47 protein-coding genes and 1 pseudogene (1 of these 48 running past the window's edge) are annotated in these 56,218 nt (G+C 68.2%); 25 read left to right on the top strand and 23 right to left on the bottom strand.

Features of this window, described 5'->3' with window-relative positions:
• The first annotated feature begins 255 nt into the window (after window positions 1-255).
• From rpmH to Q9Q79_RS20475, 6 genes are all read left to right on the top strand, one after another.
• The gene (gene rpmH / locus Q9Q79_RS20500) at window positions 256-396 is read left to right on the top strand and encodes a 50S ribosomal protein L34 (RefSeq protein WP_005411729.1); all 141 of its coding nucleotides are present in this window, start codon (window positions 256-258) and stop codon (window positions 394-396) included.
• Between the two features lie 5 nt (window positions 397-401).
• Window positions 402-896 carry a ribonuclease P protein component gene (gene rnpA / locus Q9Q79_RS20495; protein ID WP_005411728.1) on the top strand — a complete coding sequence of 165 codons (495 nt, stop codon included), beginning with the start codon at window positions 402-404 and terminating at the stop codon, window positions 894-896.
• A complete protein-coding gene (gene yidC / locus Q9Q79_RS20490) occupies window positions 896-2,611 on the top strand; it encodes a membrane protein insertase YidC (RefSeq protein ID WP_012481686.1) in 1,716 nt (571 codons plus the stop codon). Before rnpA ends, yidC begins: the two co-directional genes overlap by 1 nt.
• 163 nt (window positions 2,612-2,774) lie before the next feature.
• Window positions 2,775-5,447: a polysaccharide deacetylase family protein gene (locus Q9Q79_RS20485; protein WP_201863876.1), complete on the top strand. Its 2,673-nt coding sequence runs from the start codon at window positions 2,775-2,777 to the stop codon at window positions 5,445-5,447.
• Between the two features lie 3 nt (window positions 5,448-5,450).
• Window positions 5,451-6,800 carry a tRNA uridine-5-carboxymethylaminomethyl(34) synthesis GTPase MnmE gene (gene mnmE / locus Q9Q79_RS20480; RefSeq protein ID WP_012481684.1) on the top strand — a complete coding sequence of 450 codons (1,350 nt, stop codon included), beginning with the start codon at window positions 5,451-5,453 and terminating at the stop codon, window positions 6,798-6,800.
• 159 nt (window positions 6,801-6,959) lie between these two features.
• On the top strand, window positions 6,960-8,075 hold the full coding sequence (locus tag Q9Q79_RS20475) for a glycerophosphodiester phosphodiesterase (protein WP_005411724.1): 1,116 nt from the start codon (window positions 6,960-6,962) through the stop codon (window positions 8,073-8,075).
• Between the two features lie 110 nt (window positions 8,076-8,185).
• Here the strand turns inward: Q9Q79_RS20475 and Q9Q79_RS20470 are convergent, their stop codons facing one another.
• Window positions 8,186-8,956, bottom strand: a complete 771-nt coding sequence (locus Q9Q79_RS20470; protein ID WP_012481682.1) for a rhomboid family intramembrane serine protease — start codon at window positions 8,954-8,956, stop codon at window positions 8,186-8,188.
• 93 nt (window positions 8,957-9,049) lie between these two features.
• Window positions 9,050-10,012 carry a TerC family protein gene (locus Q9Q79_RS20465; protein ID WP_062606442.1) on the bottom strand — a complete coding sequence of 321 codons (963 nt, stop codon included), beginning with the start codon at window positions 10,010-10,012 and terminating at the stop codon, window positions 9,050-9,052.
• Window positions 10,013-10,360: 348 nt separating this feature from the next.
• Between Q9Q79_RS20465 and Q9Q79_RS20460 the strand changes: the two genes are divergently transcribed.
• Window positions 10,361-11,530, top strand: coding sequence for a class I SAM-dependent rRNA methyltransferase (locus tag Q9Q79_RS20460; protein WP_005414966.1), 1,170 nt, complete (start codon window positions 10,361-10,363; stop codon window positions 11,528-11,530).
• 210 nt (window positions 11,531-11,740) lie between these two features.
• Window positions 11,741-12,982: a dipeptidase gene (locus tag Q9Q79_RS20455; protein ID WP_005411720.1), complete on the top strand. Its 1,242-nt coding sequence runs from the start codon at window positions 11,741-11,743 to the stop codon at window positions 12,980-12,982.
• Between the two features lie 92 nt (window positions 12,983-13,074).
• On the opposite strand, the gene Q9Q79_RS20450 is transcribed toward Q9Q79_RS20455, so the two are convergent.
• From Q9Q79_RS20450 to Q9Q79_RS20425, 6 genes are all read right to left on the bottom strand, one after another.
• On the bottom strand, window positions 13,075-14,502 hold the full coding sequence (locus Q9Q79_RS20450; RefSeq protein WP_005411719.1) for an amino acid permease: 1,428 nt from the start codon (window positions 14,500-14,502) through the stop codon (window positions 13,075-13,077).
• Window positions 14,503-14,668: 166 nt separating this feature from the next.
• On the bottom strand, window positions 14,669-14,920 hold the full coding sequence (locus Q9Q79_RS20445) for a suppressor of fused domain protein (RefSeq protein ID WP_258016695.1): 252 nt from the start codon (window positions 14,918-14,920) through the stop codon (window positions 14,669-14,671).
• Entirely contained in the window at window positions 14,824-15,366 is a 543-nt protein-coding gene (locus Q9Q79_RS20440) for a suppressor of fused domain protein (RefSeq protein WP_258390957.1), read from the bottom strand. Before Q9Q79_RS20440 ends, Q9Q79_RS20445 begins: the two co-directional genes overlap by 97 nt.
• Window positions 15,363-15,785, bottom strand: a complete 423-nt coding sequence (locus Q9Q79_RS20435) for a hypothetical protein (RefSeq protein ID WP_005411717.1) — start codon at window positions 15,783-15,785, stop codon at window positions 15,363-15,365. The genes Q9Q79_RS20440 and Q9Q79_RS20435 overlap by 4 nt, the downstream gene beginning before the upstream one ends.
• Window positions 15,782-16,411: a leucine efflux protein LeuE gene (gene leuE, locus Q9Q79_RS20430; protein WP_005411716.1), complete on the bottom strand. Its 630-nt coding sequence runs from the start codon at window positions 16,409-16,411 to the stop codon at window positions 15,782-15,784. Before leuE ends, Q9Q79_RS20435 begins: the two co-directional genes overlap by 4 nt.
• 14 nt (window positions 16,412-16,425) lie before the next feature.
• Window positions 16,426-17,397, bottom strand: coding sequence for a LysR family transcriptional regulator (locus tag Q9Q79_RS20425; protein ID WP_044571094.1), 972 nt, complete (start codon window positions 17,395-17,397; stop codon window positions 16,426-16,428).
• A 91-nt stretch (window positions 17,398-17,488) separates the two neighbouring features.
• On the opposite strand from Q9Q79_RS20425, the gene Q9Q79_RS20420 reads away from it, so the two are divergent.
• Entirely contained in the window at window positions 17,489-18,496 is a 1,008-nt protein-coding gene (locus Q9Q79_RS20420; protein WP_012481679.1) for a zinc-binding alcohol dehydrogenase family protein, read from the top strand.
• A 67-nt stretch (window positions 18,497-18,563) separates the two neighbouring features.
• Here Q9Q79_RS20420 and Q9Q79_RS20415 read toward each other — a convergent pair whose 3' ends face one another.
• Complete coding sequence (locus tag Q9Q79_RS20415) at window positions 18,564-19,169, bottom strand: glutathione S-transferase N-terminal domain-containing protein (protein ID WP_012481678.1); 606 nt, start codon at window positions 19,167-19,169, stop codon at window positions 18,564-18,566.
• A 45-nt stretch (window positions 19,170-19,214) separates the two neighbouring features.
• Here Q9Q79_RS20415 and rmuC point away from each other — a divergent pair, with 45 nt between their 5' ends.
• The 3 genes from rmuC (at window position 19,215) to Q9Q79_RS20400 (ending at window position 21,916) form a co-directional block, all read left to right on the top strand.
• Window positions 19,215-20,774 carry a DNA recombination protein RmuC gene (gene rmuC, locus Q9Q79_RS20410; RefSeq protein ID WP_005411712.1) on the top strand — a complete coding sequence of 520 codons (1,560 nt, stop codon included), beginning with the start codon at window positions 19,215-19,217 and terminating at the stop codon, window positions 20,772-20,774.
• A gap of 71 nt (window positions 20,775-20,845) precedes the next feature.
• The gene (locus Q9Q79_RS20405) at window positions 20,846-21,244 is read left to right on the top strand and encodes a hypothetical protein (RefSeq protein WP_005411711.1); all 399 of its coding nucleotides are present in this window, start codon (window positions 20,846-20,848) and stop codon (window positions 21,242-21,244) included.
• 126 nt (window positions 21,245-21,370) lie between these two features.
• Entirely contained in the window at window positions 21,371-21,916 is a 546-nt protein-coding gene (locus Q9Q79_RS20400) for a glutathione peroxidase (protein ID WP_049417750.1), read from the top strand.
• Between the two features lie 106 nt (window positions 21,917-22,022).
• On the opposite strand, the gene Q9Q79_RS20395 is transcribed toward Q9Q79_RS20400, so the two are convergent.
• The 6 genes and pseudogenes from Q9Q79_RS20395 to Q9Q79_RS20370 form a co-directional block, all read right to left on the bottom strand.
• On the bottom strand, window positions 22,023-23,039 hold the full coding sequence (locus tag Q9Q79_RS20395; protein WP_005414957.1) for a VacJ family lipoprotein: 1,017 nt from the start codon (window positions 23,037-23,039) through the stop codon (window positions 22,023-22,025).
• Window position 23,040: 1 nt separating this feature from the next.
• Window positions 23,041-23,352 carry an STAS domain-containing protein gene (locus Q9Q79_RS20390; RefSeq protein WP_005414956.1) on the bottom strand — a complete coding sequence of 104 codons (312 nt, stop codon included), beginning with the start codon at window positions 23,350-23,352 and terminating at the stop codon, window positions 23,041-23,043.
• Window positions 23,342-24,010: an ABC transporter substrate-binding protein gene (locus Q9Q79_RS20385; RefSeq protein WP_043035322.1), complete on the bottom strand. Its 669-nt coding sequence runs from the start codon at window positions 24,008-24,010 to the stop codon at window positions 23,342-23,344. The genes Q9Q79_RS20390 and Q9Q79_RS20385 overlap by 11 nt, the downstream gene beginning before the upstream one ends.
• A 56-nt stretch (window positions 24,011-24,066) precedes the next feature.
• Window positions 24,067-24,531, bottom strand: a pseudogene (mlaD, locus tag Q9Q79_RS20380) (outer membrane lipid asymmetry maintenance protein MlaD); the annotation flags it as partial.
• A gap of 57 nt (window positions 24,532-24,588) precedes the next feature.
• Entirely contained in the window at window positions 24,589-25,338 is a 750-nt protein-coding gene (locus Q9Q79_RS20375) for an MlaE family lipid ABC transporter permease subunit (protein WP_005414955.1), read from the bottom strand.
• Window positions 25,338-26,126 (bottom strand): ATP-binding cassette domain-containing protein, encoded by a 789-nt coding sequence (locus Q9Q79_RS20370; RefSeq protein ID WP_201863872.1) that lies wholly within the window; start codon window positions 26,124-26,126, stop codon window positions 25,338-25,340. Before Q9Q79_RS20370 ends, Q9Q79_RS20375 begins: the two co-directional genes overlap by 1 nt.
• 189 nt (window positions 26,127-26,315) lie before the next feature.
• Between Q9Q79_RS20370 and recC the strand changes: the two genes are divergently transcribed.
• From recC to recD, 3 genes are read left to right on the top strand one after another with little or no spacing between them, the layout of a single operon-like run.
• Complete coding sequence (gene recC / locus Q9Q79_RS20365; protein ID WP_043035323.1) at window positions 26,316-29,663, top strand: exodeoxyribonuclease V subunit gamma; 3,348 nt, start codon at window positions 26,316-26,318, stop codon at window positions 29,661-29,663.
• Window positions 29,660-33,340, top strand: coding sequence for an exodeoxyribonuclease V subunit beta (recB, locus tag Q9Q79_RS20360; protein WP_201863861.1), 3,681 nt, complete (start codon window positions 29,660-29,662; stop codon window positions 33,338-33,340). Before recC ends, recB begins: the two co-directional genes overlap by 4 nt.
• Window positions 33,337-35,217, top strand: a complete 1,881-nt coding sequence (gene recD, locus Q9Q79_RS20355; RefSeq protein ID WP_012481672.1) for an exodeoxyribonuclease V subunit alpha — start codon at window positions 33,337-33,339, stop codon at window positions 35,215-35,217. The genes recB and recD overlap by 4 nt, the downstream gene beginning before the upstream one ends.
• 468 nt (window positions 35,218-35,685) lie before the next feature.
• Here recD and Q9Q79_RS20350 read toward each other — a convergent pair whose 3' ends face one another.
• The 6 genes from Q9Q79_RS20350 to Q9Q79_RS20325 all read right to left on the bottom strand — a co-directional run bounded on the left by Q9Q79_RS20350 (window position 35,686) and on the right by Q9Q79_RS20325 (window position 41,384).
• A complete protein-coding gene (locus Q9Q79_RS20350; RefSeq protein WP_043035325.1) occupies window positions 35,686-36,084 on the bottom strand; it encodes a hypothetical protein in 399 nt (132 codons plus the stop codon).
• Window positions 36,085-36,178: 94 nt separating this feature from the next.
• On the bottom strand, window positions 36,179-38,218 hold the full coding sequence (locus tag Q9Q79_RS20345) for an FUSC family protein (protein WP_043035326.1): 2,040 nt from the start codon (window positions 38,216-38,218) through the stop codon (window positions 36,179-36,181).
• A 3-nt stretch (window positions 38,219-38,221) separates the two neighbouring features.
• Window positions 38,222-39,691, bottom strand: coding sequence for an efflux transporter outer membrane subunit (locus Q9Q79_RS20340; RefSeq protein ID WP_049460860.1), 1,470 nt, complete (start codon window positions 39,689-39,691; stop codon window positions 38,222-38,224).
• On the bottom strand, window positions 39,688-40,605 hold the full coding sequence (locus tag Q9Q79_RS20335; RefSeq protein ID WP_201863859.1) for an HlyD family secretion protein: 918 nt from the start codon (window positions 40,603-40,605) through the stop codon (window positions 39,688-39,690). Before Q9Q79_RS20335 ends, Q9Q79_RS20340 begins: the two co-directional genes overlap by 4 nt.
• Window positions 40,602-40,811, bottom strand: coding sequence for a DUF1656 domain-containing protein (locus tag Q9Q79_RS20330; protein WP_010487502.1), 210 nt, complete (start codon window positions 40,809-40,811; stop codon window positions 40,602-40,604). Before Q9Q79_RS20330 ends, Q9Q79_RS20335 begins: the two co-directional genes overlap by 4 nt.
• 117 nt (window positions 40,812-40,928) lie before the next feature.
• Window positions 40,929-41,384, bottom strand: coding sequence for a MarR family transcriptional regulator (locus tag Q9Q79_RS20325; protein WP_012481667.1), 456 nt, complete (start codon window positions 41,382-41,384; stop codon window positions 40,929-40,931).
• Between the two features lie 763 nt (window positions 41,385-42,147).
• Between Q9Q79_RS20325 and folE the strand changes: the two genes are divergently transcribed.
• The 4 genes from folE to Q9Q79_RS20305 all read left to right on the top strand — a co-directional run bounded on the left by folE (window position 42,148) and on the right by Q9Q79_RS20305 (window position 48,426).
• Complete coding sequence (gene folE / locus Q9Q79_RS20320) at window positions 42,148-42,759, top strand: GTP cyclohydrolase I FolE (RefSeq protein ID WP_004141296.1); 612 nt, start codon at window positions 42,148-42,150, stop codon at window positions 42,757-42,759.
• 112 nt (window positions 42,760-42,871) lie between these two features.
• A complete protein-coding gene (locus tag Q9Q79_RS20315) occupies window positions 42,872-44,341 on the top strand; it encodes a DUF3375 domain-containing protein (RefSeq protein WP_005411693.1) in 1,470 nt (489 codons plus the stop codon).
• A complete protein-coding gene (locus Q9Q79_RS20310) occupies window positions 44,328-45,029 on the top strand; it encodes a DUF4194 domain-containing protein (RefSeq protein ID WP_005411692.1) in 702 nt (233 codons plus the stop codon). Before Q9Q79_RS20315 ends, Q9Q79_RS20310 begins: the two co-directional genes overlap by 14 nt.
• 16 nt (window positions 45,030-45,045) lie before the next feature.
• Window positions 45,046-48,426, top strand: a complete 3,381-nt coding sequence (locus tag Q9Q79_RS20305; RefSeq protein ID WP_005411691.1) for an SbcC/MukB-like Walker B domain-containing protein — start codon at window positions 45,046-45,048, stop codon at window positions 48,424-48,426.
• Window positions 48,427-48,694: 268 nt separating this feature from the next.
• On the opposite strand, the gene Q9Q79_RS20300 is transcribed toward Q9Q79_RS20305, so the two are convergent.
• Complete coding sequence (locus Q9Q79_RS20300) at window positions 48,695-49,474, bottom strand: TSUP family transporter (RefSeq protein ID WP_043035333.1); 780 nt, start codon at window positions 49,472-49,474, stop codon at window positions 48,695-48,697.
• 102 nt (window positions 49,475-49,576) lie between these two features.
• On the opposite strand from Q9Q79_RS20300, the gene Q9Q79_RS20295 reads away from it, so the two are divergent.
• Complete coding sequence (locus tag Q9Q79_RS20295) at window positions 49,577-49,969, top strand: YchJ family protein (RefSeq protein WP_005414942.1); 393 nt, start codon at window positions 49,577-49,579, stop codon at window positions 49,967-49,969.
• 3 nt (window positions 49,970-49,972) lie between these two features.
• On the opposite strand, the gene Q9Q79_RS20290 is transcribed toward Q9Q79_RS20295, so the two are convergent.
• Entirely contained in the window at window positions 49,973-51,253 is a 1,281-nt protein-coding gene (locus Q9Q79_RS20290; protein ID WP_065184131.1) for a GGDEF domain-containing protein, read from the bottom strand.
• A gap of 150 nt (window positions 51,254-51,403) precedes the next feature.
• Between Q9Q79_RS20290 and egtB the strand changes: the two genes are divergently transcribed.
• From egtB to Q9Q79_RS20265, 5 genes are all read left to right on the top strand, one after another.
• A complete protein-coding gene (egtB, locus tag Q9Q79_RS20285; protein ID WP_043035329.1) occupies window positions 51,404-52,675 on the top strand; it encodes an ergothioneine biosynthesis protein EgtB in 1,272 nt (423 codons plus the stop codon).
• Window positions 52,672-53,646, top strand: a complete 975-nt coding sequence (gene egtD, locus Q9Q79_RS20280) for an L-histidine N(alpha)-methyltransferase (RefSeq protein WP_201864115.1) — start codon at window positions 52,672-52,674, stop codon at window positions 53,644-53,646. Before egtB ends, egtD begins: the two co-directional genes overlap by 4 nt.
• Window positions 53,647-53,730: 84 nt before the next feature.
• Complete coding sequence (locus Q9Q79_RS20275) at window positions 53,731-54,999, top strand: lytic murein transglycosylase (RefSeq protein WP_065184132.1); 1,269 nt, start codon at window positions 53,731-53,733, stop codon at window positions 54,997-54,999.
• Between the two features lie 40 nt (window positions 55,000-55,039).
• Complete coding sequence (locus Q9Q79_RS20270; RefSeq protein WP_065184133.1) at window positions 55,040-55,906, top strand: D-hexose-6-phosphate mutarotase; 867 nt, start codon at window positions 55,040-55,042, stop codon at window positions 55,904-55,906.
• A gap of 51 nt (window positions 55,907-55,957) precedes the next feature.
• Window positions 55,958-56,218, top strand: the beginning of a protein-coding gene (locus Q9Q79_RS20265; protein ID WP_065184134.1) for a DUF2628 domain-containing protein. 513 nt of this gene lie beyond the right edge of the window; only the first 261 of its 774 coding nucleotides appear in the window; its start codon is at window positions 55,958-55,960; its stop codon lies off the right edge, out of view.

Below are 56,218 nucleotides of genomic sequence, written 5' to 3'. Positions count from 1 at the left end.
CAGCAATAATCGTCCGGTGGCCGGGGCATGGACGCGACAAGGCGCCCAAACACAGGCCTGAAAGGGGGGAAATGGATGGCTCAGACTACCACCGAGCGCCCGCCTTCGGAATGCTTGTCCCCTACTTATTCACAAAAACATCCACAGCTATTGCACAGCCCGGTGAATTCGCGTAGCTGCAAGGGGTTGACTTGGGGCAGGGTACCTCTCTAGAATTTCCGGTTCTTTCCGTCCCATTCATACGAGAGGCCCCCAATGGCCACGAAGCGCACCTACCAGCCCAGCAACCTCAAGCGTAAGCGCGACCACGGCTTCCGTGCCCGTATGAAGACCGCTGACGGCCGCAAGATCCTGTCGCGTCGCCGCGCCAAGGGCCGCAAAGTCCTGAGCGCCTGATTGCCATGCCGCACCCCGCGGCAGACGCAATCCCTTCGACAGTGAATACTGCAGACCCGCGCAAGCGATTCCCTCGCTCTGCGCGGGTTCGCACGCGTGCCGAATACTCAACGGTCTTCAACGGCGCCCGCCGTGTGTCCGATCCGCTGATGACCCTGCACTGGCTGCCGGCTGACCGGCCGGCCAGGCTGGGTCTGGCGGTTTCCCGCAAGGTTGATCCGAACGCCGTCGGGCGTAACCGGATCAAGCGCGTCCTGCGCGACATCCTGCGTCAGACACGTACCGACATCCAGCCAGGCGACTTTGTCGTCGTGGCTCGTAGTGCTGCGCGTTCCGCCAGCAACGACGAGATCCGCCAGGCCTTCCTGCGCCTGCTGCGTCGCCTGCGTGCATTGCCCACGCCGGGCGTGGACGGCACAATGCCGCCGCCTGATGGCATCGCAACTCCTTCTTTGACCGAGCCGGCATCGCGTCCCGGCCCCGCCGAGCCTGTCCGCTGATGAACCAGACCCGCGTATTCCTCATTTTTGCCTGGCTGATGGTGGCCGTGCTGCTGTGGATGGAGTGGAGCCGTGAAAAGGCTGCTCCGACCCCGGCACCAACCACCACGTCGGCCCCGGCCGCCGCACAGAGTGTTCCGGGCGCGAACCCCGGCGCCATCCCCAGCGCCCAGGTGCCGGGCGCCCCCGGCCAGGCCGCCGCACAGGCCCAGGCCAGCGCTACCCCGGCCAGCCAGCGCGTGACCGTCACCACCGACGTGCTGCGCCTGGTGCTCGACGGCGGTCGCGTGCTCGATGCCGAGCTGCTGCAGTTCCCGCAGACCAAGGACGAAGGCAGCCCGCCGGTCCGCCTGCTGACCGAAGACCCCGCGCACCCGTACAGCGCGATCAGTGGCTGGGCCAGCGAAGACAGGAACACCCCGGTCCCCGGCGCCGACGGCTTCAAGCTGGTGGGTGACACCAAGGACTTCGTGCTGGCCAAGGGCCAGAACGAGCTGCAGATCCCGTTCGTGTGGACCGCCGACAACGGCGTGACCATCAAGCGCACCCTGACCGTCTCGCGCAACGAGTACGCCGTGCGCTTCAAGGACGAAGTCAGCAACGCTGGCGCCGCGCCGTGGAACGGCTACGTCTACCGCACCCTGGACCGCACCCCGACCATCCTGTCGCGGAGCATGACCAACCCGGATTCCTTCAGCTTCAACGGTGCCACCTGGTACGACAACGACAAGAAGTACCAGCGTCGTGCGTTCAAGGACTACCTGGAAGACGGCACGCTGAACCAGAACATCACCGGCGGCTGGCTGGCGATGCTGCAGCACCACTTCTTCACCGCCTGGATCCCGCAGAAGGACCAGACCGCACACTACGTGCTGTCGCAGGTGGCCGGTCGTGACCTGATCGAAGCGCGTGGCCCGGCCTTCACCGTGGCCCCGGGCCAGTCCACCAGCACCGAAGCCCGCCTGTGGGTCGGCCCGAAGCTGGTCAACCTGATCGCCAAGGAAGACGTGCCGGGCCTGGACCGCGTGGTCGACTACAGCCGCTTCTCGATGATGGCGGTGATCGGCCAGGGCCTGTTCTGGGTGCTGAACCAGGTGCACAAGCTGGTCGGCAACTGGGGCTGGGCGATCGTCGGCCTGGTGGTGCTGCTGAAGCTGGTGCTGTACCCACTGTCGGCAACCCAGTACAAGAGCGGCGCCAAGATGCGTCGTTTCCAGCCGCGCATCGCGCAGCTGAAGGAACGCTATGGCGATGACCGCCAGAAGTTCCAGACCGCGATGATGGAGCTGTACAAGAAGGAAAAGATCAATCCGATGGGGGGCTGCCTGCCGATCCTCATCCAGATGCCGATCTTCTTCGCCCTGTACTGGGTGCTGGTGGAATCGGTCGAACTGCGCCAGGCGCCCTGGTTCGGCTGGATCCAGGACCTGACCGCACGCGACCCGTACTTCATCCTGCCGGTCATCAACGTGGCAGTGATGTGGTTCACCCAGAAGCTGACCCCGGCACCGGGCATGGACCCGATGCAGCAGAAGATGATGCAGTTCATGCCGCTGGTGTTCGGCGTCATGATGGCCTTCATGCCGTCCGGCCTGGTCCTGTACTGGGTGGTCAACGGCGGCCTGGGCCTGCTGCAGCAGTGGTGGATGACCAAGCGCCATGGCGGCGAGCCGGTCCCGGCCACCACCGCGCCGGCCCCGGTCAAAAAGAAGTAATCCCGACCTGTAGAGTCGACTGTTGGTCGACTGGCAGTAGAGCAGTCGACCAACAGTCGACTCTACTACCGCCCCGGTCGATGAGAAGCCCGCCGCAAGGCGGGCTTTTCGCATGCGGCGTTAGAATCGCCGGCACACCGTTCCTCCCACCTTCGAGTCCACCATGCAGCGTGCGTCGTCGTTCCGCCTGTTCCTGCCGTCGCTGTTGTTGACCCTGGTCGTTGCCGGCTGTGGCGACAAGGACGCGAAGGCGCCGGCGACCACGGTCACCCAGCCCAGCGCGCAGGCCGCGGCCGCCGCCGATCCTGCCGCTGCACCGTTGCTGGCCGCGCTGCAGAAGCAGCTCGACGGCTACCGCCGCATCATCGTGCTGCTGGCCGACGAGGAACAGCAGTCGGCTGCCGACCGCGGTACCTCCACGCGCGTGGGCCAGCAGCTGTTCCACGATGGCCTGGAACAGCGCACGGCCATCGCCGCGCAGTTCGACACGCTGCTGCGCGGCTCCAGTCCGCAGCGCTTCGCCACCCTCGGCACCGTGCTGGACTACATCGAGTCGGCGCCGGAACTATTCGACGCCGACCGCCTGGCCTTCCGCGAAGTGCTGCGTGACCTGCATGAACGGGTCGGCACCGATTCGTCGCTGCCGGCGGTGAAGCTGCACCAGCGCATCGGTGAGGACCTGGAGGCGCTTGATGAGATCGAGCGCAACTACAACCAGGAACTGACCCGCATCTTCAGCCGCTTCGAGCGCACCCGCGCCATCGAACTGAAGCGTGAGAAGTGGGACGACTACATCGCCCACCTGCACAAGGACTACAGCCGCGAAGCGATCCTGCGCGACTATGGCGTGATCGAGCCGTACCCGATGTCGATGAAGGACAGCGACCGCGAGATCTTCGGCCGCGACCTGCCGGCCAAGACCGTTGTGCTCACCTTCGACGATGGCCCGCACAAGGCCTACACCGATGAAGTGGTGGCCATCCTCAAGCGCTACGATGTGCCGGGCGTGTTCTTCGAAGTGGGCCGCAACCTCGGCAAGGTCGAGGCCGACGGCAAGGTCAGCCTCGGCCCGATGGCGAAGATCAGCCGCAACCTGATGGAAGAGGGCTATGCGGTCGGCAATCACAGCCTGACCCACGCCCAGCTGTCGCGCACCACCGGTGACGCGCTGCGCCAGCAGGTGCTGGACACCGACACGCTGCTGAAGGATGTCGACAGCAAGCGCGCGCCGCTGTTCCGCTTCCCCTATGGCGCACGCAATGCCGAAGGCCTGCAGCTGCTCAACGAAGCCGGGCTGAAGTCGATCATGTGGAACATCGACTCGATGGACTGGGCCGACCCGGTGCCGGAATCGATCGTGCAGCGCGTGCTCGACCAGGTGAACAAGGAACAGCGCGGCATCATCCTGTTCCACGACATTCACGATCGTGCGGTGAAGGCGCTGCCGCAGATCCTCGACCGGCTGATCGCCGATGGCTACCAGTTCGCTGGCTGGAACGGCCGCGACTTCACGGTCGCCCGTGCGCGCAAGGGCGCGACCAACGATGCCACCGTCACCACCGGCTACGAGAAGTCCTGGGCGATCGTGGTCGGCATCGACAACTACGCCAAGTGGCCGAAGCTGGAGTACGCCAGCCAGGATGCGCAGGCGGTGGCCGATACCCTGACCGGGCAGTTCGGCTTCCCGTCCTCGCAGGTGATCGTGCTGAAGAACGAGCAGGCCACGCGCAACAACATCCTGGCTGCCTTCCACGACCGCCTGGCCGATGACCGCACTGGCAAGAACGATCGCGTGTTCGTGTTCTTCGCCGGCCATGGCGCGACCCGCCAGCTCGCCTCCGGGCGCGACCTCGGCTACATCATCCCGGTCGATTCGGACCCGAAGGAATTCGCTACCGACGCCATCGCGATGACCGACATCCAGAACATCGCCGAGAGCATGCAGGCCAAGCACGTGATGTTCGTGATGGATGCCTGCTACAGCGGCCTGGGCCTGACCCGTGGCGGTCCATCGTCGTCGTCGTTCCTGCGCGAGAACGCGCGGCGCAGCGCGCGGCAGATGCTGACCGCCGGCGGTGCCGACCAGCAGGTGGCCGACGCCGGTCCGAACGGCCACTCGGTGTTCACCTGGGTGCTGCTGCAGGCATTGGCCGGCAAGGGCGACCTCAACGGCGATGGGCTGATCACCGGTACCGAACTGGCCGCCTACGTTGCGCCGGCCGTCTCAGCCGTTTCACACCAGACCCCGGCCTTCGGCAGCCTGCCCGGTTCGCAGGGCGGCGAGTTCGTGTTCCAGGTGCCGGACAGCCAGGAGTTCCTCAATGCCGATACGCGCCAGTTGACCGCCGATGCGATCGCACTGAACAACAAGGTTGAAGCCGCCAGCGAAGCCAAGGGCAGCCAGGCGCCGGTGACGGTGGCTGACCTGCAGGGCGGCAAGGCCAAGCTGGTGGTGCCCACTGCGGGCCCGGCGTCGGATCGCCAGCGCGCGCAGCAGGCCAATGACCGCGGCCTGCAGCTGTACCGCGAGAAGCAGTACGACGAGGCGGTGGCGCAGTTCACCGAGGCACTGAAGCTGCGTCCGGACTTCGCCCAGGCCGCCAACAACCTCGGCTTCGTCTACTACCGCCAGCAGCGCTATGCCGAAGCGGCGCGCTGGCTGGAGAACACGCTGAAGATCGACCCCTCGCGTGCAGTGGCCTATCTCAACCTGGGTGATGCCTACTTCAACGCCGGCGACAAGGCCAAGGCCAAGCAGGCCTACACCACCTACCTGGCCTTGCAGCCGCAGGGCAGTGGCGCTGCACAGGCGCGCGCACAGCTGGAGAAGCTCTGAGCCATGAACGACGCGATCCGCACCGACACCATCGTCGCCATCGCCAGCGCCCCTGGCGCCGGCGGTGTCGGCCTGCTGCGCCTGTCCGGCCCGCGTGCTGCGGCCATCGCCAATGCACTGGGCGCACCTGCACTGCGTCCGCGCCACGCGCACTACGCGCGCCTGCGTGATGCCGACGGCGAGGTCATCGACGATGGCATCGTGCTGTGGTTCCCGGCACCGAACAGCTTCACCGGCGAGGAAGTGGTGGAACTGCAGGGCCATGGCAGCCCGGTGCTGCTGCAGCAGCTGGTCGCGCGCTGCATCGCGCTCGGCGCGCGCCAGGCGCGGCCGGGTGAGTTCAGTGAACGGGCATTCCTCAACGGCAAGCTCGACCTGGCCCAGGCCGAGGCCATCGCCGACCTGATCGCTGCGGGCGACAACCGCGCCGCGCGCGCGGCACGTCGCTCGCTGGATGGCGTGTTCTCGCGCCGCATCGACGCCGTGGTCGAGCAGCTGGTGCTGCTGCGCATCCACGTGGAAGCGGCCATCGATTTTGCCGACGAACCGCTGGATACGCTCGGTGGCGCTCAGGTGCGGCGTGGGCTGGAACAGGCGCGCAGCGATCTGGCCCTGCTGCGCCGCGATGCCGAACGCGGCCGTCGCCTGCGCGATGGCCTGCACGCGGTGCTGATCGGTCCGCCGAACGCCGGCAAGAGTTCACTGCTCAACGCGCTGGCCGGCAGCGAACGCGCCATCGTCACCGACATCGCCGGTACCACCCGCGACACCCTGCGCGAAACCATCCGCCTGGACGGCCTGGAGCTGACCCTGGTCGACACCGCCGGCCTGCGCGACGGCGGTGACGCCATCGAACGCGAAGGCATGCGCCGCGCCCGCGTGGAAATCGAGCGCACCGACCTGGCGCTGATCGTGCTGGATGCGCGCGATCCGGCGGCCGGCGAAGCAGCGCTGGGCGAGGCCGTGGCGGCGGTGCCGCACAAGGTCTACATCCACAACAAGTCGGACCTGCTGGAGGCGTTGCCAGCACTGGACGATCCGGACCGCGTGTTCGTCTCGGCTGCGACCGGCGCCGGGCTCGACGATCTGCACGCGCGTCTGCGTTCGATCGCTTCGGCCGGGGCAGGGGAGCAGGTGGACGGCGAGTTCTCCGCGCGCACGCGGCATGTGGATGCGATTGAACGCGCGCAGGAGCACGCGCAGCGCGCCGACGGCGAGCTGGCGCACGAGCACCTGGAGCTGGCCGCCGAGGAACTGCGGCTGGCGCATGACGCGCTGGGCGAGATCACCGGGCAGATGAGTGCCGATGACCTGCTGGGCAGGATCTTCTCCAGCTTCTGCATCGGCAAGTAAGCCTTGGTAGTGCCGGCCGCTGGCCGGCAACCCAGCCGAACGAGCTCCTCGGGATCGCTACGGGGTCGGATCCCCTGCGGGGATCCGACCCCAGATCCCCCACCTGTCACATTGCCGCCGCATACTGACGCCCATCACATACCGCTTGGGGAAGTCGCAGTGAAGTCGTGGGGTTGTGCGTTGCTGTTGTCGCTGGCCGTGGCACCATCGGTGGCCATGAGTGCTGAATCCTCCACCCCGGCCGCGCACAAGGTGTCGGTCTATGGCCATCGCGGGGCGAGCGCGTTGCTGCCCGAGCACACCCTGGCCGCCTATGCGCAGGCGATCGCCGATGGCGCCGACTACATCGAGCCGGACCTGGTGATGACCAGGGACGGAGTGATGGTCGCCCGCCACGAGAACGAGATCAGCGGCACCACTGATGTGGCCTCGCATCCCGAATTCGCCAGCCGCCGCACCAGCAAGGTCATCGACGGGCAGAAGGTGGACGGCTGGTTCACCGAAGACTTCACCCTGGCCGAGCTGAAGACCCTGTACGCGCGCGAGCGCCTGCCGGAACTGCGCAGCACCGCCTATGACGGCCAGTTCCGCATCGCCAGCCTGGACGAGATCCTCGCATTCCTTGTCCAGCAGGCCGGGCGTGCCAACCGTGGCATCGGCCTGGTGCCGGAGATCAAGCACCCGACCTACTTCCAGTCGATCGGCCTGCCGATGGAAGACAAGCTCCTGACCGCGCTGCGTGGCAATGCCTATACCAACGTCGGCCCGGTCACCATCCAGTCGTTCGAGACCGCCAACCTGCGCTACCTGCGCGGCAAGATCCCGCGCGGCAGCAACATCCGCCTGCTGCAACTGCTGTGGAAGGGCGACACCCAGCCGGCCGACATCGCCAAGGCCGGTGGCAAGCTGACCTACGCCCAGATGATGACGCCGGCAGGACTGAAGGACATCGCCAGCTACGCCGACAGCATCGGCCCGGAACTGCGCTCGATCATTCCGCTGGACGCCAAGGGCGCGCTGAGCACTCCGACCACGCTGGTACAGGACGCACATGCAGTGGGCCTGATGGTGATTCCGTACACCTTCCGTCCGGAGAACCACTTCCAGGCCAGCAACCTGCGCAAGGGCGCCGACAACGCGCGCAATGCCGAGGGTTCGATTGCCGAGATGCGTGCCTATCTGGCCACCGGCATCGATGCCTTCTTCACCGATGACCCGGCACTGGGCCGGCAGGCGGTGGATGGCATGGGCGCGGCGGGGAATGCGGCGAACTGACGGACTCTGGTAGGTGCCAACCTTGGTTGGCACACAACAACCGCCGACCAAGGTCGGGCACTACCGGATCATGAGGGTGCCGGCCAGCGGCCGGCACTACCGGGGCATTTTCAGCCGCGCGGCTCGTCTGGCCGGCGGAATGGAATCACCACGTAGTCCTGACCTTCGCGCGGCTGCCACAGCACCGGCACGCGCTGCGGTGACGGCGGTTCCAGCTCGTCGTCGGCCAGCGGTTCGGCCTCGTCTTCTTCGTCTTCCCAGCTGTAGCGCGGGCGCGGCGGCAGCGGGTCGGCGTTGCGGAACAGCAGCGCGGCGATGATGCCGGCGAAGGCGCCGCCCATGTGCGACTGCCAGGACACGCCGTCGGCGTGCGGCAGGATGGTCATCAGCATGCCGCCGTAGAACAGCATGCCGATCAGGCCGGTGGCAATCGCTGCACGGTCGCGGCGCAGCAGGCCCAGGCTCGCCAGCAGGAACATCAGGCCATGGGTGACGCCGCTGGCGCCCAGGTGCACGCTGCCCGGATTGCCCAGCATCCACGCACCGATGCCCGAGCCCAGCCACAGCAGGGGCAGGGCGCGCACGGTGGCTTTCGGGTAGACGCTGCCGGCCAGCGTGCCCAGGATCAGGATCGCGATGCTGTTGGCGGCGATGTGCTCGACCGAGGCATGCAGCATCGGGCCGCCGATCAGGCCAAGCAGGCCCTTGGCTTCCAGCGGCGCGACCGCCCACGGCCGCCAGTCGAAGGTGCCCTGCAGGGCGAACACGGCCACCAGCACCAGCACGGCGGCCAGGCTGACATTGAACGCCCGCAGGATGCGCGAGCGGTCATTGCGGGGGGCCGGCAGGTCGCCAGCGGGCAGGGGCGCGTTGTTGTCCATACCTCAGCAATGGCGGTGACTGGCGCGAAACCAAGGCCACCGCAACGGGAGAGTGGGTGCGGCCGGCGGGACAATCCCGCCGGCCGGCCATGATCAGGTGTGGCCGGAGCCTTCCTTCGGCGGGTACTTCAGGCTCAGTACCACGGTGGCGGCGATGATCACCGCGACCACGCCCAGCGACACCGGGGTCGGGATCTTGAACAGGTCGATGATCATCATCTTGATGCCGATGAAGCCCAGCACCAGCGCCAGGCCATACGGCAGCAGGTGGAAGCGGTCGGCCATGCCGGCCAGCAGGAAGAACATCGCGCGCAGGCCCAGTACCGCGAATACGTTGGAGGTGAGCACGATGAACGGGTCGGTGGTGATCGCGAAAATCGCCGGGATGCTGTCCACGGCGAAGATCACGTCGGTGACCGCGATCAGGATCAGCACCGCGAACAGCGGGGTGAACCAGCGCACGCCGTCGCGCTTCACGCTCAGTGCGTTGCCGGCATAGTCCGGCAGCAGGCGCAGGTGCTTGCGCATCCAGCGCAGGGCGGGATTGGTCTCCAGGTCCGGCTCCTGGCCGGCGGCGAACCACATCTTCCAGCCGGTGAACAGCAGGAAGGCACCGAACACGTAAAGCAGCCAATGGAACTGGCTGATCAGCACGCTGCCAGCGAAGATCATGATCGTACGCAGCACGATCGCGCCCAGGATGCCGATGATCAGCACCTTCTGGCGCTGCTCCTCCGGCACCGCGAAGTAGCTCATGATCATCAGGAACACAAAGATGTTGTCGACCGCCAGCGCCTTCTCGACCAAGTAGCCGGTCAGGAACTCGAGGCCGACCTTGTTGGCCACCACCTGGCCGGCGGTCTCATTCAGGTAGTACCAGAGGCCCGCATTGAACAGCAGGGCCAGCGCGACCCAGCCGATGGACCACCACAGGGCCTCCTTGAAGGTGACCTTGTGCGGTCCACCATGGCGCATCAACACGAGGTCGACCAGCAGGGCGATGACCACCACCGCTGCGAAGCCGCCCCACAACCACACGTTACCGATCGTCTGCATTGGGAATGTCCGTTGGAAAGATGAATGCCAGGCCGGACGGCGAGGATCTGCAACGGAGGATCGGGAGGGGGATCCAGGGACAGAGCTTCGCCAGTACGGCGAAGGTCTCGCTCGCAGTTCCAGTCGGCTGGAACTGCCGTTGCACCGGAGCCTGCGGGCTCGAAATGACGGCGACAACGTCTGGGAGCTACTCCCCTTCTGGCGCCGATTCTGCCGTCTGGCCCCGCCGCCGTCAAATGGGGGGGCCAGGGGTCGGATCCTCAAAGGGGCTCCGACCCCATTGTCGCCACACTGGGGTCAGAGCCCCTGCGGGGATCCGACCCCCGGCGCCCGGTTTACAATGGGTGGATGAATACCCCCCTTCCGATTGTCCGCCTCAAGAATGCGTGGCGTTCCAGCCACCCGTGGATCTTCCAGAAACTGGTCGAGAAACCGACCGTCCGGCCCAAGCCCGGTTCCATCGTCGACGTGGTCGGCATCGATGGCGAGTTCATTGGCCGCGGGTTCTACAACGGGCACTCGCGCATCGCCGTGCGCATCCTCGAAAACGACCAGAACGTGCCGGTCGATGCCGGCTGGTTCTCGCGCAAGATCGCCCAGGCGGTGTCGCTGCGCCGTGAGGTGCTGAAGCTCGACGCGGTCTCCGACGCCTGGCGCGTGGTGCACAGCGAAGGCGACGGCCTGTCCGGCCTGGTGGTGGATCGCTACGGCGACCTGGTGGTGGTCGAGTTCTTCGCCGCCGGCATGTTCCGCCACCGCGAATGGATCTACGACGCCCTGCGCGAGCAGTTCCCGGGCTGCCGTTTCCACAGCTTCGCCGACGAACACGTGCAGAAGCAGGAGAGCTTCGACTTCCACGGCAACACCACCACCGAGGCGTCGGTGATCACCGAGTACGGCATCAAGTTCCGCGCCGACCCGGCCGGCGCGCACAAGACCGGCTTCTTCGCCGACCAGCGCGAGAACCGCGAGTGGCTGAGCCAGCAGGTGGAAGGCAAGAGCGTGCTGGACCTGTGCTGCAATACCGGCGGTTTCGCCGTGTATGCCGCTGCGCGTGGCGCTTCGGAAGTGGTCGGCATCGACATCGATGAGGACGTCATCCAGATCGCCAAGGGCAATTCGCGCCTGAACAACGTGCGCCCGAAGTTCATCCAGTCCGACATCTTCCCGTGGCTGCGCGACGCCGCCAACCGCGGCGAGCAGTACGACGTGGTGATCCTGGATCCAGCGAAGATGACCCGCGACCGCGACCAGGTCATCACCGCGCTGAAGAAATACCTGGACATGAACAAGCTGGCGCTGGGCGTGGTCAAGCCGGGCGGCCTGTTCGCCACGTTCTCCTGCACCGGCCTGGTGGCCGAGGACCAGTTCCTCGACATGCTGCGCCGCGCGGCGTATTTCTCCGGCCGCACGATCCAGATCCTGAAGGTCGCTGGCGCCGGTCCGGACCATCCGTTCATGGCCCACGTGCAGGAATCGCGTTACCTGAAGGCCGTGTTCTGCCGCGTGGTCGACTGACCGCGGGACGATGTAGAGGCGAGCCGCGCCACCTGATCCTGGGGGCGCCATTGTTTCGAACGCATCGCAATGCGCGGGAAGCTGGCCGCTGGGCCGTGAATACGATTCATGCTCGACTCGCGGTGCCTGGCAGCCGAGCGTGAGCTCGACTCTACAAATCTGCTGGCTGCAGCGCTATGGTCGGGCTCTTCCCATTGCCGGTGAGAGCCCATGCCATCGTTGCGCCACCTGTCCGTCGTGCTTGCCCTGGCGCTGTGTGCGCCGCTGTCGGCTCATGCCATCGAGTTCAGCGCACAGGAACTGGCCCGCGCCAAGGCGCTGCAGCAGCGCCTGGTCACGCTCGACAGCCACCTGGATACGCCGGCCAATTTCGGCCGGACCGGCTTCGACATCGAGCAGCGCCACGACCGCAACGCACTCTCGCAAGTGGACTACCCGCGCATGGTCGAGGGCGCGCTGGACGGTGGCTTCTGGGCGATCTACACCGATCAGGGCGACCGCAGCCCAGCCGCGCACCTCGCCGAGCGTGACCATGGCCTGCAGCGGCTGCTGGAGATCCGCGAAATGCTGGCCGCCAATCCCGAGCGTTTCGCGCTGGCATTGACCGCCGATGACGCGGCACGGATCAAGGCCGCCGGCAAGCGCGTGGTCTACATCAGCATGGAAAACGCCAGCCCGCTGGTGGAAGACCCCAGCCTGCTCTCGTTCTACCACCGTGCCGGCCTGCGCCTGCTCAGTACCGTGCACTTCGCCAACAACGAGTTCGCCGATTCGGCCACCGACCCCAAGGGAGCGGAATGGAAAGGCCTGAGCCCGGCCGGCAAGGTCCTGGTGCAGCAGGCGGTGAAGCTGGGCATCGTGATCGACCAGTCGCATGCGTCCGACGCGGTGTTCGATGACCTGCTGGCAATGATGCCGGTGCCGTTCGTGCTGTCGCACAGCTCAGCCAAGGCGGTCTACGACCACCCGCGCAATCTTGATGATGCGCGCCTGCGCAAGCTGGCCAAGGCCGGCGGCGTGATCCAGGTGAACGCCTATGGTGGCTACCTGATCGACACCGCAAAGACGCCCGAGCGCAAGCAGGCCGAGGAAGCGCTGAGCAAGCAGCTGGGTGGCTGGGAAGGCATGGGCATCGAGCAGGGTGTCGCCCTGCTGAAGGCCGAACAGGTGCTGGACCACGAGCACCCGGTGCGCCATGCCAGCCTCGACGACTTCTTCGCCCACTTTGAGCACATCCTCAAGGTGGTCGGCCCCGAGCACGTGGGCATCGGCCTGGACTGGGATGGCGGCGGCGGCCTGAGCGACCTGCCCGATGTCAGCCAGCTGCCGAAGATCACCGCGTGGCTGCTGCGCAAGGGTTACACCGAGCAGCAGATTGCCGGCATCTGGGGCGGCAACCTGCTGCGGGTGATGCGCCAGGCGCAGGACTACGCGGCAAAGCAGGGCGGTTGACCGCCCTGCGGTAGTGCCGGCCGCTGGCCGGCATTGCCCGTATCAACAGGATGAGAGGTGCCGGCCAGCGGCCGGCACTACCGGTGATCCGGTTATTTCGCGATCAGCGCGTGGCGACGGCTGTACAGGAAGTACAGCACCAGGCCGGCCACGTTCCACAGCAGGAAATACAGCTGGGTGGTGTGCGGCAGGCTGAGGAACAGGTAGATGCAGCCCAGTGCGGCCAGCGGGCCGACCACGAAGGCCAGCGGCGTGCGGAACGTGCGCTCGCGGTTCGGCTCGCGCAGGCGCAGCACCACCAGGCAGATGCCGACGGCGGTGAACGCGGCCAGGGTACCGGCGTTGGCCAGCGCGGCAATCTCGTCCAGGCGCGCCACACCGGCCAGCGCCGACACCACCACTGCGGTGAACAGCGTGGTCGCCACCGGCGTGCCGGTGCGCGCGTTGACCTTGGACAGGCCACGCGGCAGCAGGCCATCACGGCTCATCACGAAGAAGATGCGGCTCTGGCCGTACAGGAAGGCCAGCAGCACGGTCGGCAGGGCGATGATCGCGATCACGCCGATCACCATCGCCGCGGTCGGATGGCCCAGCTGGCGCATGATCAGCGCCAGCGGCTCGGCGCTGTGGCCAAACACGGCGTAGCTCATCGCACCCACGGCGGCCAGCGCCACCAGCACGTAGACGATGGTGCAGCCGATCATCGAACCGATGATGCCGATCGACAGGTCGCGGCCCGGGTTCTTGGTTTCCTCCGCAGCGGTGGAGATCGCATCGAAGCCGTAGAAGGCGAAGAAGATGATCGCCGCCGCCGCCATCACGCCGTGCTCGACGCCATCGGGGCCCATCGACTTGGCGAAGCCATACGGCATGAACGGCTGCAGGTTGGCGCTGTCGAAGGCGGGCAGGGCCACGGCGACGAAGATGGCCAGCGCGATCAGCTTGAACACCACCAGGATGGCGTTGAGGGTGGCGCTTTCCTTGGTGCCGGCCATCAGCATGCCGGCCACCAGCCAGGTGATGATGATCGCCGGCAAGTTGATCATGCCGCCTTCCACGTGCGGGCCTGCCGCCAGCCAGGCCGGCAGGTGCACGTTCCAGCCGAACTGGGTGTGCACCCATTCGAGGAAGCCGACGAAGTAGCCGGACCAGCCCACCGCCACCGTACTCACCACCAGCGAGTACTCCAGGATCAAGCTCCAGCCCACCACCCAGGCAAACACCTCGCCCAGTGCACTGTAGCTGTAGGTGTAGGCACTGCCGGCGGCCGGCATCATCGTCGACAGCTCGGCGTAGGACAGCGCCGCACAGGCGCAGACCGCACCGGCGATGGCGAAGGAGATCAGCACGGCCGGGCCGGCCAGGTTGGCACCGACGCCGATCAGTGTGTAGATGCCGGTACCGACGATGGCGCCAATACCCAGCGCGATCAGGTGCGGCCAGCTGAGCGTCGGGATCAGACGCCTGCCGGCTTCGTGGACGGTGACGGAATCTAGGGACTTGCGCCGGAACAGGGACATGCAGGCCTCGGAAGGGGTGACTAAGAACGACAAGTTCCCGAGTGTGACCGAACGCAGCGCAGCATTACCACTGACGGGGGTCATGCATGGCGGGGCGCGCGCTGCACCCCGGCCACGCTGCCGGAATCGGCACAAATGCTGGCAGGGTTCGAAATGATTCGATCCCTCAAGGCGAGCCCGGAGGCGATTGAAGTACGAGAGCAGGGGCCAGATCGATGCTGACCCGCTGCGGATCGATCACCGGCGCCGCACCTTGGGTTCTCAACTGGGCCACCAGCACTTCGAAGCCATGCGCGCGGCCGAACGCGTGCTCGTCCAGGGTCAACGGCAGCAGCTGCAGGAAGTCGAATCGTCCCGATGGCAGTTGCTGGGGTCCCGGAAAGTGCAATGACGGCACGAAGACGGCCGCCTGCAGCATGCTCCCTGCGTGATCCACCGGCCCCCCAGCTTCAGCCGGTCCCATGGCGCCAACGGATTGCCGGGCATGCGTGAGTGGCACAGCAGCAGGTGGTACGCGGTGAACCAGCGCAAGGTGGTCAGCGCCCACGTCGCATCTTCCTGCGTCTCAAGCATCAGTTCGATTCCCCACCCCGAGTCTCCATCTTCGTGCCGCCCTTCCCAGGGGTTGGACAGGCCGGTGCTGACATAGATCCAGTGCCGTCGATCACCGTGCGGAGGGCACGCATTGACGCCGACATGCAGCCAGCGCGGGTCGATCTGCTCCTGCTTGAAGACGTTGCGCAGCAGATCCATGTCGAGGGGGTAGATCCCCGGTCCGGTATCGCCGAACAACCGCCGGTACAGCGTCTCCTCCCGATACTCCCAGCTGCGCTCCAGCAGGGTGTCGTCGTCGATGGTGCTCACTCAGCCACCCTGCCGGGCCAGCGGCAGCCGTCTTCCTGCCAGGCTTCGGGGTCGTCGTGGAAGGTGGTGCTGCGGCCATCGCGGGCGCGTTCGTAACGCAGATCCAGCACCAGGGCACCCTGCGTGCTCAGCAGGTAGCGGCCGTTGAGGCGTCCGTCGATGCGTTCTTCCCAGACGCTGTCGAACTGGTACGGGCGATCTTCGGCCAGCACCGTGGTCTCCATCGAGATCCGGTGCAGGGGCAGGCGCTCGCGCTGCCCGGCGTAGCGCACATCGGCCCGGCCGTCTTTCAGCCAGCGCCATTCCAGGTGGATGCTGTCATTGCGACCGCCGCTCAGGCAGCGATGGTCCTGCACGGTGGTGCCAGAGGCGGTGCCGGCGAGCAGTAGTGCGACCGCGGTTGCCAGCCAGGCCTTCATCCGTTCAACCCCAACCGGATGCCGAACCCGACAAGGAACAGGCCGGCCACGCGGCGCAGCGCATCGCTGATGCGCGGATGCTGGATCAGGCGGCGACGGGCCAGGTTGCCCACGCCGATCAGCATCGAGCAGTAGGCGATGCTGACCACCAGGATGATGCCGGCCAGGGCCGCGAAGGTGGCGATGCCCTGGTGCGCCTTCGGATCGATGAACAGCGGCAGGAAGGCCATGTAGAACAGGATCGCCTTCGGGTTGAGCAGGCTGACCAGGATCGCCTGCTGGAAGTAGCGGCCCGGCTGCATGCGGATCGGACCAGCATCACCGCCCTCGTGCTTCGGCGTGCGCAGCAGGCTGATGCCCACCCATACCAGGTAGGCCGCACCCAGGTACTGCACAGCGTGGAAGACCAAGGGGTTGGCCTTCAGCAGTGCGGCGACACCGGCCAGCGCCAGCCACATCAGGATCTGGTCACCCACCAGCAGGCCGGCCAGTGCGGTGTAGCCGCCGCGCACGCCGCCCCGACCGGTGGCGGTCAGCAGGGTGAAGGTGCCGGGGCCGGGCAGGGCGAGAAACACCAGCACAGCGACCAGAAACGTCCACAGGTCCTGGATGCCCATCCACGGCATGGCGGTGTTCTCTCTTACGGGGGGCCGCCATTGTCGGCCAGCACCGGGGTGGGCGACAGGGGGCGGGGAAGTCCATCGGGCATGCCAGACAGCAGCGGTTGCAGGTGCTGGCGCAGCTGCGCGTGCAGTTGCCGTACCGCGGGCGAGAACTGCTTGCGGTGCGGGCATACCAGCTGCAACGGAATGCTGCTGCCAACACCGTCGAGCAGCAGCTGCAGGCGCCCGGCCAGCACGTCCTCGCGCAGGTCCAGCCAGGACTTGTAGGTGATGCCTTCGCCGGTCACCGCCCAGCGCCGCACCACGTCGGCGTCGTCGCAGACCAGCGGGCCGCGCACCGGGATCACCGTGCGGCGCCCGTCGACCTCGAACGACCAGCGATCGTAGGCGCGGCCACTGAGCTGGTAGACCAGGCAATCGTGCTCACGCAGTTCGTCCAGGCGCACCGGCGTGCCCCGTCGCTGCAGGTAATCGGGCGAAGCCGCGAGCACACGACGGTTGCCTTCGAGCAGGGGCAGGGCCACGTAGCTGGCGTCGTCGAAGTGGCCGATGCGGATGGCCACGTCGACCGGATCGCGGAACACGTCGGCCACTTCATCGGACAGCCGCAGGTGCAGGCGCAGCCGTGGATGCGCGGCTCGGAACGCGGTCAGCCACGGCAGCAGCAGGTTGCGACCGAAATCCGACGGTGCCGACAGCTGCAGCGTGCCGTGCAGTTCGGCGTCCTCGCCCTGTACGCGGGCCCGCCCTTCGCGCAGGGTAGCCAGTACCTCCTGCGCATACGGCAGGTACAGCGCGCCCTCGCCGGTCAGACGCAGGCTGCGGGTGGTGCGCACGAACAGGCGCAGGTCCAGTTCGCGTTCCAGCCGCGCCACGGCAGCAGCGACCTGGCCGGGTAACAGATCGGCCTCGCGGGCCGCCTGCGAGAAGCTGCCCAGTGCGGCCGTGCGGACGAACAACTGCAGGTCGTCGAAGCGGATCATCTTCATTGCCGGAGTGAAAGTGCTGCCCGATTCTGCGCCTTTCTGAGCGACCGTGCGCGGCGCAACCTGTGCACTCCTTCCCCACCGGACCGCTGCCATGCGCGCCATTGCCTACACCCACGCCGGCCTGCCGATCGATGATGCCCAGGCCCTGATCGACATCGAACTGGAGCTGCCGCAGCCCGGCCCGCGTGACCTGCGCGTGGCGGTACGCGCGGTGGCGGTGAACCCGGTCGACACCAAGGTCCGTCGCGGCGTGGCCACCGATGGCCCGCGCGTGCTGGGCTGGGATGCGGTCGGCATCGTCGACGCGGTGGGCAGCGAAGTCACCCTGTTCCAGCCTGGCGACGCGGTCTACTACGCCGGCGTGATCGACCGCCCGGGCAGCAATGCCGAGTACCAGCTGGTGGACGAGCGCAGCGTCGGCCGCAAGCCGGCCAGCCTCGATGATGCCGCCGCCGCCGCGCTGCCACTGACTGCAATCACCGCCTGGGAGCTGCTGTTCGACCGCCTGCGCATCCCCGAGGGCGGTGGCGAAGGCCAGACCCTGCTGGTGATCGGTGCTGCTGGCGGTGTCGGTTCGATCCTGGTGCAGCTGGCGCGGAAGCTGACCAGGCTGACCGTGATCGGCACCGCCTCGCGTCCGGATACCCAGGACTGGGCGTACGCAATGGGCGCACACCACGTGATCGACCACAGCCTGCCGCTGGCCGAGGGACTGGCACGGCTGGGCATCAGCGAGGTGCAGCACGTGGCCAGCCTGACCCACTCCGAGCAGCACTACGCGCAGATCGTGGAGCTGCTGGCGCCGCAGGGCCAGTTCGGCCTGATCGACGATCCGGGCCAGGTGGACGTGATGGCGCTCAAGCGAAAGGCACTGTCGCTGCACTGGGAGTCGATGTTCACCCGCCCGCTGTACAAGACCGCGGACATGCAGCGCCAGCACGACCTGCTGAACCGGGTGGCCGAGCTGATCGATGCCGGCGTGCTGCAGACAACGCTGGGCGAGCATTTCGGGCGCATCGACGCGGCCAACCTGCGGCGCGCGCATGCGCTGCTGGAGAGTCACCGCGCCAAGGGCAAGATCGTGCTGGAAGGCTGGTAACGCTGGTTGTTCCCGCGTCCTCGGGGTCAGATCCCTTTCCCGTTGGGAAAGGGATCTGACCCCTGCCTCAGGCCACGCCGTTGTCGACGTGTTCGGCAAAACCGGGCTGCTGGCGCAGGCGTTCGAACCACGCCGCGAGGTGTGGCAGCGCGGGCTTGTGGCCGGGCGTGCTGCGCCAGCGCTGGGTCGACAGCCCCAGCACGATATCGGCGAGGGTAAAGGTGTCGCCCGCCACATAGCCGTCGGAAGCGGCCAGCTGTGCATCAAGCACCCCCATCAACCGGTTCCACTGCGCCAGGCTGGCCTCGGCGCGGGCATCGTCCGGGTAGTCCGGATGCTGGCGCACGCGCGCCATGAACACATGGCGCCAGGCGCTGTTGAGGTCGCTGGACTGCCAGTCCATCCACTGCTCCACCCGGGCCCGGGCCTGCGCTGCTGCGGGCAGCAGGTCGTCACGGCCGGCGCGGTCGGCCAGGTAGCGGCAGATGCTGTTGGATTCCCACAGCACGAAGTCGCCATCGCGCAGCACCGGTACCTGCCGATTCGGATTCAGTGCGGCCAGCAGGTCCGCGGATGGCGCAGGCTCGTGGCGCAGGGGCAGATCCAGCCCCGCGCACAGCCACAGCACCTTGCGCACGTTGATGGAGGTGGGCTTTCCGTACAGAGCGAGCATGGTTCTGGCGCAGCAGCTGAGACTCCGCCAGCCTACACTTGCCCCATGCAAACCGAATATCTGCTCATTGGCGGCCTTCTATTGGCCGTGCTCATCCTGCAGCTTGTCGCCCTGCTGCGCCGCCCGCCGCACGACCGCCTCGAACAGGCGGTGCGTGAGGAGGCGCGCGCCGGGCGCAGCGAGCTGCGCGAACAGCTCGATGGCTTTGCCCGCGCGCTGACCGATCTGTCCACCCGCACCGACCAGCGCCTGGACCTGCTGCGCGAGGCGCTGGGCGAGGACGCCCGCAAGGCGCGTGCCGAGGCGGCGGAGAGCCAGCAGCGTGGCGCCGCACTCATGGGGCAGCGCCTGCAGGAACTGCGCGGCCAGCTGGAAACCTTCGGCCAGCAGCAGGAAGCGCGCATCCACGCCTTCGGCCAGCAGCTGCAGGAACTCACCGGGCGGACCGATACCCAGCTGGGCGCGCTGCGCCAGACCCTGGTGGACGATGCGCGCAAGGGTCGTGAGGAAGGTGCGCAGTCGCAGCAGCGCCTGACCGAAAGCCTTGGCCTGCGCCTGCAGGAACTGACCCAGCGCAACGAACAGCGCATCGCCGAGATGCGCGCCACGCTGGAAGAGCAGCTGCGCGCGCTGCAGAACGACAATGCGCAGAAGCTGGAGCAGATGCGCCACACCGTGGACGAAAAGCTGCAGTCGACGCTGGAAACACGCCTGGGCAACTCCTTCAAGCTGGTTTCCGAGCGCCTGGAACAGGTGCAGCGCGGTCTTGGCGAGATGCAGCAGCTGGCCACCGGCGTTGGCGATCTCAAGCGTGTGCTGACCAACGTCAAGAACCGTGGCAGCTGGGGCGAAGTACAGCTGGAGAACATCCTCGAACAGACGCTCACCCAGGAACAGTACGCGCGGGCAGTGAAGGTACGCCCGGACAGTGGCGAGATGGTCGATATCGCGGTGCGCCTGCCGGGCCGCAGCAGCGACGACACGCCGGTGTGGCTGCCGATCGACTCCAAGTTCCCGCGCGAGGACTACGAGCGCCTGCTCGACGCGCAGGAACAGGGTGACGCCGAGGGCGTGCGCCTGCAGGGCATCCAGCTCGAACGCGCGGTGCGCGTGCAGGCCAAGTCGATCTGCGACAAGTACATCGCGCCGCCGCACACCACCGACTTCGCGGTGATGTTCCTGCCAACCGAAGGCCTGTATGCCGAAGTGATCCGGCGCCCGGGCCTGGTCGACCTGTTGCAGCGCGAGCACCGCGTGGTGGTGGCTGGACCGACTACGGTCACCGCGCTGCTCAACAGCCTGCAGATGGGCTTCCGCACGCTGGCCATCGAGCAGCGTTCCAGCGAGGTGTGGAGCCTGCTGGGTGCGGTGAAGAGCGAGTTCGGCAAGTTCGCCGGCATTCTCGAGAAGGCCGAGAAGCAGATCACCACGGTCGGCCGCAGCATCGGCGAAGCCAGCCGCAAGACGCGCACCATCGAGCGGCGCCTGCGCGGCGTGGAGTCGCTGGCGTCAGAGCAGGCGCAATCCCTGCTGGGCGGCCTGGCCGATGCTGATGCCACGGCCGAGGACGAAGGCAACGAAGGCGACGACGGCGACGAAGCCTGAGCTACGTCGACACGCCGCCTGCATGGTCGATGCGTATGCTGGCGGCCTGTCCTACTGGATCAGGTAACGCCATGCGCCTGCGCCTCTGCACCAGTCTCATCCTGACCGCGCTGCTTGTCGCCTGCAGCAGCGCACCGCCGGCTGCCAATCCGGCGGCGGCACCCGCCGCAGCCACCAGCCCCGAAGCAGCCGAGGCCTACCGCGAAGCGCGCGATGTGGACTGCCAGGCCGCTGGCGGCACCCTGCAGCGGCTGGGCCGGCTGCAGCGCGAACAGTGCGTGATTCCCTACGCCGATGCGGGCAAGGCCTGCAGCCGCAAGAGCGACTGCACGGGCCAGTGCCTTGCCGGCGGCGAAGTGGCGGTTGGCAGCCCCGCCACCGGCACCTGCCAGCGCGATGCCCGCCAGAACTTCGGCTGCCGCCAGCGCATTGATGAGGGCAAGGCGCAGGGCATGATCTGCGTGGACTGATCGTAGTGCTGGCAGCCTCATGAACCCTTGCGAACGATCGCACGATTGCCGGCCAGCGGCCGGCACGACCGACATCGCGCGGCGCTATGCTGGTGGGCCATTCCCCGCTGTTGCCGGAGCCCCCGCGTGAGCACTTCGATCCAGGACATTTCCCTCACCACCATCGACGGCCAGCCGTCCTCGCTTGCCGACTACCAGGGCAAGGTACTGCTGCTGGTCAACGTCGCCTCCAAGTGCGGCTTGACCCCGCAGTACGAAGGCCTGCAGGCGCTGTATGCGGAAAAGCACGCACAGGGCCTGGAAGTGCTGGGCTTCCCGGCCAACAACTTCCTCGGCCAGGAGCCGGGCAGCGAAGCGGAGATCCACCAGTTCTGCCAGCTCACCTACGATGTCAGTTTCCCGATGTTCTCCAAGATCAGCGTGGCCGGTGACGACACCCACCCGCTGTACCAGCAGCTGACCGCTGCGCAGCCGCAGTCGATCGGCGAAGGCCCGCTGCGCGAGCGCCTGGCCAGCAAGGAGATTCCGATCCACGCCGCGCCGGCGGTGCTGTGGAACTTCGAGAAGTTCCTGGTCGGCCGCGACGGCAAGGTCATCGCCCGCTTCGCCCCGGACGTGGCGGCTGACGACGCGCGCCTGCGCGAAGCCATCGAAGCCGCGCTGGCTGCCTGATCGGCCGGGGTCGGATCCCTTTCCACGTGAAAGGGCTCCGACCCCACCCACGGCGCCAAAGAAAAACCCCGCCGAGGCGGGGTTTTTCATGCGTCGCTGACAGGACTCAGTGCGTCCACTGCGGCATCGGCATCGCATCGACCGGGATCGGCGAATTGGCGTCGTCGTGGCCGCGCTCGCGCTTGCTGCGCAGATCGTTCTCGATCTGGTAGTTGCGACGCTGCATCCATGCATCGCGCACCAGCGAGTACTCGTCCACGGCAGTGTCACGCAGGTCGTCGATCGCCAGCAGCTGCGCGCGGGTATCGACCAGCTGCAGGCCCTGCAGGCCGATGCGGACCTTGTCCTCTTCGATACGGCGGATCGGCGACAGCGGAATGTCGCCGGCCAGGCCGAACACGTCGCGCACGGTACGCGGGCCGAAGAACGGCAGTTCCACGTAGCGCGAACGACGCCAGCCCCAGGCACCCAGGGTCTGGCCGAAGTCCTCATTGCGGCGCGGCACCATCGCCTTGCTGGCCGGATCGAACAGGCCACCGATGCCCAGCGTGCTGTTCATCAGGAAGCGGCCGAGGCTGTCCCATGCATCGGCACCGCGGCCCTGCAGCAGCTGGTTGGTGATGGTCACCGGCGCGCGCAGGTTGCTGAAGAAGTTGCTGACGCCGGTGCGGGCGAAGCGCGGCACCACGTGGGTATAGGCGGTGGCCAGCGGACGCGCGACGCCGCGGTCGACCGCGTTGTTGAACTTGTGCACCTTGCGGTTGAACGGTTCCCACGGATCGTAGGCCGCTGCGTTGGTGGTGTTGCCGGCACCGCCATAGAGGGCATCGAAGTCGTCATCCCCACCGGGCGCGGTGGCGGCTGAGGTCTTCGCCGCGCTGCCGTCGCCGCTGTCGGTGGGCGCAGCCGGCGACGATGCGGCAGCAGCCGGCGGATTGGCCACCGGCGCGACCGGAGCAGCGTCAGCCGTGCCGGCATCGGTGGCCGCGACGGCGGGCGAGGTGGAAGAACTGGCCGGGACCACGGTGCTGGCTGCCGGTGCATCGCTGCGCGCGGGCTTGCCGGCACAGGCGGTGAGGGCGGTGGCCAGGACGATCAGGGGGAGAGTGCGCACGACGTTCATGTCAGCTCGCAGCAGAAGTAGCGTTGAAATCCAGGTTGGGCGACAGCCGGTAGGCCGCGCTCAGTTCGTTGTAGCCAGCCGGCGCGCCGGTGATCACCAGCGGATGGCCGGCCTTGCGCGCACGTGCCGCCAGCTCGGCCAGCAGGGCCAGGCCGGCGCTGTCCACGCGTTCGACCTCAGCCAGATCCAGCCGTGCCAGCTTTGCCGGCAGGGCCTGCAGCTGCGGCCATAGCGCGATCACCGCAGCGCGGTCGAGCACCCCGCGCAGGCGCAGGGTGTCGCCTTCCAGCAGCGCCAGTGCGTTACTTGCCATTGCCCGCGGGCCCGGCCTGCATGCTGCCGCTGTGCAGCTCGCTGGCCACCTGCTTGATGCCCTTCTGGCGCAGCGGGGTGTCGAACTGGTTGCGGAACGTCTGCACGTAGGAGATGCCTTCGATGTTGACGTCGAAGATCTTCCACTGGCCGTTCACGTTGCGCATCCAGTACTCGACCGGGGTCGGCTCGCTGCCGGCACGCACCAGCTCGGTGCTCACGCGCACGCCGCGGTTGCCCGGCAGCGGGCTTTCACCCTTCAGGCGGAAGCTCGGCTTGCCCTGGATGTTGAGCAGGGTCGAACCGTAGCGCTGCATGAGGCTGTCGGCCATGGCATCGGCGAACAGCTTGATGTCGGCATCCGAGGCACCACGGGCGTGCGGGCCCAGCACCAGGCGCGCGGCATAGTCGCGGTCGAAGGTGCGGTTCAGTTCGCTGTCAATGTAGTTGCGCAGGCTGGCCGGGTTGCTGCCGAATTCGCTCCTTCGCTGCTGCAGGGTGGTAAGGATGCGCGTGCTGGCATCGATCACCACCTTGCCGGCCTGGCCCTGCGCCGCGGCAGCGGCGGGGGCGGGGGCGGCGGCCTGGGCCTGGGCGAGGAACGGAGTAGCCACCAGCAGCGCCGAGGCGAGCAGGGCCGGGATCAGTTTCATCTTCATGGTTGCGGTTCCGTTGCAGGCGCCTGCGCGCCATCGTTGGGCTTCTGAGCAGCGCCGCCACCGGCGCCGCCACTGAACATGTACTTGCCGACCAGCTGGATCAGGTCAACCGCCGGCTGGGTGAAGACAATTTCGTCGCCGGCCTTCAGCACGTCCGGATCACCGCCCGGCTGCAGTCCGATATAGCTCTCGCCGAGCAAACCACTGGTGAAGATGCCGGCCGAGGTGTCCGCCGGCAGGTCCTTGACCTTGCTGTCCATGCGCAGGGTCACGATCGATTCGAACTTCACCGGGTCCAGGTCGATGGAGGCGACCTGGCCAACGGTGACGCCGCCGATCTTCACCGGCGCCTGCTTGCGCAGCTGGCCGACCTGGGAGAAGCGCGCCTTCAGCTCGTAGCCCTGGCTGCCCCAGCTCCAGCGCTGGTTGGTCGAGGCCACGGCCAGCACCATCAGCGAGGCCAGGGCCAGCAGCAGGAAAGCGCCGACGGAGAATTCGAGTCTGGGACCGCGGATGGCCATGTGGATTACCTGATCGAGTCGTTGTGGCCGCGCGCATGCGCACCGCCGGTGGAGGGGTTAGGTGAACAACATTGCCGACAGCACGAAGTTGAACATCAGCACCAGCAGCGAGGCGTTGACCACCGCACGGGTGGTCGCCACCGAGGTACCCTCGATGGTCGGCTCGGCATGGAAACCAACATAGGCGGCGACCAGCGCGGCAGTGCCGCCGAAGATCGCCGACTTCAGCATCGCCACGCCGAAGTCGTCCCAGAAGTCCACGCTGTTGCGCAGCGCCGACCAGAACACGCCATTGTCCAGGCCCAGCACGTGTACCGCTTCGAAGTAGCTGGCACTGATCGCGAGCGAACAGAAGATGCCGGTCAGCAGCGGCACGGTCAGCACCGCCGCCCAGAAGCGCGGCGCCACCGCCTTGGCCACCGGGTCGATCGCCATCAGCTCCAGCGCCTTGATCTGGTCGGTGGCACGCATCAGGCCCAGTTCGGCGGCGATCGAGCTGCCGGCGCGGCCGATGAACAGCAGCGCGGTCAGCACCGGTGCCAACTCGCGGTACAGCGACAGGCCGAGCAAAGTCGACAGCGCGTCGGCCGCGCCGAAGGTGGTCAGCGTGCGGTAGCCCTGCAGGGTCAGCACCAGGCCGACGAAGGCACCGCCGACGGCGATGATCGGCAGCGAGCGCGCGCCGATCTTGTAGATCTCGCGGGTCAGCTCGGCCAGGAAATCACGCGTGGGCAGCGAACCGCGCAGCACGGTCAGCGAGAACAGGCCGGCGCGGCCAAGCGAGCGGGTGGCTTGGACGAACGGCATCAGGCAACCCTCGCGCGTGGCGCGGCATCGAACGGGATGGGGCCATCGGGCTGGCCGTGCAGGAACTGCCGCAGCAGCGGGTCCTGGCTGGACTGCAGTGCCTCGGGCGTGCCCTGGAACACGATGCCGCCATTGGCGATCGCAATCACCTGGTCGCAGATCGGCAGGGTCTCGTGCACGTGGTGGCTGACGATGATGCTGGTCAGGCCCAGGCTGTGGTTGAGGCGCTGGATCAGGCTCATGATCACCCCCGAGGCGATCGGGTCCAGCCCGGTCAGCGGCTCGTCGTAGATCATCAGCGGCGGGTCCAGCGCCAGTGCACGGGCCAGCGCCACGCGGCGCGCCATGCCACCGGACAGCTCGCGCGGCCAGGCATCGGCGGCGGCCAGCAGGCCCACCGCATGCAGCTTCATCTGCACCAGCCGGCGCAGCACGGCGGTCGGCAGGCGGGTGTGCGTTCGCAGCGGCAGGGCGACGTTCTCGGCCACGGTGAGGTCGGTCAGCAGGCCGTTGCCCTGCAGCAGTACGCCCACGCTCTTGCGCATTTCCAGCAGCGCGCCGCTGTCATGCGGAATCGGCTTGCCGAACAGGGTGACCTCGCCGGCGACCGGGCGCAGTTCGCCGGTCAGCGCCGCCAGCAGGGTCGACTTGCCGCTGCCGGAGGGGCCGAGCACGGCGGTGATGCTGCCCTGCGGCACCTGCAGCGACACGTCACGCAGGATCGTGCGTCCGCTCCGGTCGATGCGGACGTTGGACAACTGCACCAGACTGGAGGTGGAAGCCGACATGGGCACCATTAACGTTTTTTAGACATCGAAGGATCGGGCCAGCCGGCTGAACATAAGCAGACTGGACGGTGCAGTATTGTTGCACGGCAGGGCGTGGCGCAGGCCGGGACAATCGGCCGGCAGCCCGGAACAATCCGTACCGTCGATGGGCCGACCATTGAATACTGCCTGCCGTCCTGCACACTGTGCATGATGAGTGACCCAGGCAGCGATTTCCGCCTCTACCATTCCAACTCGCTGGACGTGCTGGCCGCGCTGCTGGCGCGCAACGTGCGTGCGCCGGTGCCAGGCCAGCCGTTGCTGGCGCCGGAAGTGGTGTTGATCCCGCAGGTGGCGATGCGCCGCTGGCTGCAAGCGACACTGGCCGCCGAATTCGGTGTCGCCGCCAACCTCGAATTCCTCACCCCGGGCGAGTTCGTGGCCCGCGCGCTGAAGGCCAACGTCAGCGGCGAGCAGGACGATCTGGACGCGGCCGGCCTGCACTGGAAGCTGTACCAGGCCCTGCGCGACCCGACATTGCTGGCGCAGCCACCGATGCGTGCGCTGCAGTCCTATCTTGCCGGCGGTGACGCATTGAAACCCTGGGCGCTGGCCGGCGAGCTGGCCTCGGTATTCGAGAAGTACCAGGCGTGGCGCCGTGACTGGCTGCTGCGTTGGGCAGCCGGTGCCGATCCTGCCGACCCGCAGGCGATCCTGTGGCGCACCATCACCCAGGGCCACGACTACCGCGCGCGCCGCATCCAGGAATACCTGGACCGTTTCGAAGGTGCCGGCCAACCGCTGCCGAAGGGCTTGCCACCGCGCATGTCTGCGTTCGCAACGCTCAACATCTCGCCCGACGTGCTGCGGGTGATGGCCACCCAGGCGCGGGTGGGCGAGCTGCATTTCTATATGCCTACCCCGGTGCAGTCGTACTGGGGCGACCTGCAGACGCTGGCCGAGCGCCTGCGCAGCGGCGCACCGGACCCCTTCGGCGAAGCGGCCGGCGAGAACCGCCTGCTGGAAGCCTGGGGTGCGGCCGGGCGCGACTTCATGGCGGTGCTGGGTAGTTACGAGGTGGTGCATCCGGCCGGCGAGATCGCTGCCTATTCCGATCCGGAGGAGGACACCCGCCCGATCCTGGACGAAGGCGGCCTGTCCGACAGCCTGCTGCATCGCCTGCAGCGTGACCTGTTCCACCGCCGCGCGCTGCCCTCGGGCGAGCTGCGCGACGGCCTGCGCAGCGACGACCCCAGCCTGCAGGTGCATGCCTGCCATACCCGCCTGCGCGAGCTGCAGGTGCTGCACGACCAGCTGCGCAGCCTGCTGCAGGACCCGCGCTTCGACCCGCCGCTGCAGGCACGCGAGATCGCGGTGCTGGCGCCGGACATCGATCCCTATGTGCCGTACCTGGAAGCGGTGTTCGGCGGTCGCGGCGGCGAGGAGGAACACATTCCGTATGCGCTGGCCGACAGCAGTCCGCTGGCCGGCGAGCCGTTGGCCGATGTGTTCGTGCACCTGCTGGGCCTGCCGGTCTCGCGCTTTGGCTTGAACGAAGTGCTGGACCTGCTGGCCAGCGCGCCGCTGGCCGAGGCGGCCGGGCTGGAAGCGGTGGACTTCGACCGCCTGCATGGCTGGCTGCAACAGGCCGGTGCACGCTGGGGCCTGGATGCGAAACACCGCAACCAGCACCAGGCACCGGCCGACGACGCCTACACCTGGCAGTTCGCGCTGGATCGCCTGGTACTCGGCCACGCCACCGGCAGCGAGGCCGACCTGGCCGGCGTGGCGCCGTGGATCGAACTGGAAGGCGGTGCGCTGGACGCGCTGGACCGGCTGCTGCGCCTGCTGCGCGTGCTGGCCATCTACCAGCGCCGACTGGGCGAGCTGCTGACCCCGGCGCAGTGGCGGCAACGCCTGCTGTCGCTGCTGGATGCACTGCTGCCCACCGCGCCCAGTTCCCCCAACAGCCAGCGCGCGCTGGAGCGCCTGCGCAAGCTGCTCAACCAGTTCGCCGAAGATGCCGCCAAGGCCGGCTTCGAGGAAGGCGTGCCGCCGGAGGTGGTGCGCGCGCACTTCGCCGGCGCGCTGGGCGAGGCCGATACGCGCGCACCGCTGCTGACCGGTGGCATCAGTTTCGGCCGCATGGTGCCGATGCGCCTGCTGCCGTTCCGGGTGATCTGCGTGCTCGGCCTCAATGATGGCGATTTCCCGCGCCGTGACCCCGCTGCCGGTCTCAACCAACTCACTGCCGAGCTGGATACGCCGCGCCGCCGTCCGGGCGACCGCTCCACCCGCGAGGATGACCGCTTCCTGTTCCTGCAGCTGTTCGCCGCGGCGCAGGAGGTGTTCTATCTCAGCTATCTCGGCGCCGATCCGCGCGATGGCAGCGTGCGCGAGCCGTCGGTGCTGGTCAGCGAACTGATCGATGCCGCCGCCGCGTATCACCTCGATCCGCCTGCGGCGGTCCGCGACTTCACCGTGCGCCACGCACTGCAGCCGTTCTCACCGGCGGCGTTCGGCGATGGCGATCCGCGTCGCTTCAGCTATCGCCGCCAGTGGCATCCGGCCGCCGGTCGCCTCACCGGCCAGCGCGGTGGCCTGCAGCCGTGGTTCGATGCACCGTTGCCGCCGCCGGCCGACGATGCGGTGGAAAACGAGGTCGCGCTCGATACCCTGCGCCGCTTCCTGTGCGACCCGGCCGGGCAGTTCCTCGCACAGTCGCTGGGCCTGCGCCTGGCCGACGAGGTCGAGGAGGTGGATGACCTGGAACCGCTGGTGCTGTCTTCGCGCGGGCCGGAAAAGCGCAGCGTGCAGGCGGCGGTAGTGCGCGCCACGCTCAGCGGCGATACCGAGCCGTTGTACCCACGCCTGCGCGCGCGTGGCCTGCTGCCGTCGGGTCCATTGGGCGAGCGTCAGTTCGAGGTGGAGCAGTTGAAGACACGCCCATATGCCAGTGCGCTGCTGGGCTGGATGCAGGGCGAACCACTGGAAAGCCGTCGCTACGAAGTGGACATCGATGGCGTGCGCCTGCATGGCCGCGTGGCCGATCGGCATCCCGAAGGGCTGGTGCGCCTGCGTGCCGGCACGCTCAATGGCAATGCAGTGATCCGCCACGGCCTGGACTGGCTGCTGGCGAACGCTGCGGGCGATGCGCTGCCGCTTGTGCAGTTCCATGATGGTGGCGACGCCGGTCCCGGCCCGCATGTACTGCCGGCACTGAGCGTTCCCGCTGCACGTGCGGCGCTGCGTGCGCTGCTGCAGTTGCGCCAGCGTGGCCTGCGCGAGCCGCTGCGCTTTGCCCCGTACACCGGCTGGGTGCTGTACAACGCGCCAGCAGAAAAGCAGCGCAGCGAAGGCTGGAAGCAGTGGCACGGCAGCGACCGCAGCTGGGGTGAATCCAGCAGCGACGCCTGGCAGCTGCTGCTGCGGGGGGCCGACCCGTTCGCTACTGAGGCCAGCTACGCTGACCTGCTGCACAACAGCCAGCTGGTCTTCAGCGCGGTGCGCGAAGGCCGCGCTCTCGGCACCGAAGCACGCCAGGAGGGCAACGCATGAACATCGCCATCGCCGAAGACGGCCTCGCATCCCTCAGCCGCGATCCCTATCTGGCGCTGTCGCTGGAGGGCATCCGGCTGATCGAAGCCAGCGCCGGCACCGGCAAGACCTTCACCCTGGCCACGTTGTTCACCCGCCTGGTGGTGGAGCAGGGCCTGCGCATCGGCCAGATCCTGGCGGTGACCTTCACCGATGCCGCCACCCAGGAACTGCGCAAGCGCATCCGCGAGCGCCTGGCGCTGGCCGCGCGCCTGGTCGACCTGGAAGCGGCCGACGGTGAAGCACCGGAGGTACGATTGACGCGCGACGTGCTGCAACGCCATCTGCAGGGCGGCACCGAGAGCGCCGCCGCACTGAAACGCCGCCTGCAGGTGGCCGCAGACGAGATCGACCTGGCGTCCATCTTCACCATTCATGGTTTCTGTACCCGCGTGCTGCGCGAGCATGCGCTGGAAAGCGGCCACACCTTTGATCCGCCGGAACTGCTGGCCAGCGACCGTGAACTGCTGGAGGAGCTCGCGGCCGATCTGTGGCGCGTGCATGCCAACGACCCGGCCACGCTGGAGCCGCTGACCTGGCTGTGGTCCAGCCCCGACGCGCTGGCCGCCGATCTGCGCGCGCTGCTGGGCACACCGCCGCTGCATCCGCTGCCACGGCCGGCGGCGCTGGCCGATCCACGCCCGGCATTGCAGAGCGCGGCGGAAGCCCTGTCCGCAAGCGTGCGCGAGCATGGCGAGCAGTTCTTCATCGACCTCTGCGATGCCGTCGACAACAAGTGGCTCAACGGCGTGTCATACAAGCTGGGCTGGCTGCACCCGCTGGGCCGGCAGCTGCTGGCCTGGGCCGAGCGCGCCGACCCGCGCGAGCTGCTGGCCAGCGATCGCCTGCCGGCACTGCTGCCGGAGGTGCTGGCCGACAAGACCAACAAGAAATTCCCTGATCGCACGCCGTCGTCGCCATTGCAGGCGCCGTTGGCGCGCTATGTTGCGCTGCTGGCCGAACGCGATGCCTGGCTGCGTGGCACCGCGCTGGATTTCCTGCACACGCTTCGCGCCGAAGCCACGCAGCGCCTGCAGGCGCTGAAGCGTACGCGCCGGGTACAGACCTACGACGATCTGATTGATGGCGTAGCGCTCGCACTGGAAGGCCCGCAGCGGCTGACGCTGGTCAGGCAACTGCGTGCGCAGTACCGCATCGCGCTGGTCGATGAGTTCCAGGACACCGACGATCGCCAGTGGGGCATCTTCCACACCGTGTTCGGTGATTCGCCGGAGGTGCGCGAACTCGGCCTGGCGCCGGCGCTGTTCCTGATCGGCGACCCCAAGCAGGCGATCTACGGTTTCCGCGGTGGCGACATCCACACCTACCTGAAGGCCAAGCAGGTGGCGCAGCAGGCGCCGGTGCTGGACCAGAACTTCCGCTCGCGACCGTCTGTGTTGCGCGCGTTGCAGGCGCTGTACGACAACGGTGGCGAAGACGCCTTCCTCGAACGCGACATCCGGTTCGAGCGGGTGCGGCCCGGTGGCGTGCGCAGCGATGCGGACTACCTGCGCGACGGCCAGGCCGCCAAGGCACTCACCCTGCGCGTGCTGCGCAGTGGCGGCGACAAGGCGATGAGCGCCGATGCCTCGCGCGATGCGGCGACCCAGGCCTGCGTGGCCGCGATTCACCAGATCCTGGTCGATGCGCGCGCGGGCAATGCCGTGTTGCGTGGGCGACCGGTGCAGCCCGGTGATATCGCGGTGCTGGTGCGCTCGCATCGCGAGGCCACCCTGGTACAGCGCGCGCTGGCCGCGGTCGGCATTCCCGCGGTGGCGGCCGGCAAGCAGAGCCTGTTTGCCACTGCTGAAGCCCGCGATCTTCGTGCGCTGCTGCTGGCACTGCTGCAACCGGCCGACGAAGGCCGCCTGCGTGCAGCGCTGGCCACCGTGCTGCTTGGCCAGCGGGCCAGCGCGATCGCGGCAATGGAACGCGAAGGTGACCTGCAACGCGGGTTCCAGGCACAGCTGCTGCATTGGCGCGAGCGCTGGCAGCGCGGCGGACCGTTCGCAGTGATTGCCGATGTCTGTGCCGCACAGGGTGAACGCCTGCTGGCGCTGATCGATGGCGAGCGCCGCCTGACCAATTACCTGCAGCTGGGTGAACTGCTGCAGGAGGCCTCGGCGCAGGCGCTGGGCATGCATGGCCTGCTGGACTGGCTGCAGGGGCAAATGGCCAGTGCCGACCAGGATGACGAGCAGCAGCTCCTGCGCCTGGAGTCGGATGCGCGCCGCGTGCAGATCATCACCCTGCACAAGAGCAAGGGCCTGGAGTATCCGCTGGTGTTCCTGCCCTTCGTCGGCATCGACGGCGGCGCGCCGAACACCGCCTCGCACTGCACCGTGCACGTTGGCGGCCAGCGCCAGCTGCACTGGAAGCTGGACAAGGACGAGGCCTGGGAAGCGGCCAACGCGCAGCGTGAGCGCGAGCAGCGTGCCGAGGATGCGCGCCTGCTCTATGTGGGACTGACCCGCGCCGAGCATGCGCTGTGGATCGCCGTGGGTGATCTGGCCGGGCTCGGCAGGACGCGTCTGGCGCCACTGCTGGGTGACCTGCAGGCGCTGCGCGCGCACGCCGATGTGCATATTGATGACAGCGAGGCACCGGCCGCGCTGCCGCAGCTGGCGGCCGAAGTGGAAGGCGACCTGCCGGCGGTGCGTGCTCTGACCCGGCGCGTGCCGCATGACTGGTGGGTGTACAGCTTCACCCAGCTGGCGCATGCCGATGCGGGCGCTGGCAGTGATATTGAAGCCGCCGCCACCGAGCTGCCGGCACCGGCCGCCGATGAACCGGCCGGCCCGGAGCTGCCGCTGGAACCGGCGCTGCCCGAACCCACCGCCGTCGTCGAAGACAGCGCGCCGATCGACCCGCGCTTCATGGGCAGCCGCTTCGGCAACGTGCTGCACGAGGCGATGGAGAACGTCGACTTTGCTGCCTGGGGTGACTGGAAGCCGGGCCGGGAAGCGCCCGAGGGACAGGCCGATGTACTGCGCAAGGCGCTGCACGACGAAGGCTATGCCGACGTCGACCTGGACGATGGCGTGGCCGTGCTGGTGCCGCTGGTCGGCCACACGCTCACCGTGCCGCTGCCCGAAGGCGGCGCGCTGCACAGCCTGGGTGAAGGTGAGCGTCGCGCGGAAATCGACTTCCATTTCGCCATCGAGCCGACCACGGTGCCGGCGCTGCTGCAGGTGCTGCATGCCCACGGTGTTTCCAGTGGTCGTCGAGGCTTCGGCCAGCGCCGCCGCCTGGAAGGGCTGATGACCGGCATGATCGACCTGACCTACGTGCGCGACGGGCGCTGGTACGTGCTCGACTACAAATCCAATCGTCTGCCCGGCTACAGCCAGGACCTGCTGGCCATCGCCATGCGCCACAGCGAGTACGACCTGCAGGCGCTGATCTATACCGTGGCCCTGCATCGCTGGCTGCGCTTCCGCCTGGGCGCGGCCTACGACTACGAGCGTGACATGGGCGGCATCCGCTACCTGTTCTGCCGCGGCCTCGATGGCACCGGCAACGGTGTGCATGTGGACCGCTTCCCGCTGGCGCTGGTGGATGCACTGGATGCGTTGTTCGCCGGTGGCGAACAGGCCCAGGCCGAACTGGCCGCACGTGCCCGTGGGGCCAGCGCATGAGCCTGCTGAAGGAACTGCACCAGAAGGGCCTGCTGCGCACCCTCGACCACGCGTTGGCGACCAGCCTGATGCGGCTGCGCGGCGACACGCCGGAGAGCGTGGCGCTGGCGGCGGCGCTGGCCTCGCTGGCGGTGGCGCAGGGCCACGCCGGCTTCGATCCGGCGCAGCCGCAGCGCCTGCTGGAAGGGGTGCCCGAGTGGCCCGCCGCGCAGGACTGGCTGGCACAACTGCGCGCATCGCCTTGGGTGGCTATACCCGAGCAGGCCGACGCCATCGCCGAGGATGCGCCGCTGGTGCTGGAGAACGGCCTGCTCTACCTGCGCCGCTACCGCGAGTACGAACGGCAGCTGGCCGCCGGGCTGCAGCGCATCGGCCGGCATCCGCTGCCGGCACCGGACATGGCAGCGCTGGCACCGTTGTTCGCGCAGCTGTTCCCGCAGGCATCGGGCAGCGAGGATCACCAGGCCCGTGCCGCCGGCGTGACCCTGCGCCATCCGCTGGCGCTGGTGACTGGCGGCCCCGGCACCGGCAAGACCACCACCATCGCGCGCCTGTTGCTGCTGCTGGCGGCGCAGGCCCGGCACGCCGGCCAGCCGCTGCCCGAAGTGGCGCTGGCCGCGCCTACCGGACGCGCCGCCGAGCGCATGGCCGAGAGCCTGCGTCTGGCCGTGCAGCGCCTGCAGGAGAACGGCGTGGACCCGGCGCTGTGCGCGGCATTGCCCAGTACCGGCACCACCCTGCATCGCCTGCTCGGCGTGATCCCGGATTCGCCGCGCTTCCGCCACCACGCCGACAACCCGCTGCCGGTGGACGTGGTGGTGGTCGACGAAGCCTCGATGATCGATCTGCCGATGATGGCCAAGCTGGTCGACGCGATCGCCAGCGGCACCCGCCTGATCCTGCTTGGCGACCCCGATCAGTTGCCCTCGGTCGAAGCCGGTGATGTGCTCAGCGCGATCCTGCGCGCCAGCGGTGATGGCATCGGCACCCGCGCCGATGATGCGCAGGCACTGCAGGGTCTGTTGGCACCGGCCACGTTGCAGCCGCAGGCCACGCCGCGCGCCTTCGCCGGCCGCCGCGTGCAGCTGCAACGTGGTTACCGGCAGAGCGATGCGCTGGACCTGGCACCGCTGGCGCATGCCGTGCGCGAGGGCGACAGCGGTACCGCGCTGCAGCTGCTGCGCAGTGGTGAACTGGCCGGCGTGCATTTCCACGAAGGCGAAGCCGATCCACTGCGCGGCCAGCGCGAGCACCTGCTGGGCCATTGGCGTGCGTTGGCCGACGCCGCCGATCCGGTGCTTGCCCTGCAGCAGGCCGGGCGACTGCGCGTGCTGACCGCGCTGCGCGAAGGCCCGCAGGGTGCGCGCGGGCTCAACAGCCGCATCGAACAGCTGCTGGCTGGCAACACCCCGGGATACTTCCAGGGCCGCCTGCTGCTGGTCACCGAGAACAGCTACCGGCACCGCCTGTTCAACGGCGATATCGGCATCTGCCTGCGCGATGGCAGTGGCGCGATGGTGGCCTGGTTCCCCGGCGACACGGTCGAGCAGCCGCGCGCCTTCCACCCGGCCGCACTGCCCGCGCACGAAAGCGCCTTCGCGATGACCGTGCACAAGGCGCAGGGCTCGGAGTTCGATGAAGTGTGGCTGCAGCTGCCGCGCCAGGACAGCCGCGTGCTGTCGCGCGAACTGGTCTACACCGGCCTGACCCGCGCCCGCCAAGTGCTGCATGTGGCGGGCAGCGCAGAGGTGCTGCAGGCCGCATTGAAACGCCACGCCAGCCGATTGGGTGGCCTGGCCTGGCGGCTGGGTACGGAAGCGGTGGCCGAAGCACCGGTGCGCATCGAACAGCCCACGATGCAGGGCCAGTTGTTCTGAATCGGGGTCGGATCCCGTTCCCATCGGGAACGGGCTCTGACCCCTTCACCTGATCGCCAGGCAGAAGCAGTCGAGCATGGCTCGACTTTACAACAGCGTACTTCGATCATTCCGACGTTCATCCACGCATGCCGGGATCTACCGTGTCGACCAAGGTCGACACCCACCAGAGCAGAACGCCGTGCCGGCAGATCGCAGGAAACTGTCGAAGGCGGGGTGGGTCCGGGTGCGGGGGCGTGAGCCGCATGGGCCCGAGGCATGCCTCGGGCGGGTTGGGCAGGACGCCCAACCCCGGTCTTGCCGTGTGCGCAGGACAGCGCACACGAGCAAGCGGCGACCAAGCCCCCATGGATGGGTTGACGGCGTCCCCCTCAACCGGACCTACCCCGCCATCCCGCGGAATGCCAGCCTTTGACGTTGCCGTTGAAGTTGATTCGGCAGGTGCAGGGCGCAGCCCTGCCGCCACACCTATTCCGCGATCAGCACCAGCCCATCCGGGAACACGATCGCCGCTTCATCGGCACTCACATCGAAGAAGCCCACGCCGTGCTTCTCGGCCAGGTCCTGCACGCGGCCGTGCGCGCGCTCGGCCACCGAATAGGCAAACGCGCCGTAGATCACCTCGCGGCCGATGCTGTACTCGGTCACCTCAGCACGGTCGTCATCGTCGTTGCTCAATGGGCCGTTCATCGGCGGGAAGTCCTGCGCCATCTCCGCGAACCACGCCTGCAGCGACGGGCTGCTGACTGCCGGGTCGTCGTACTCGTGGCGTTCGTTCCACTGCGTCTGCTTCTCGAACCAGGCGATGAAGGCCGCCGCCTCACGTGGCGCGGCGCTGGCCTCGAACACCATCATGTCGTAACTCATTGAACCGTCCTGTTGCAGCGCCAAGGTCGGATCCCTCTCCGCAGGCGAGGGCTCTGACCCCTGCGCGGGGTCTGTGGCTGCGCAGGGTATCGCGCTACGGCTGTTCGGCTGCACTCATCGCCAGGCCCGGCGCCAGCGCCTTCGCCTCCGGGAACAGCGCGAAGCGCAGGCCGATCAGGCCCATCAGGGCTTCATCGCGGGCCTTGCAGGCGGCCACGCTACCGACCCGGCCCAGCGAAGTATCCAGCCGCTCGCGCAACGCGTCGGCCGCCACAATCGGCTTGCGCGCGGCGATCTGCCGCCGGTAGTGCACGGCGACCTCTTCCAGAATGTGCTCGACCGCCTCGCGGCTGCGCTCGGGCAGTTCCAGCCGGGCGCGGCGCAGCTGCAGGATGTTCAGGCCGATGCGTGCTTCATTGAGCATGTCCACCGAGGCGATGTCGCTGCCTTCCGGCGTCGCCGCCAGGCGCGGCGCGAGCAGGCCGAGCAGGTCAAGCATGCGCGCGGCGAAGCGCTGGCGGTCCTGCTGGCCACGACCTTCGGCGGCTTCGGCCAGCGTGGTCCAGCCCTGCCGCACCAGCCGGCGCGCGGTCCACTCGGCGCCCACCGAACGGAACAGGCGGGTCATCACCACCGCAAAGCCAATGCCGATGAACATCGCGATGGACGAGTTGAGGAAGGTCTGGATGTTGGCGCTGTAGGTGTTCTGCAGGCTCAGCAGCGCGGCCAGGTTGACCGTCAGCGGCAGCGCGAACAGCGCGCTCTTGGGGTGGTGCAGCATCAGCCCCAGCGGCAGGAACGCCACCGCCAGCACCAGCGCCAGCAGGCCGAAGTCGTGCACGGCCGGGAACACGCCGAACAGGTACACGCCGGCCACCACCGAGGCGACCATCGCCCACACCAGGAACGACACCATGCTCGGTGCCGGATCGTCCTGCGCGGCGAAAAATGCGGCGGTCACCGCGGCCATCATCGCGCCGTTGCCGCCGCCTTCCCACCCCAGCGCGATCCACAGCACGCAGTAGCTCATCAGCGCCGCGCCGGCACTGAGCGCGGAGAACAGCGCCATGCCATAGTCGACGTGCTTGTCGGCGGCCACGCGTTCGGTGCGGATGCGGTAGTGCGCACGGTCCAGCGGCGCAGTGCCCTGGTCGATCGCGTGCTGCAGGGTGCGGCAGTCCTGCCACAGGTCCACCAGCTCCTCCAGGCGCAGCAGCAGGCTGGCCAGCTGCAGGTGCTGCAGGTCGCGGTCCACCTGCGGCTTCAGTGCGCTGATGCGCGCGCGCAGGCGCGCGTACTCGCTGGCGTTGGTGGGCCCGTCCAGCCAGTCATGGATGTCGTCGACCAGCGCCGGCAGGCCTTCCGGCAGGGCCTGGCCATCGCTGCGCAGTGCGCTCAAGCGATCGGCAATCGAGGACAGCACCGGCAACAGCAGCAGCATGCGCTCGCGCAGCCGCTCCATCGCCACGGCCGAACCGGCATGGCGCGGGTCGTCGCGGCGCAGGAACTCGATCAGCGCCTCGAACTGCACCAGGTCGGCGGCGAGCCGGTTGCGCGGCGCGTGCGCGCGGCCGCGTTCGAGGATCTGCCGGCACCACTGCGCCGCGTCCTCCATCCAGTTGCCGATGCGGGCGCGCAGCATCGGGCGTACCGAGGCCGGGAACAGCAGCGAAGCAAACAGCACTGCCACCACGGTGCCGAGGATGATCTCCTCGCTGCGGGCCACCACGGTGTCGAAGATGGTCTCCGGCGAGGTCACGGCCGGGAAGCCGATGAAGGCGGTGGTGTAGCCGGCCAGCAGGAACGCGTAACCGCGCGGGCCGCGGTTGAGCAGGGCCATGAACAGGCACCCGGCCAGCCAGATCGACATCGCCGCGCTCAGCACCAGCGGCGTTTCCACCAGCGCCGGCAGCACCAGCAGGGTAGCCAGGCCGGCCACCAGGGTGCCAACGATGCGGTACACGCCCTTGGCGCGGGTTGGGCCCAGCAGCGGCTGGCTGACGATGTACACCGTGCCCATCGCCCAGTACGGGCGCGACAGGTTGCCGGCCATGGCGATGTACAGCGCGGCCACCGCGGCCAGGTAGGTCTTGATCGAGAACAGCCAGGCCTGGCGATCGGTCAGCGCGTTCATGGCTTACTTCGCCGAGGCCTGTGCGGTGGACGGCGCGGGCGGGGCAACCGATGCCTGCCAGCCGCCACCCAGCACCAGGAACAGATGGATCTGGTCGCGCGAGACCTGCGCTTCGGCGGCGGCCAGGGTGGCGTCGCTGGTGGCCAGGCTGCGGTCGGCATCCAGGCTGGACAGGTACGGCGTACGGCCACCCTGGTACAGCCGGCGGTTCTGCTCGGCGGCCAGTGCGGCCTGCTCCTGCGCGATGCGCAGCGACTGCAGCCGGCGCAGGTCCTGCGCATAGCGGTCCAGCGCGGTCTGGGTCTCGCGCAGCGCCTGCAGCACGGTGTGGTCGAACTCGGCCAGCGCGGCATCGGCACCCGCCTCGGCGGCGTGGATGCGTGCGTGCGTGCCGGACGACGGCAGCGTCCACGAGATCAGCGGGCCGATCGACCACTGCTGGGTCATCGGCGTGCCGAAGTCTTCCAGCAGGCCGGCGGCACCCACCGAGGCACCCAGGCGGATGTCCGGGTACAGCTCGGCGGTGGCGACCCCAATCCGCGCCGTGGCCGAGGCCAGCTTGCGCTCGGCCTGGCGCACGTCCGGGCGGCGCTGCAGCAGCGCCCGGCCATCACCGACCGGCAGCGGCTGCGCCAGGCCGGGGGCGTGCGCACAGTCGATCACGCCGGCTGGCAGCTGGCCCGGGGTTTTCCCAAGCAGCGCGGCCAGCGAATAGGCGGCCGCCGAACGCTGCGCGCGTAGCGGCGGCAGTGCCGCCTCCAGCAACGCTACCTGCGCATTGGCGCGGGCCAGTTCCGGCGGCGTGCCGCGGCCGGCCGCGATCAGGCGCTCGGTGACCGTGCGGCTGCGCTGCTGCAGCTGCAGCGAATGCTCGGCCACGTGCAGTTCGTGGTTGGCGTGGCAGATTTCCAGGTAGCTGTCGGCGACCTGCGCGACCACGCTGACCTGGGCCAGGTCGCGCGCCGCAGCGACCGACTGCTCGTCGGCACGCGCTGCCTCGGCGCCGCGCTTGAGCTTGCCGAACAGGTCGAACTGGTAGCTGACCGCGAACTTGCCATCGGCCAGGTTGATCACCGGCAGCTCGTGCTCCTGCAGGAACGATTCGGCCGACAGCTGCGCGCGGCTGACGCCGGCCTCGGCCTCGTACTCGAAGCCACCGGCGTCCAGCGCCTGTTCGTACACCGCCGCCGCACGACGCAGGTGTGCATCGGCGGCCTTCAGTTCCACGTTGTCACGCAGCGCCTGGGTGATCAGGCCGTCCAGCACCGGGTCGTTGTACAGCGACCACCAGCGGTCGGGCAGCGCCTGGTTGGCGGCCACCTGCGGGTTCTGCGTATCGATGAAGGCTGCATTGGCCTCCGGGCGCTTGAAGGCCGACCCTTCCGGCAGGGCGTAATCCGGGCCGACGGTCCTGCAGGCCGCCAAGCTGGCCAGCGCAACGATCAGACCGAGACGGGGCAGGGCGGCGTTCACAGGCCCGCCTGTGTCGGCGCGGTGCCGGCCTTGTCGTTGTGCGGATGGCGGCCGGTGTCCACGGTCACTGTGGCGGTGCGACCGGCGATCAGTTCCACGCCCTGGGGTACTTCGTCGATGGCGATGCGCACCGGAATACGCTGCGCCAGCCGCACCCAGTCGAAGGCCGGGGTCACGTTCGGCAGCAGGGTGCTGCCGTTGCTGCGGTAGCGGTCCTCGATGCCGGCGGCGATGCTCTCGACATGGCCGCGCAGCGGGGCAGATTCGCCCATCAGGCGGATGTCCACGCTCTGCCCCGGAGCTACGCCGCGCAGGCGGGTTTCCTCGAAATAGCCATCGACGCGGAACGAGCCGGTATCCAGCAGTGCCAGCACCGGCTTGCCGGCCACCACGTAGTCGCCCACGCGCAGGGTGCGGTCGTTGACCCGGCCATCGGCCGGCGCGCGCACCTCGGTGCGGCCCAGGTTGAGCTCGGCCAGGCCGACCGCCGCCTGTGCGGTGGCCAGCGCCGCCTGTGCGGCCTGCAGCTTGGCGCGGCGCACTTCGGCGTCCTCGGCGGCGACCAGGTCCTGCAGGCTGCGGTCACGGCCGATCTCGCGGCGCAGCTGCGCCACCGATGCCTGGCGCTCGGCCAGGTTGGCGCGGGCCTGCTCCAGCGCGATGCGGTAGCGGGCGCGATCGACCACGAACAGCAGGTCGCCCTTCTTCACCGCCTGGTTGTCGGCTACCTGCACCGTTTCCACCAGTCCGGACACGTCCGGCGCCACCTGCACCACGTCGGCACCGACATGCGCATCGCGGGTCCACGGCTCATCCATGTAGTAGACCCACAGCTGGCGCAGCACCAGCAGGGCGACGATCACGGCTGCGCTGGTGAGCAGCACCGGCAGGGTCTTCTTCACGATCTTGTTCACGATTGCATCCAACGCAGGAGGTGGAACAGCAGGCCAAGCACGATCCCGTACAGCGCCAGGTTGAACAGCGCCGGGTGCCAGACATGGCGATAGGCGCCGGCACGCTGCAGCAGCGCGTGCAGGCCGCTGTTGACCAGGTAGGCCAACAACATCAACCCGAGCAGGGTCGGGACGAACACTCCGTGGAGACTGAATTCACCGGGCATCGGTAGGGGCGGGGGGCGAGGTGGGGGGGAAGGGGAGGGGAGGAACAGCGAAACAACGGCAACGGGCAAAAGCCGCTGGCGTGTGCACGGCAGCGGCGGTGTTCAGGGGCAGCGGTCTTACGTGATGCGGTCGGCGGCCTCGGCCAGCAGGCGCCATGCCTTCAGCACGGCGTGCAGTTCATCCATGGAAAGCTCGCCGAACACGTCCTGGCGCAGGCCGATCAACTGGTCTTCCAGCTCGCTGACCAGCGCGTGGCCCGCGTCGGTCAGCCACAGCAGGTTGGCGCGGCGGTCGCTGGCGTCGCTCTCGCGGCGGACCAGGTCGCTGGCGCACAACTTGTCCAGCAGGCGCACCAGGGAGGGTCCTTCCATGCCCAGCTGCTGCGCCAGCGCCACCTGACGGATGCCACCGCCGGAGCGGCCGATCATCAGCAGCGGCATGGTGCAGGCGGTGGAGATGCCGTAGCTGCCGAGCCGGCTGTCGGCCAGGCGCTGCCACTGCCGCCCTGCGTACAGCAGGCCGGAGCTGAGCTGCATCTGCAGCACGGTGCGCTCGTCGAGGGGTCGGTCCATAAGAGATAGATAGGATACTACTAATTTCATTCCTATCAATAGGTTTTTCTGAATGGGTGGGTGTAGTGAGGAAAGCGTTGCGCCTGCCTGGTGTCGGGTGGGGCAGCGGGCGCCGGACGGTGCAGGACACGCCGTGAACCCCCCTCCGGGGTCCGGCCCAGCCGCTGGCGGCTGTGCGTTCGGGCGCTTGCGAGGCATGCCTCGCAAGCAAGCGCCCTCACCCTTGGGGGCTCGGCCGCGGCTTGCTCGTGTGCGCTTCCTGCGCACACCGAAAGACCGGGGTCGGGCGTCCTGCCCAACCCGCCCGAGGCATGCCTCGGGCCCATGCCGCGGACGGTCCTGCCCCGCCCGGCCCCGCTGCCTTCCCATCCCCCGCGAGCGCGGTGGGTTGGCTCTTGGAAGCAAGAGCAGAAGCAGTGCGGACCAACGGTCCGCACCCACCAAAGCACAAAACACCACAGCAGCGGCGCGCCGATTCCGAAGCCATGAACCCCCGCTTTTGCCCCCGCTTTCGGGGGGCAGGCCGCGCCCGCGGGACACCGCCAGGGAGTGGGAGAGGGGGCTGCGCAGGACCGTTGGCGCCATGGATGGCGCCATCGAGCCCCCATGGACGGGTTTACGGCGTGTCCTGCGCTGCCCCCTCTCCCACTCCAAACCGATAGCAACGACGCGCCAACAACGACCCCCGATGAACCGTCCCAACAGGACGACCCACCCCCCGGTCGGGTACGATGCTCGCCCCCCGTTCGGGACGCTGTACGCAATGAGCAAGAACAACGAAAAGGCCGCCCCGCAGGGCGACGTGACCCAGGACCAGGCCGAGGATGCCGTGCGCACCCTGCTGCGCTGGGCCGGTGAGGACCCGTCCCGTGAAGGCCTGCTGGATACCCCCCGCCGTGTCGCCGAAGCCTATGGCGACTGGTTCAGCGGTTACCGCGACGACCCGCGCGCCTACATGGAGCGGACCTTCGAGGAAGTGGCCGGCTACGACGAGCTGATCGTCCTGCGCGACATCGAGTACGAAAGCCACTGCGAGCACCACATGGCGCCGATCATCGGCCGCGTGCACGTCGGCTACCTGCCGGCCGGCAAGGTGGTGGGCATCAGCAAGCTGGCCCGTGTCGTCGAAGCCTACGCCCGCCGTTTCCAGGTGCAGGAGAAGATGACCGCGCAGATCGCCCAGTGCATCCAGGATGTGCTGCAGCCGATCGGCGTCGGCGTGGTCGTCGAAGGCGCCCACGAGTGCATGACCACCCGCGGCATCCACAAGCGCGGCGTCAGCATGGTCACCTCCAAGATGCTGGGCAGCTTCCGCGACGACGCGCGTACCCGCGCCGAGTTCCTGCGCTTCATCGAAGTGGGCGGCAAGCGCTGAGCCGCTTGCCCGCACCACGCCGGCTCCTGCAGGCCGGCATGCCCACGGCTGTCCACGCGGCAGCTGTGCATGGCGGTTTGTCCCTGTCAGCCCTACAGACTTCTTTCGCTGCATGAAGCATCGCGAACGCATTGCCCGTTACCGCCACCTGCGCGAACAGCCCCAGTGGAAGCTGCTTGCCGCCGACCACGCTCCGGAAATCATCGGCCTGCTGCAGGGCCTGCTGATGGACGGCGAGCGCACGTTGCCGTCCTCGGTACTGAACGAGCGACTGCAGCGCGCGCTGGACCAGCTGGCCGGCGATGAACTCTCGCGCGAGCTGCCGCGCACCGCCCAGGCCTACATCGCGCACTGGCTGGCCCAGGGCTGGCTGGAACGCCGTCTGCCCGAAGGCGCCGACCAGGAGCAGTACGAGCTGGCGACCGCGGCACTGCAGGCGATCCGCTTCGCCGACGGCCTCGAGCAGGCCCGCGTGGCCGCCACCGAAAGCCGCCTGGCGCTGGTCATTGAGCAGCTCTCGGCGCTGGCTGCGCAGACCGAAGCCGATCCCGATGCGCGCCTGTCCGCGCTGCACGACGAGCGCGACCGCATCGATGCCGAAATCGCCCGGGTCGGCACCGGCCGCGTGGTTGCGCTGGACGGCAAGCGCGCGCTGGAACGCACCCGCCAGATCATCGGCCTGGCCGACGAGCTGACCGAGGACTTCCGCCGCGTGCGCGATGACTTCGAGCAGCTCAACCGCGATTTCCGCGAACGCATCATCGACGACGAGGGCGAGCGCGGCGATGTGCTGTCGCAGCTGTTCGAAGGTGTGGATGTCATTGGCGAAAGTGACGCCGGGCGCAGTTTCCAGGCCTTCTGGCGCCTGCTCAACGACGCCGAACAGAGTGCCCAGCTCGATGCCGCGCTGGAAGCGGTGCTGGCGCGCGGCTTCGCCCGCCGCCTGGACCGCAACGAACGCAACTTCCTGCGCAGCTTCACCAGCACCATGCTCGAGCGCGGTGGCCAGGTGCACGACGTGCTGCAGAACTTCGCGCGCAGCCTGCGCGGCTTCGTGCAGAGCCGTGGCTACCTGGAACAGCGCCGCCTCAACCAGTTGTTGAAGCAGGCGCAGTCCGAAGCGCTGGCCCTGCGCGACGAATTCCCCGCACAACGCGGCATCGGCCGCGACCTGCAGCTGACCACCAGCCGCCTGCGCTCGTGGTCGCAGTGGAAGCTGCATGATCCGCGCAGCGCCCAGGTCGACGGCAATGTCGAGTACAACGACGCGGCCGCGATCAGCCTGGAGAGCGTCGGCGACCTGGTCGCTTCGTCCGAAATCGACTTCCGCACCCTGCGCCGCGACCTGCACGACCTGCTCGATGCACAGCCGCGGCTCAGCATCGCCCAGGCCCTGTCGCAGCGCGAGGCGCCGCAAGGTCTTGGCAGCGTCATCGGCTATCTGTCGCTGGGCACGCGCTTCGGCAACGTGGTCGCCGGCGAGCAGGAGCTTGCGCAGTGGCGTGGTGGCGACGGCCAGGTCCGTCGCGCCCGCATCCCGCTGGTTTGGTTCACCCAGGAGAGACGCCATGAGCTGGCATGAAGATCCCATCGACGCAGCGCAGGCCGACGTGGCGGAAGACGCCTACGAGGCCGAACCGGTGGCGGCCGTGGCGCAGCCCCGCCGTGGCAACGACGTCTATTACCTCGGCGACACCGGGCGCCTGCCGCTGGATGCGCGCCGCGCGCTGTGCCAGCTGCTGATCGGCCCCAGCATCGACCAGCTGCGCCACGCCAAGCTGTGGCCGGCACTGATCCGCAGCGAAGCGGCCATCCGCTCGTCGCTGGCGGACCTGTTCCTGGAACTGGTGCTCGACCGTGACAGCGGCGTGGCGTTCACCCGCCAGGCCGATACCGAAGACGTCGATGCGCCGGTGCTGCTGCGCACCTCGCCGCTCACCTTCATCGACTCGGTGCTGCTGCTGTACCTGCGCCAGCAGCTGGCCGAAGCCGATGCGCGCGGCAACCGCGCGGTGGTCGCCGATGCCGAAATGGCCGAAGCACTGGCCATCTACGAAAAGAACCTGTCCACCGACCGCGCCGGCTTCAACCGCCGCGTCGCCTCGGCGGTGCAGAAGATGAAGGACAACCACATCCTGACCCGCCTCAGCGGCCAGGAAGACCGCCACGAAGTCTCGCCGGCGCTGAAGCTGCTGTTCTCCGCCGAAGACGTGTCCCAGCTCTCGGCGGTCTACCGCCAGCTGCGCGAAACCCCGGCCGCCGAGGCCTGAGAGACCCGACCATCGCATGGCTATCTCCAAGCACACTCCCGCCCTGTTCAACGAAGGCCTGCCGGACCCGCGCCTGCAGCAGTTCCGCATGCGCCGCCTGCAGGTGCACAACTGGGGCACCTTCAACGGCCTGACCGAAGTACCGATCGCCGAGCGCGGCTTCCTGTTCGTCGGACGTTCCGGCTCGGGCAAGTCGACACTGCTCGATGCCATGTCCGCGCTGCTGACGCCGCCGGCCATCGTCGACTTCAACGCTGCTGCGCGTGAAGCCGAGCGCAGTGGCCGCGACCGCAACCTGGTGTCCTACGTGCGTGGCGCGTGGGCTGACCAGCAGGACAGCGGCACCGGCGAAATCGCCACCCAGTACCTGCGCAAGGGCGCCACCTGGACCGCACTGGTGCTGGAATACCGCGCCGGCGATGGCCGCGTGGTCAGCCTGGTGCGCCTGCTGTGGATCTCCGGCAACGGCACCTCGGCCGGTGACGTGCGCAAGCACTACATGATTGCCGAGCGCCCGTTCGACATCGCCAAGGATCTTGGTGGGTTCGACCTGGACCTGCGCAAGCTCAAGCAGAAGCTGTCCGACCTGCACCACTTCGACACCTTCTCCGGCTACGCCGAGCGCTTCCGCGACCTGCTCGGCATCGACAACGAGATGGCGCTGCGCCTGCTGCACAAGACGCAGTCGGCGAAGAACCTGGGCGACCTCAACGTCTTCCTGCGCGACTTCATGCTCGACACGCCGAAGACCTTCGACGCCGCCGAGCGCCTGGTCAGCGACTTCGCCGAGCTCGATGGCGCGCACCAGGCGGTGGTCACCGCCCGTCGCCAGGTGGAGACCCTGCTGCCGGCACGCGCCTACTACAACGACCTGAAGGAAATGCACCGCCGGCGCGGCGACGACGAAGCCCTCAAGCTCGGCGTCGACAGCTTCCGTGAAAGCCGCCGCCAGGCGCTGATCGAAGCGCGCCTGCGCGAGATGGACGTGCGTGACCGCGGCCTGCTTGGCGAAGAAGCCCAGCGCCGTGCTGCACTGGACAATCACACCGAGCGCCTGGCCGAACTGGAACTGCAGCGCCGCCAGCAGGGCGGTGAGCGCATCGAAGAACTGGAACGCGAGCAGGGCCGCGCCGAAGCCGAGCGCGACCGCCGGCAGGCCAAGCGCGAGCAGGCAAGCCTGGCCGCGCAGCAGCTGGGGGCCGAACTGCCGGACGACGCACACGGCTTCGCCGAACTGGTCGAGCGCGCACAGAACGAGCTGCAGGACCGCCAGCGCGCCTCTTCGGCGCTGGACGATGCGATCAGCGATCGCCTGGGTGGCAAGCGCGATGACGAGCGCCGCTTCGGCGAGGTCCGTGCGGAACTCGAAGCGATGCAGCGCACGCCCTCCAACATCCCGGCGCCGATGCAGAAGCTGCGCGCGCGCCTGGCCGAGGAAACCGGCATCGCCGAAGCGGCGCTGCCGTTCGTCGGCGAACTGATCCAGGTCCGCTCGGAAGAGCAGGGCTGGCAGGGTGCCATCGAGCGCGTGCTGGGTGGCTTCGCGCTGTCGCTGCTGGTCGACGACAAGCATTACAACGACGTCGCCGAGTGGGTGAACCGTACCCACCTGGGCATGCGCTTCACCTACTACCGCGTGCGCCGCAACGATGATGCGTTCGCCCGTGAGCCGTCGGCGAAGTCGCTGCTGCACAAGCTGGAACTGCGCGAACACGTGTTCGAAAGCTGGCTGCGCCGCGAGCTCGGCAAGCGATTCGACTACGAGTGCGTGGATGCCAAGCAGCTGCGCAACGTCGACCGCGGCATCACCCGCGAAGGCCAGGTCAAGCATCCGGGCGACCGTTTCGAGAAGGATGACCGCAGTGCGGTGGGCGACCGCCGTCGCTGGATCCTCGGCTTCAACAACCACGACAAGGTGGGCGCCTTCGAGCGCGAAGCTCAGGAACTGGCGAAGCGCATCGCCAGCTGCGAGACCGACATCGCGCGCCTGCGTGGGCAGCGTGACCGCGACAACGAACGCCGCCTGGCCTGCCACGAGCTGGTCAGCATCAGCTGGAACGAGATCGACATCGCCGCCCCGCAGCAGCGCCTGAGCGACATCGAGGCCACGCTGCGCGACCTGCGCGAAGGCAATGCCGACCTCGCCAAGCTGGCCAAGCAGATCGACGCCGTGCGCGCCGACATCGAGCAGGCCCGCCGCACCTATGAAGACGTCCGCGTCGAGCGCGGGCAGCTGGTCAAGGAACGTGACCGCCTGGACCGCGCGCGCCAGCAGAGCCGTGCGCTGGTGCTGCCGAGCCTGGCCCAGGAGCAGGAAGCCGGCCTTGCCGAGCGCCTGCAGGAGCAGGGTCCGCTCAGCCTGGAAACGCTGGAAGCGCACATGCGCCAGGTCAGCAACGCGCTGAACGAGCAGCTGTCGTCCTCGCAGCAGGACCTCAACCGCATCGAGAACCAGCTGATCGGCTGCTTCCGTCGCTTCATCCAGCAATGGCCGGAGGAATCGGGCGACTTCACCGTGTCGGTGGCCTCGGCCGAGGACTTCCTCGCACGCCTCGAACGACTGGAGCGCGATGGCCTGCCGCAGCACGAAGAGCGCTTCTTCGATCTGCTGCAGAACCAGAGCAAGAACAACCTGCTGGCCCTGCAGCGCCACAGCGCCGAGGCCCGCAAGTCGATCGGCCAGCGCCTGGACGAAGTGAACGCCAGCCTGGAACAGGTGCCGTTCAACCGCGGTACGTTGCTGACCATCGAACTGAGCGACCGTCGTCTGCCGGAAGTGGGCGAGTTCCAGCTGCAGCTGCGCGAAGTGCTGTCGCAGCAGCAGACCGAGCAGCGCGAGCTGGCCGAATCGCAGTTCACCGTGCTGCGCCAGCTGGTCAACCGCCTGGGCTCGCAGGAAGGCGAGGACAAGCGTTGGCGGGAGCTGGTGCTGGACGTGCGCATGCACGTGGAGTTCATCGGCGTCGAGCTGGATGCGGAAACGCGCCAGCAGGTCGAGATCTACCGCAGCGGCGCCGGCAAGTCCGGTGGCCAGCGCCAGAAACTGGCTACCACCTGCCTGGCCGCGGCACTGCGCTACCAGCTCGGCGGTGCCGACAGCCAGCTGCCCAGCTACGCCGCAGTGGTGCTCGACGAAGCCTTCGACAAGGCCGACAACGAGTTCACCGCCCTGGCGATGAACATCTTCGACAACTTCGGCTTCCAGATGGTGGTTGCCACCCCGCTGAAGTCGGTGATGACGCTGGAACCGTTCATCGGCGGCGCCTGCTTCGTCGAAATCAGCGGTCGCCACGACTCCGGCGTGCTGCTGATCGAGTATGACGAGGAAGGCAAGCGCCTGAAGCTACCCGAGCGCAGCCGCCAGCAGGCCAACGAACCGGAAGAAGCCGAGGCCTGACCTGGCCGATTGAAGGGGAATGCCGGCCAGCGGCCGGCACCACCCATGGGGGGTTCATGATCCGATCGAATGGGAATGCCGGCCAGCGGCCGGCACTACCCATGGGCGGGGTTCATGGCCCGATCGGATGGGAATGCCGGCCAGCGGCCGGCACTGCCCATGGGCGGGGTTCATGACCTGATCGGATGGGGATGCCGGCCAGCGGCCGGCACTACCCATGGGCGGGGTTCATGACCCGGTAGTGCCGGCCGCTGGCCGGCAACCGCGTTCACGCAGCGCGGAACGTATCCCACGCCATCCGCGCGATCAGCACCACCACTAGCCCCACGAACAGCTTGCGGATGAACGGCGTACCGCCCTTCAGCGCCAGGCGCGTGCCCACCACCGAGCCGATGATGTTGGCCGCCGCCATCGGCAGCGCGAACAGCCACAGGATGTTGCCGGTCGGCACGAAGAACGAGATCGCCGCCACATTCGTCGCCAGGTTCACCACCTTCGACGCCGCCGAGGCGCGCAGGAAATCCAGCCCGAAGAAGCGCACGAACAGGAAGATCAGGAAGCTGCCGGTGCCCGGCCCGAAGAAGCCGTCGTAGAAGCCGATCGCCGCACCGATCGCCAGCGCGATCACCAGTTCGCGGCGGCCGATCTCCTGCGGACGGTGCAGCGCGCCGAAGTCCTTCTTCCACAGTGTGTAGGCCAGCATCGCGACCAGCAGCACCAGCACCAGTGGGCGCACCGCGTCCTTGGGCAGCAGGCTTACCGCGGTGGCGCCGGCGAAGGAGAAGATGAAGGCCGTGCCGGCCGCGAACAACACCGGCTTCCACGGGAAGCGCACGTTGCGCGCATAGCGCCAGGCAGCCGCACCGGTACCGAACATCGAACTGAACTTGTTGGTACCAAACAGCATCGCCGGCGTCTGCTGCGGCAGCACCGTGAACAGGCCAGGCAGCTGCACCAGCCCACCACCACCGACGGCGGCATCGACCAGCCCGGCGGTGAAGGCGATGACCACCAGCCACCACAACTCAGGGGGAACCAGTTCCAGCACGGCGATCAATCGATATGGGGGCGCGACAGCATACGCCTGTCCTGCACTGGTTGACCGGTGCCCCGCGTGGATCCATCCGCACAACCCGGCGACAATGTCCGCATGAGCCGAAAACCCACCGATCCCTGCCCCTGCGGCCTTCCCGCCGAATACGCCGCCTGCTGTGGCCGTTTCCATGCCGGTGAGGCCGCCCCCGATGCCGAGCGCCTGATGCGATCACGTTACAGCGCCTATGTGCGGGGACTGGCGGACTATCTGCGCCAGAGCTGGCATCCGGATACCCGTCCGGCCGAGTTGTCGTTGGATGACGCGCCCGGCCAGCGTACGCATTGGCTGGGCCTGACCGTGCACGAGCACACCGTCACCGGCGCCGACAGCGCCGAAGTGCGCTTCACCGCCCGCTACCGCGTGGGCGGCGGCAGCGCGGTGAAGATGGCCGAGCACAGCCGCTTCCTGCGCGTCGACGGCCGCTGGTACTACCTCGACGCGGTGTGAGCCTCAGCCGCCGCGTGCCGCCAGCACGCGCTGGCCGGCATGCGCGCGGACCTGGTTGCGACCACCGTCCTTGGCTGCGTACAGCGCCTGGTCGGCGGCCTTGATCACTGCCGCTGGCCGCTCATCCACGCGGCTGTCTGCCAGCCCGATGCTCACCGTCACCTGCACCGTCTGCCCGCTTCCGCCGCGTCCGCGCTGCCGGCGCCCTGTTTCATCGTCGCGGCTGCGCGTGCTCCGGTCGCGCAGCTGCATGCGGGTGTCCTCGATGGTCTGCCGCAGCGCCTCGACTGCATCCACGCAGGCCGCTGCGGGACGATCCAGGAACACCACCGCGAACTCCTCGCCGCCATAGCGGAACGCCCGGCCACCATCGCCCACCCGGCCCAGGCGCGAGGCCACCAGGCGCAGCACGTCGTCGCCGGTGTCGTGGCCGTGGGTGTCGTTGAACGACTTGAAGTGGTCCACGTCCACCATCGCGATGCTGTAGGTGCCGCGCGCCCGCTGCAGGGTCTCATTGAAGGCGCGGCGCCCCGGCAGGCCGGTCAGCTCATCGCGGAAGGCCATATGGAAGGACTCCTGCAGCATCGCGCCCAGCATCAGCAGCAGGGCCGCGCTGGCCAGTGCCGGCAGTAGCACCGGCTGCAGGAACACCCGTGGCAGCATCCACCACAGGCACAGCAGGGCCAGCAGCATCGCCGTGTGCAACGGGCGCGGATGCCGCCAGGCCTGCCAGCCCAGCGCGGCGGTTGCCAGAAGGAACAGCAGCGCTGGCAGCTGTGCCAGCGCGTTCCAGTCGGCCGGAATCCAGCTCCAGTGGCGGTTGGACAGCAGATCGTGCATGCCCCGGGGTTGCTGCGTGGCCAGCAGCAGGAAGATCATCAGCGCGGTGCCACTGGCAACACTCCGCAACAGCAGGTCGTGGCGGCGCCGCCCGCGCTCGGGCCACAATGCCAGGCCCGCGAACAGCAAGGGCAACCAGGCCGAAATGGCATGGAAGCGCAGCGGTGTCAGCGCCGTGACGTGGCCGCTGTGCAGGTAGCCGCCCACGTCCTGGTGCAGCAGCGCGAACATGACCGCCACCACCAGCAGCAGGCAGAGCGTACGCACCTGGTGGTAGAGCAGGGCAAGGCCGGCGCCGAGGCAGGCCAGCAGCCAGGGCAGGATGCGTTGGGCCGGACTGGCAACGTCTTCGTTGCCCAGTGCTGCCCACAGCACCACGGCAACCAGCACGGCGGGCAGCACGAACAGGTAATGCGCAGGCTGGCGGAGCGGATGCAGGGGCAAGCAGGAATTCCAGCGCGGTGACGACGCGGCCGCAGCATTGCCGTTAGCGGCGTTCGCACCGGCTTCTTGAATGCGGGATGGTCACGCATGTGAACGCGTTGACGTCGAACGATGACATCGCACTCACCCTGTTGCGCAGATGCTGCCCGGATGGACAGCGTAGCCACCGCCGTCGCTGCCCCGCAGCGCGATCTCGCCCGCCAGTACGCATGTGTGCGGAACCGCAGCATGCACCTGGCAGCCCCCCTCAGCGCCGAAGATGCCATGCTGCAGAGCATGGCCGATGCCAGCCCGAGCAAATGGCACCTGGCCCACACCACCTGGTTCTTCGAACGCTTCGTGCTGGCCGGCTTCCCACCTGCACCGGCGCATGACCCTGCCTGGGACTACCTGTTCAACAGCTACTACAAGAGCCTCGGCCCGGCGCATGCCCGGCCGCAGCGTGGGCTGCTGTCGCGGCCATCGCTGCAGCAGGTGCGCGACTACCGCCAGCAGGTCGATGCACAGGTGCAATCGCGGCTGGCGGCAGGCGACCTTGATGAGCAGGCACTGCAGCACCTGCAGTTGGGCCTGCAGCACGAACAGCAGCACCAGGAACTGCTGCTCACCGACATCAAGCACGCGTTCTGGTGCAATCCGTTGCAGCCGGCCTACCGCGAGGACCTGCAGCCTGCAACCAGCCCTGCCAGTGCGCAGGGCTGGATCGAGTCGCCCGAGCGCATCGTCACCATCGGCGCCGCAGCCTGGCCGCAGCACACCGCCTTCGCCTACGACAACGAATCGCCGGCGCATCGCGTGCTGCTCCCCGCGCACGCACTGGCCGAGCGTCCCGTCAGCAATGCCGAGTACCGCGCTTTCATCGACGCCGGCGGCTACCGCGAACCGCGCTGGTGGCTCAGCGAAGGCTGGGCGCTGCGCGAAGCCGAGAGCTGGCAGCACCCGCTGTACTGGGATGACGCCCTGCAGCGCGAGTACACCCTGGGCGGTTGGCGCGAACTGGATCCGCATGCGCCGGTCTGCCACCTCAGCTACTACGAGGCCGATGCCTGCGCCCGCTGGGCCGGTGCGCGCCTGCCCAGCGAGTTCGAGTGGGAGGCTGCCGCCGCAACGCTGCCGCCTCGCGGTCATTTTGCCGATGACGATCGGCTGCACCCGCAGGCTGCAGGGGGCAGTGGACTGCGTCAGCTGTTCGGCGATGTATGGGAATGGACCCACAGTGCGTATGGCGCCTACCCGGGCTTCCGCCCTTTCGCCGGCAACCTCGGTGAATACAACGGCAAGTTCATGTGCGGGCAATGGGTGCTGCGCGGTGGCAGCTGCGCCACGCCGCGTGGCCACGTGCGTGCCAGCTACCGCAATTTCTTCATGCCCCCGGCGCGTTGGCAGTTCTCCGGGCTGCGCCTGGCCAGGGATCTCGCATGAGTACGGTGCACGACGCACTGCAGGCGCTGACCGATCTCACCCCCGGCCGCCAGCAGATCCTCACCGACGTGGTGGCCGGGTTGTCGCGCACGCCGCGCCAGCTGCCGTCCAAGTACTTCTACGATGCGCGCGGCTCGCGCCTGTTCGAGCAGATCACGCAGACCCCCGAGTACTACCCCACGCGCACCGAGCTGGCCCTGCTTTCACGGGTACTGCCGGACATCGCCCGAAGCGTCGGGCCGCACCTGCACGTGGTGGAACTGGGCAGCGGCAGTGGCCGCAAGACCGCGTTGCTGCTGGCCGCCCTGCACGACCCGGTGGCCTACACGCCCATTGAAATCTCGCGTGCCGCGCTGCTGTCCAGCATCGACCACCTGGCCCCGGCGCTGCCCGAGGTGGAGATGCTGCCGGTCTGTGCCGACTTTACCCGTCCCGTCGCCGTACCCATGCCCGAACGCGAACCCGCGCGACGGCTGCTGTTCTTCCCCGGTTCCACGCTGGGCAACTTTGAAGGCGAAGACGCGGTCGCGCTGCTGCGCGCGATGCGCCAGACGATGGGCCGCGACGGCCTGGCTCTGGTCGGCATCGACCTGCACAAGAATCCGGCGCTTATCGAAGCAGCCTACAACGATGCGCAGGGCGTCACCGCCGCATTCACCCTCAACCTGCTGGCCCGGCTCAATCGCGAGATCGGCAGCGACTTCGATCTCGACGGATTCCGTCACCGCGCCCGTTACAGCACCGCGCGGCTGCGCATTGAAACCGACCTGGTCAGCCAGTGGGCGCAGGACGTCCATCTGGATGGCCGGACCTTCCATTTCGAGGCCGACGAACCGATCCGCGTCGAATACAGCCACAAGTACACCGACGAGAGCTTCGAAGCGCTGCTGCAGCCGGCTGGCCTGCAGGTCATGCAGCGCTGGGATGCTGAAGGCCCGGCCTATGGCCTGCGCCTGTTGCGTGCCATCTAGGGCGGACGGCCAGCCGGTACCGCTTCAGGTTCAGCAGCAGCGCTACCCCTAAGATGGCCGTGCAACGGCAACACGGAGGACGCCATGCCCATTCTGACCACGCTCGGCCTGGCGGCCGCTCTTGCCTCGGCGCCGACAGCGCCCGCCGCGCCTGCCGGCGACATCGATCCGGCGTTCAGCCGCTGCCTGTCGGGCCTGCAGGCCACCGCTGTGACACAAGGCATCAGTCCCGACCGTTTCAACGCGATCACCGCCGGCCTCACCCCGGACCCGAGCGTGCTCGGCCTGCTCGATGCACAGCCCGAATTCACCACGCCGATCTGGGACTACCTGGCCGCGCTGGTCGATCGCCAGCGCGTGGCTGATGGCCGCGCCCTGCTGCAGCAGCACCGCGACCTGCTCGATCGCGTGTCGGCGCAGTACGGCGTCGATCCGGCCACTATCGTCGCGGTCTGGGGCGTGGAGAGCGACTACGGCCGCGTGTTCGGCAAGCGCCCGCTGCTGCAGTCATTGGCCACGCTGTCCTGCGCCGGCCGTCGCCAACCCTTCTTCCGCGGTGAACTGCTGGCGCTGCTCAAGCTGATCGACCGCGGCGACCTGCAGGCCCAGGGGCTCACCGGCTCTTGGGCCGGTGCCTTCGGGCATACGCAGTTCATGCCCAGCACCTATGCACGCATCGCCGTGGACGGTGATGGCGATGGCCGCCGCGATCTGGTCGGCAGCATTCCCGATGCACTGGCCTCCACCGCCAACTACCTCAAGCGCGCCGGCTGGCGCAGCGGCGAGCCGTGGGGCATGGAAGTCCGCGTTCCTGCGGGCTTCAACGCCAGCCAGGCCGGCCGCACCCAGCGTCGCGCCCTGGCCGACTGGCGTGCGCAGGGCGTGACTGCGCTGGATGGCAGCGTGTTGGCTCCAGCCAACCTGCCGGCGGATGCGCGCGCCGCGCTGCTGCTGCCGGCCGGCAACAAGGGCCCGGCATTGCTGGTGTTCCGCAACTACGACGCGATCTACAGCTACAACGCCGCCGAAAGCTATGCGCTGGCGATCGCGACGCTGGCTGACCAATTGCGTGGTGGCAACGGGTTGGCCACCGCCTGGCCGACCGATGACCCGGGCCTGGGCCGCGATGAGCGCCGCCAGCTGCAGACCCTGCTGCTGGCCCGCGGCCACGATATCGGTGCCGCCGACGGCATGATCGGTACCGCCACGCGCCGCGCGATCCAGGTAGAACAGCAGCGCCTGGGCTGGAGCGAGGTGGATGGCCGCGCAGGCCAGCGCATCCTGCGCACGCTGCAGGAAGAGGCGGCCGCCATCGCACCCGCTGGGCAGAAAGCCTTGCCGGCGGCACGTTGACCGCGACATCATCGCCGCGGTCTTCAAGGAGCGTCATCGCATGCAGTCGAATCCGGACATCAGCACCGGCCTGTATCACGGCCTGGAGGCCTGGCAGGTGCGAACCGCCAACGCCACGGCGGTCGTCAGTGTGTTCGGCGGCCAGCTGCTGTCGTTCATTCCCGATGGGCAGCCCGATCTGCTGTGGCTTTCGCCCACGCGCGCCGAGCTGCCCACGCCCATCCGCGGTGGCGTCCCGGTGTGCTGGCCGTGGTTCGGTCGCCAGGGCCAGAGCGCCGATGTACCGGCGCATGGCCTGGTACGTACCGCGCGCTGGGAGCTTCTGCAGGCCAGCCAGCGCGATGATGGCGAGGTCGAGCTGCAGTTGGCGCCTGCGCCCAGCGCCGATCGCGGCCTGCGCCTGCAGATGCAGTTGCGTATCGGCCGCCAGCTGCGCCAGCAGCTGGTCACCGAAAACACCGGAACCTCGCCGGTGACCTTCACCCAGGCCCTGCACAGCTATTTCCGGGTGGGCGATGCCAAGCGGGTCGAGGTCGAGGGCCTTGACGGCCTGCAGTACCTGGACAAGTACGAGGACTATGCGCAGCTGCGCCTGCAACAGGGACCGTGGTCATTGCGCGATCCGCGTGATCCCGGTCGCAGCGATCGCATCTATACCAGTGCCGGGGGCCACTACGTGCTGCATGATCCCGTACTGCAGCGGCGGATCGAGATCCGCAGCGAAGGCAGCCAGACGCTGGTGGTCTGGAATCCGGGTGCCGAGGCGGCAGCCAGGATGGCCGATGTCGGCGAGGGCTGGCGCGATTACGTATGCCTGGAAGTGGCCAACGCAGGCCCGGAGCAGATTACGCTTGCGGCGGGTGCGCGCCATCAACTGGTGCAGACCTTGGGCAGTACCGCGCTGTAGGCGCGGGCAGCGATTTCAGTTTGTCGATGCAGGTAGCAAGGACGGAAAAACATGCAGGAAGCACAATGGTGGTACGCCAATGGCAGGCAGAGCAGTGGGCCGGTGGATCTGGCCGGTCTTCGCCAGCTGCAGCAGGAAGGGACGGTTACGGCGCGCACCCTGCTCTGGTGCGAAGGCATGCCCTCATGGCGGCCGTTGGCGGAACTGGAGCAGGCTTCCGCCCCCGTCGAGGTGGTTCCGGCCTTGGATATCGACGCAGCCCCTGCGGTTGAGGGCATCGCGCCGGATGTCGGCGACCCGTCCGATCCCTAT

This window comes from Stenotrophomonas sp. a6 (assembly GCF_030913325.1).
In the GTDB taxonomy this organism is placed as follows: domain Bacteria; phylum Pseudomonadota; class Gammaproteobacteria; order Xanthomonadales; family Xanthomonadaceae; genus Stenotrophomonas; species Stenotrophomonas maltophilia.
This window is presented reverse-complemented; position numbering and strand designations above follow the sequence as displayed.

Coding starts and splice junctions, on each gene's coding strand:
- Q9Q79_RS20325 (WP_012481667.1), bottom strand. CDS start 41,384: ATGGACCGACCCCTCGACGAGCGCACCGTGCTGCAGATGCAGCTCAGC.
- yidC (WP_012481686.1), top strand. CDS start 896: ATGAACCAGACCCGCGTATTCCTCATTTTTGCCTGGCTGATGGTGGCC.
- leuE (WP_005411716.1), bottom strand. CDS start 16,411: ATGCCGTGGATGGGCATCCAGGACCTGTGGACGTTTCTGGTCGCTGTG.
- Q9Q79_RS20405 (WP_005411711.1), top strand. CDS start 20,846: ATGCGCCTGCGCCTCTGCACCAGTCTCATCCTGACCGCGCTGCTTGTC.
- Q9Q79_RS20330 (WP_010487502.1), bottom strand. CDS start 40,811: ATGCCCGGTGAATTCAGTCTCCACGGAGTGTTCGTCCCGACCCTGCTC.
- Q9Q79_RS20445 (WP_258016695.1), bottom strand. CDS start 14,920: ATGCTGCAGGCGGCCGTCTTCGTGCCGTCATTGCACTTTCCGGGACCC.
- egtD (WP_201864115.1), top strand. CDS start 52,672: ATGAGTACGGTGCACGACGCACTGCAGGCGCTGACCGATCTCACCCCC.
- Q9Q79_RS20450 (WP_005411719.1), bottom strand. CDS start 14,502: ATGTCCCTGTTCCGGCGCAAGTCCCTAGATTCCGTCACCGTCCACGAA.
- Q9Q79_RS20390 (WP_005414956.1), bottom strand. CDS start 23,352: ATGGCAAGTAACGCACTGGCGCTGCTGGAAGGCGACACCCTGCGCCTG.
- Q9Q79_RS20310 (WP_005411692.1), top strand. CDS start 44,328: ATGAGCTGGCATGAAGATCCCATCGACGCAGCGCAGGCCGACGTGGCG.
- Q9Q79_RS20275 (WP_065184132.1), top strand. CDS start 53,731: ATGCCCATTCTGACCACGCTCGGCCTGGCGGCCGCTCTTGCCTCGGCG.
- rnpA (WP_005411728.1), top strand. CDS start 402: ATGCCGCACCCCGCGGCAGACGCAATCCCTTCGACAGTGAATACTGCA.
- mnmE (WP_012481684.1), top strand. CDS start 5,451: ATGAACGACGCGATCCGCACCGACACCATCGTCGCCATCGCCAGCGCC.
- Q9Q79_RS20470 (WP_012481682.1), bottom strand. CDS start 8,956: ATGGACAACAACGCGCCCCTGCCCGCTGGCGACCTGCCGGCCCCCCGC.
- Q9Q79_RS20395 (WP_005414957.1), bottom strand. CDS start 23,039: ATGAACGTCGTGCGCACTCTCCCCCTGATCGTCCTGGCCACCGCCCTC.
- Q9Q79_RS20385 (WP_043035322.1), bottom strand. CDS start 24,010: ATGAAGATGAAACTGATCCCGGCCCTGCTCGCCTCGGCGCTGCTGGTG.
- Q9Q79_RS20350 (WP_043035325.1), bottom strand. CDS start 36,084: ATGAGTTACGACATGATGGTGTTCGAGGCCAGCGCCGCGCCACGTGAG.
- Q9Q79_RS20305 (WP_005411691.1), top strand. CDS start 45,046: ATGGCTATCTCCAAGCACACTCCCGCCCTGTTCAACGAAGGCCTGCCG.
- rmuC (WP_005411712.1), top strand. CDS start 19,215: ATGCAAACCGAATATCTGCTCATTGGCGGCCTTCTATTGGCCGTGCTC.
- recD (WP_012481672.1), top strand. CDS start 33,337: ATGAGCCTGCTGAAGGAACTGCACCAGAAGGGCCTGCTGCGCACCCTC.
- Q9Q79_RS20375 (WP_005414955.1), bottom strand. CDS start 25,338: ATGCCGTTCGTCCAAGCCACCCGCTCGCTTGGCCGCGCCGGCCTGTTC.
- Q9Q79_RS20455 (WP_005411720.1), top strand. CDS start 11,741: ATGCCATCGTTGCGCCACCTGTCCGTCGTGCTTGCCCTGGCGCTGTGT.
- Q9Q79_RS20370 (WP_201863872.1), bottom strand. CDS start 26,126: ATGTCGGCTTCCACCTCCAGTCTGGTGCAGTTGTCCAACGTCCGCATC.
- Q9Q79_RS20415 (WP_012481678.1), bottom strand. CDS start 19,169: ATGCTCGCTCTGTACGGAAAGCCCACCTCCATCAACGTGCGCAAGGTG.
- Q9Q79_RS20295 (WP_005414942.1), top strand. CDS start 49,577: ATGAGCCGAAAACCCACCGATCCCTGCCCCTGCGGCCTTCCCGCCGAA.
- Q9Q79_RS20420 (WP_012481679.1), top strand. CDS start 17,489: ATGCGCGCCATTGCCTACACCCACGCCGGCCTGCCGATCGATGATGCC.
- Q9Q79_RS20425 (WP_044571094.1), bottom strand. CDS start 17,397: ATGAAGATGATCCGCTTCGACGACCTGCAGTTGTTCGTCCGCACGGCC.
- Q9Q79_RS20315 (WP_005411693.1), top strand. CDS start 42,872: ATGAAGCATCGCGAACGCATTGCCCGTTACCGCCACCTGCGCGAACAG.
- Q9Q79_RS20435 (WP_005411717.1), bottom strand. CDS start 15,785: ATGAAGGCCTGGCTGGCAACCGCGGTCGCACTACTGCTCGCCGGCACC.
- Q9Q79_RS20460 (WP_005414966.1), top strand. CDS start 10,361: ATGAATACCCCCCTTCCGATTGTCCGCCTCAAGAATGCGTGGCGTTCC.
- recC (WP_043035323.1), top strand. CDS start 26,316: ATGATGAGTGACCCAGGCAGCGATTTCCGCCTCTACCATTCCAACTCG.
- Q9Q79_RS20465 (WP_062606442.1), bottom strand. CDS start 10,012: ATGCAGACGATCGGTAACGTGTGGTTGTGGGGCGGCTTCGCAGCGGTG.
- Q9Q79_RS20485 (WP_201863876.1), top strand. CDS start 2,775: ATGCAGCGTGCGTCGTCGTTCCGCCTGTTCCTGCCGTCGCTGTTGTTG.
- recB (WP_201863861.1), top strand. CDS start 29,660: ATGAACATCGCCATCGCCGAAGACGGCCTCGCATCCCTCAGCCGCGAT.
- Q9Q79_RS20270 (WP_065184133.1), top strand. CDS start 55,040: ATGCAGTCGAATCCGGACATCAGCACCGGCCTGTATCACGGCCTGGAG.
- folE (WP_004141296.1), top strand. CDS start 42,148: ATGAGCAAGAACAACGAAAAGGCCGCCCCGCAGGGCGACGTGACCCAG.
- egtB (WP_043035329.1), top strand. CDS start 51,404: ATGGACAGCGTAGCCACCGCCGTCGCTGCCCCGCAGCGCGATCTCGCC.
- Q9Q79_RS20345 (WP_043035326.1), bottom strand. CDS start 38,218: ATGAACGCGCTGACCGATCGCCAGGCCTGGCTGTTCTCGATCAAGACC.
- rpmH (WP_005411729.1), top strand. CDS start 256: ATGGCCACGAAGCGCACCTACCAGCCCAGCAACCTCAAGCGTAAGCGC.